Origin of the sequence: Mesobacillus jeotgali (assembly GCF_900166585.1) — a bacterium.
GTDB lineage: Bacteria > Bacillota > Bacilli > Bacillales > Cytobacillaceae > Mesobacillus > Mesobacillus jeotgali_A.
Genome location: NZ_FVZC01000009.1, coordinates 1320609 through 1378279, shown reverse-complemented (window position 1 = coordinate 1378279; position 57671 = coordinate 1320609). Strand labels below are relative to the sequence as shown.

The window sequence follows — 57671 nt, the reverse complement described above, 5'->3', positions numbered from 1 at the left end:
TTCAGGGATGATGAGGTTAAAGGTATTATCTGTGCAGGGGGAGGATATGGAACGGCGCGAATAGCTTCATCCATAGACTATGAAACAATTAAAAAAAATCCTAAGATTTTTTGGGGTTACAGTGATATCACTTTTTTACACACAGCCATCAGGCAACAGACTGGACTTGTAACCTTCCATGGTCCAATGCTTGCTTCGGATATTGGAAAAGAAGGGGCCCATCCAATTTCTAAAGAAACATTTTGGCAATTGTTCACACCGACTGACTTGCAATATGATACAGAGCTTTCGCAAATCGAAGAGCTGGTGCCGGGTTATGCTGAAGGCGAATTAGTTGGGGGCAATCTTTCTCTTCTTTCCAGTTCAATGGGAACACCATTTGAAATTGAAACAAAAGGCAAAATTCTGTTGATTGAAGACATAAATGAAGAACCACGCGCAGTTGACCGGATGCTTAATCAACTATATATGGCAGGTAAACTTCAAGACACAGCAGGAATCCTTTTAGGAGACTTTAATAATTGCGTGCCGGAAAGGGATTTGTCTTTAAGTTTGGAAGAAGTCATTGACCATTATATTAAACTCGCCAGAAGGCCAGCGCTAAAGGGATTCAAAATGGGACATTGCTCCCCGCATATCGGAGTCCCTTTCGGAACGACTGCCAGAATGGAGACAGAATCCAAAAAATTATTCGTCGAGAGTGGCATTAAATAGTTTCAAAGGAGACCAGGAAATGATTATTGATAAAATTGAAACATTCCGCACAGCTGTCCCTCTCAACAAGCCTTTCAAAACCGCTCTTCGTACAGTTACTGTAGCAGAAGCAATCTTTGTTAAAGTCACTTGTGATAATGGGATCACAGGCTGGGGAGAAGCACCGCCGACACTCGTGATTACTGGGGACAGCCTTGCGGGCATAGAGGCGGCCATAAATGAAGTAATAAGCCCCTTCTTAATGAAAAAAAGCCTACTTAGCTTTGAATCTGTATTTCAAGGTTTAAAAACACTCCTTGTCAATAATACAAGTGCTAAAGCAGCGGTTGATATGGCTTTATACGACTGTATCTCTCAGAACTGCGGTCTTCCGCTCTATCAATTCCTGGGCGGCTTCAGGAATGAAATTGAGACCGACTTTACTGTCAGTGTTAACAGCCCCGAAGAGATGGGTGAGGACGCAGTTGATTATGTTAACAAAGGGTTTAATGTACTTAAGGTAAAGGTTGGCATAGGTGACATCGCAAACGACATTGCGAGAATCAGGGAGATTCGCAAAAGAGTTGGCAATCAGATTAAAATAAGGCTTGATGCCAATCAGGGCTGGAAACCAAAAGATGCTGTAAGGGCAATCAGGAGCATGGAGGATGAAGGACTGGAAATCGAATTAGTGGAACAGCCTGTCAAAGCTGAAGACCTGGATGGCCTCAAGCAGGTCACTGATTCTGTAGATACATTAATCATGGCTGATGAAAGTGTATTTTCACCTAAACAGGCATTTGAAGTGATCAGAAGGAGAAGCGCGGATTTGATTAATATTAAATTAATGAAGTCAGGCGGGATATATCAGGCGCAAATGATTAATCAAATGGCTGAGACAGTGGGGATGGAATGCATGGTTGGAAGCATGATAGAAACCGGTCTTGGAATCACTGCTGCCGCCCATTTTGCAGCGAGTAAAAAAAACATCACCCGGTATGATTTCGATGCACCATTAATGCATGCAAAGGAAGTGATTGCAGGCGGAATAAAGTATAACGGCAGAAAAATTACATTTCCTGAAGGAACTGGTCTTGGGATAGAAAAAATCCTTTTAGAAGGAGGAAGAATCAATGGAAAGCAATAATATTTGGCTCGTCAATGTCCCGGTAGCCACTCTGTGGACTTCGTATGAATCTGCAAGGGAAATCGACAGGGACGCAATAGCTGGGACTGTTAGATTGGAAGAGTGGCTTGAAAAGCTTACATATGAACCAAGGCTCCAATTATGTGATGACAACCTTGTCCAGTCACAGGTTTTATTTGGGCAGGAGGTTATGATCATTGATGAAAAGGGAGATTGGGCACATGTTGTCATCCCCGACCAGCCTTCAGGCAAAGATAGCCGAGGTTACCCTGGGTGGATACCGAAGGATCAGCTGATTCAACAGTCCGATTGGTATATCAAGCAGGGGCCTGTGGCTGTTATTACATCCAAGAAAGCCTTGCTGTATTCTGAGCGTAATGAAAGACTGATGGAATTAAGTTATCAGACCATGCTGCCGGCCGTGGAAGATATAGTCGATAGAATCCGTGTGAAGACACCAACAGGGATAGGGATTATAAGAGCAGAAGATGCCGCAGTCTATCAAGCAGAAAAGGAGATCCCCAAAAATAATGGCGCAGCCATTGTTGCATCTGGTGAACAATTCATTGGCCTGCCATATCTGTGGGGAGGCATGAGTAGTTACGGCTATGATTGTTCAGGATTCAGCTATAATATGTGCCGTGCAAATGGTTACATCATTCCAAGGGATGCTCATGAACAAGCAGCTGCAGGTGAGAATATCGAATTAAATGACATTTTACCAGGCGACTTGCTTTTCTTCGCTTATGAAGAAGGCAAAGGGCGCATTCATCATGTTGGCATATATTATGGAGATGGCAAGCTTCTTCATTCTCCCAATACCGGCAAAAATATAGAAATTATCCCACTCGCTGATACAATCTACGAAAAAGAACTCTGTGCAGCTAGACGCTACTGGATGAATACGGGGGAATAAATATGAAAAATGAAGTTTTATTAAGTGTCAGAGATTTAAAAAAGCATTTTAGCATGGGGAAAAATGAAATTCTGAAAGCTGTAGACGGAATTTCTTTTGATATTTATAAAGGGGAAACTTTTGGACTAGTAGGAGAATCAGGCTGTGGGAAATCAACGGCCGGGCGTACCATGATTGGCCTATACGATATTACGGATGGAGAAATCATTTTCAACGGCAAGAATGTACATTCATTATCGGAAAAAGAGAAGTTCCACTTCCACAAACAAATGCAAATGATTTTCCAGGATCCTTATGCTTCATTGAACCCAAGATCCACAGTCAAAGAAATCATTGCTGAACCGATGGAGGTACACGGATTATATCCTAATAAAAAGGAGCGACTTGAACGCATCTATCAACTTCTGGAGGGTGTAGGGCTGAATAGGGATCATGCAAACCGTTATCCGCACGAGTTCAGTGGAGGCCAGCGGCAGAGAATAGGAATTGCAAGAGCACTTGCCCTCGATCCTGATTTCATTATTGCCGATGAACCCATTTCGGCACTGGATGTATCAGTACAGGCACAGGTAGTAAACCTTCTGAAACGGTTACAGGAAGAAAAAGGATTGACATATTTATTCATCGCCCATGATCTTTCGATGGTAAAACAAATAAGCAGCAGGATTGGCGTTATGTATCTTGGCCACATAGTCGAACTTACGGCTAGCAGTCAGCTTTATAAAAAACCGCTTCATCCATATACCCAGGCATTGTTATCGGCCATCCCGATTCCTGATCCGGATGTAGAGGACAAGAGGGAGCGCATCATCCTTGAGGGAGAACTGCCCAGTCCAATCAATCCTCCGACCGGATGTGTATTCAGGACGAGATGTCAGCATGCGATGGAAGTATGTGCGGAGACTAAGCCTGTATGGCATGAAATTGACCAGGACCATTACGTTGCTTGTCACCTGTATAATGACAAGTCTGGAAGCGATGGGAATAAGGAAATGTTAGTAAATATTAGATAAAGGTTTGGTTAAAATGCACATTAATGAATTAAAGGATCAATTAGCAAAAGAACTCGCCAGCTGTAAAGGCCGGGCGAGTTTATTTTTGGAAATTGAAGGACGAATTATTGAGTTTACCGGCAATGAAGTTTACCAGTCAGCCAGTTTGATTAAATTGCCAGTCTTATTTGAGGCATTAAGGCAGATAGACAAAGGAATCCTGGAATTGGACAGGCCAGTGGCAGTCCGCCAAGGAGACAGAATCGGCAGTACAGGAGTCCTCCAGGCAATGAATATCAAGCAAATAACAATTCATGACCTGTTGGCCCTTATGATCATTGTTTCTGATAATTCCGCTGCCAATATGGTGATTGACCTTATTGGAATGGACACGATCAATTCCAACCTCTCGAAAATCGGGATGCACAACACGGTTTTTAAGCGTAAAATGCTTGATTTCAAGGCTATTCAAACTGGTGATGATAATCTTACTACTTGTGCGGACATCGTGTTATGCCTGAAGGAAGCCATGGAAGGTCAATGGTTGGCCAAGCAATCCTCACAGTTGTTCCATGCATTTCTTCTTCAGCAGCAAATTCAAGAAAAACTGCCTGCTCAAATGAATCATTCTCTATACAAAATAGGAAATAAGACAGGTGAATTGGCTGGTATCGAACACGATTGTGCGGTTATCACATATGGAACAAAGAGGGCGTACGCCGCAATTTTAATAGATCAACTCGACGATAACGAGTCAGGAAAATCAATAATCCGACAAATTGGAAAGCGGATAAACGAGTATATTTCCTGCGTTTTGACAGGAAAAGCCACATATTGATAGCTTTTGATATTCATACGATAGTGGTTGCTAGCAATATGGTATAGAAATGCGCACTGTCTTAAGTAAGATAAAATACCTGTAAATCCTCCTGATTAAAAAGACCTTCTTATTTGTAGGATATTGTAAGAATCTAATTAGCCGACCATGGTCAGCCCAGAAAGAAATACATATTATAATTAAAAATCTAAAACAACCAAGATTATACGGTGCAAAAATATTTAAATTCCAGGGGCTTTTTTTCTCAAAAATTATATCCAAAAAAAATAATATGTACTATAATGATTTTCGTATTTCTGAACTTTTGATTTCAAGATGATAATTCTTTTAATATACAGGGGGAATGATGGATGAAAATGAGGGTTTCCGCAGTCCAATACCATCTTCATACGATCAGGTCGTTCGAAGAGTTTGCCGGGCAATGTGAGCATTATGTTAAAACAGCACAGGAATATGGTTCTGAGTTTGTGTTGTTTCCTGAGTTTTTCACTACTCAATTGTTATCAATAGGCAGTGAACAGGGTACAAGGCTGACCATCAATGAACTCCCTGGATTTACTGAACAATATTTAAACCTGTTCCAGAATTTTGCTTTGGAGACAGGCATGCATATTATCGGGGGTACACATGTTATAGCAAGAGAAGGAAAACTCTATAACGTGGCCCATATGTTTTACCCGGATGGCAGGATTGTTGAACAAGCAAAGCTGCACATCACTCCAACTGAAGTTAATGAATGGAATATGAGTGCTGGGGAGGATTTCAGGGTATTTGATACTGTCAAGGGACGAATCGCTCTTTTGACTTGCTATGACATCGAGTTCCCTGAAATCGTGAGAATGGCTAAAGCAAAAGGTGCTGATGTTATCTTTGTACCTTCATGCACCGATGACCGACATGGTTTTCATCGTGTACGTTATACAAGCCATGCAAGAGCCATTGAAAATCAAGTCTATGTTGTTTTAACAGGAACAGTCGGAGCATTGCCTACGGTTGATTTCATGCGGGCCAACTTTGGTCAGGCCGCAGTCATTACGCCAAATGACATTCCATTCCCGCCTAAGGGCCTTCAGGTGGAAGGGGAACTAAATAATGATATGATTGTTACTGCTGATCTTGATCTTGAGCTTCTGTATGAGGTTCGGGAACGTGGTTCGGTAACGACGTGGCGGGATCGCCGTACAGATTTATATCCAGACTGGGAAGAGGCAGAAAAAATCTAATTCGATAAGGAGTGAATTTGATGGAATACATCCGCGTTACCAGCATTGAAGATCCCTTATTTGCAAAACTCCACAGCTTGATGAAAGAGGTTTTTCCTCCCGAGGAAGTACTTGAATTTAACCTCTGGAAAGAACCGCTTGAAGATCCGGGAATCCGTGTTTTTGTTGCAGTTCATGAGGGAGAAGTAGTTGGTGTAACTGAATATCGTTATTATCCAGACTGGAATATCGCAATGACAGATTTCACGATTGTCGGCAAACCTGGCCTTAGCCTGGGACGTTTCCTTGCAAATAAAAGAATGCAAGATTTGCAAAGCCTGGCTTCTGAACAAGGAGTTGAATTATTCGGTATGTTTGCTGAGATTTATGACCCATACCGTAAAACGGATCATGAATTTGGCGGCGTAAAAATTATGGATCCATTTGTCAGACGAGAGGTACTATCGCATCTAGGGTATAAGCGACTGGATATTGATTATGTTCATCCATCCTGGGAAAATGACGGTGAAGCTGTCGAGGGACTAGACCTTTGCTTCATGCCTACTGATGATAACACCCATGAATTGCCTGCTGCATTAATCTCGGAGTTTTTAACCACTTATTATTCTGTTCTAGAAAAGAAGCCAGAAAAGTGGAACAAGATGGTTGAGCATCTCAAAAATAGAGAAACAGTGGCACTACAACCCTTATAATTTGACAGGCCAGCAGTTTCAAACACTGCTGGTTTTTTTATATGGCTCTTTTCTCAAACTTTGTTGCTATATCCTACTAAATAAGATCGGATTACCTCACTTTCTTCATGAAATCCACCCTTATGATGAGAAAAGAGCTTGCAAACTTAGTACCGACATGCAAAATGGCTTTTGTCAAGTTAAAATAGGCTTTAGGATTTTAACAACAATCTTTACGAAAACCGACTTTTATATTAAGACACATAATTTGTTTTCTCGCGTGAGTTTTTTTATAATTTATGCTTGACTACATATTTGAAAGGAGTCGTCATATGGAATCGTTAAAAGGTAAAACTGCCCTGATAACAGGTGCAGGAAGAGGCATTGGCCGTGCTGCTGCCATTGCGCTGGCTAAGGAAGGCGTAAATATCGGTATGATTGGACGTACACTTGAAAACCTGGAGAAGGTTACAACAGAATTAGGGGAATATGGGGTTGAAGTATCTGGAGCAGTCGCTGATATTGCTGACCGTGAGTCTGTAGAGCATGCTGTTGAGCATATAAAAGAAGAACTAGGAACGATTGATATATTAATCAACAATGCTGGTATTGCAAAATTCGGCGGTTTCCTGGACCTTGACCCGCAGGAATGGGAGCAAATTATCCAGGTCAACTTGATGGGAACATATTATGTAACACGAGCAGTCTTGCCGGGTATGATCGAGCGCCAAACAGGGGATATCATCAATATTGCTTCAACAGCAGGCCAAAAAGGCGCTCCAGTGACAAGTGCGTACAGTGCCTCCAAATTCGGAGTGCTCGGATTGACTGAATCATTAATGCTGGAAGTGCGTAAGCACAATATACGTGTCAGCGCGCTTACTCCAAGCACAGTTGCTACAGACCTTGCCATCGAAACGAACCTGACCGATGGAAATCCAGAAAAAGTTATGCAGCCAGAAGATCTGGCCGAATTAATGGTAGCACAATTAAAATTGAACCGAAGAGTCTTCATCAAGACAGCGGGAATGTGGTCTACCAATCCATAATGATTACAAAGGGATAGAACCAATAGGTTCTGTCCCTTTTTAGTGGCTTTTTTAGAATGATGGAAACAGTGTCTTTCTGAGAAACACACACATAAATACTAATAGTACCTGGTACTAAATCATAATGCGGTATCCCTCGTTAGAGCAGAAAAAACACTAAAAAACGATTGAAACTATACTAAAAATAAGAAATGTTATTTCACGATAGTATACTTAAGTCACAAAAAAAACGGCCTTAGCCGTTTTAAAAAGCATATTGAAATATTCCATAATATAGGGGAGCGATCGTGATTAACCCAATCAGTCTAGCTACCAATGGCATTGGGTCCTCTTCTTCTTCGAATCCAAAATCCCCGGCAAAACGATCAGCGAAGAATATGGTGAATAGCACATCCCAGAGAAGACCAATGATAAATACCATTTTCCAAACCGACGGTACAAACATTTCCGTTTCGGTCACAAAACCAAATAAACCCAACCACGTAATAATTGAAATCAAAAAATCTAACCGGGTTATATTGTTCTTATATTTACCCTTAATCAAAAACCAGACTGCTGTTGCGCCCATAAACCCTAGATAAATTACCCATAAAAAATCAGCCATACTATTAACCTCTAATTCTTTCAGTCAGTTTTTTAAAAAATTGTGCTAAGAGAAGGCATAATAAATGTTGTGTCCGCACTCCGATATTATATATGGATTTGCCTGTGAAGGGAATAAAATTTGTCGAAATTTACCCACTAAAATTTCTTGTTTTAATATTGAAATATTTTATAAATAGTGTAAAATTACACTTATCGATTATTATAGGATTAAACAGGAATTGGGGGATAAAAATGGAACTTACTCCTAAAGAGGAAAGGCGCAGGATTTTCCGTGATGAGCTCTATCGTCTAAAAGAGCTAGGTTATGTTTCTTCTGGGGACTATAACACTCTCGCGGAAGCATATAATGAATATTTCCTCGATTTGATTGCCTTTGAACAGCAAGAAAAATTTAAATTAGAGAATCTTAAGGAAGCGGAAAACAAGGCCAATGATGCGGTAAAGCTGAATCAGAATTCCATAAACAATATTGAGGATCATAAATCTCCTGTAAAACCAAATGTCATAAAGCATGAATCCAATCCGGGAAAAATCAGGATAAAGAAAAGTGCAGAAGAAATTCGTGAACGCAATATTTCCTGGTCGTTGAATATTGGCGTAATCATGCTGTTAATCGGCGGGTTGTTCGTGGCCACAAGCAATTGGGAAACAATGACTCCTTGGATGAAGGCTGGTTCCATTGCTCTTGTCTCCGGATTGTTTTATGGAATTTCCTATATAAGCTATGCCATGCTGAAAATCGAAAAAACAGCTTTTGCTTTCGTCGTCCTCGCAAGCTTATTTTTGCCGATTTTTACACTGTCTCTCGGCTGGTTTGAATTGCTGGGGTCGAATTTGTCATTCTATGGTGATGGCAGGTTCTTATTGGGTTTGATCAGCAGTTCCGTTTTAATTCCGATTTATTCCAGGCTTGCCGAAAGATTGTCATCCAGATTGTTTGTATGGTTTACTCTTATATCATTCACGGTTTCTGCTGCTTACTTTTTAAAGGCAATAGGCCTTGAATCGGATGGGTTTTTTCTTGGACTGGTGATCTTCAATACATTTTTGATTGCTGGTTATCATCTGCTTAAAAAGAATGGCAAGCTGCCGTTATTTACAAAAGAACTTGCAATTTACTATCAGGCTAACCTGGTTTTATCGACTTTAATGATGCTCTTTTTCTACGAAAATTATTTATTTAATGGATTCAATGTAATATTAACTTCTATTGTCTATCTCTCGATGATTTTTGTGAATGGTCATCAGCAGTACCATTTTGTATTCAGTACAATGCTCGTTTATGGTGCTTATCAAATTCTAGAGAATGGGCGATTTGCAGAAATCAATGATATTGGTTATGCACTTCTTGGATTTGTTTTTCTGTTTGTGCCGAAATTGTTTGGTGATCAATTTCCTTTGAAAAAAGTTTTCCAGGTCACCAGTGCCATTGTATCTGGCCTTGCGTTTCTTTTCATTACAGCTGAAGGACTGCTGGTTCGCTTTCAAAATCCATCCTTTGTTTTATTTACAGCTTACCTGATCATTTCAGTCAATTTTATTTATCTATCAAATACAAATAAAAATTTCATTTTTAATTACCTAAGCCCTATTTTTCTTGCATCCGCTATGTTTGAAGCGGTATTACTGTTTCAAAACTGGTTTGAGTTCGACAATTTAGCGTTGCCGGTATATTTTGTCGGTCTAATCCTTTTTATGACTGCGGGCTGGCTGATTAAATTTAAGCCAATTCAAAGAATTAGAAACAGTTCACGTGATGTTGGATTGTTGATTATGCTTTTAACGGTACTTTTTGCGTTGTGGATGTATGACTGGTGGGAACTGGGATTGATGTTCCTTCTCACGAGCTTTGTATTTTATGAGATGGGGAAAATCGATATTAGGCCCCTTATCCCACTTGTGGCTCAATGGGCTGTACCTATAACGCTCGGTTTCTCTGTGACGGCATTTGGAGAGGAAGTAAGGATACAAACAAGTGTATATGAGAATTTGTTCGGTATTGCAGGAAACTTTGCACTCGCAGGAATTGTACTGCTAATTGCCAGTACAGCTTTTAAAGTGAAAGATATTGGTTTATCCAAAAATGTTTTATTCTCTGCTCATGGTTTTTATGCTGCTGGCCTGTTCTTTACATTCATAGTACCGATTAAAAATAATTATGGAGAATCATTCATTTGGTTTGGCGGGATTGTGATGTCACTGTTACTTTTCTTCGTGATCAGGGAGAGGGTGATGGCATTCCTTCCGGGATTTGTCGTCTTGATCTGGTATTTGATCACCTCGAATTCGATAAATGAAGAAATAAATTTCAGTGATACTGCAGAATCCTTTATCATGCCAGGAGGCGGTTGGCTGCTGCTGGGAATGGCGGCTTTACTGATGAAAAAGGAAAAACATCTGGCAGATGGGTTTGCATGGGTAGGCAATATCTATCTGGTCCCAATCCTGTCTTCTGGGTTCCTTTTTTATCGGGATGATGCAGTATGGAGTTATCTGGTGGCAGCAGCTGTGTATGCTGCCAGTGTCCCGTTTGCAAAAAAAGAATGGACAATTAAATACTTTCTCTATGGCGCTTTCACTGCTTTCTTCATGACGGTAAAAATGGGAATAAGCCATCTTTCAGCAGGAGAATCAAGTCACTACGCATTTTTTGCTGTAAGTATTTTTATCGCAGGTTTCTGGTTCTTTTCATCAGTGGACTTTAAAAACAGAACACTATTTTACCTTGTACCGTTTTCGCTATTAGGAATCGCCAGCTTTCTGGTGGCTTATCCGTACACATGGCTTCTTTATGTAATGACAATCAGTTATGCCGCTTTAGTCATAGTTCTCCTCTGCCGTATTAAGTGGGACCCGATTGCTATTATCCCACTGTTGATGGTTTATTACGGAACCATTCAGATCCTTTTTATGACTAATCTTGATGTGTTTGTTGAGATTGACATTCTGGCTTTTTTTGGAGTGTCGCTATTGTTATTTGGTAGATGGTTATATAAGAATTTTTGGGAGAGTGGCGGTTCTTATGGACTTAAAAGCCTTGATGCCTTTTCCATAGCTGGCTTCTTGTTCATCTTTTCCATCGCACCGCTGCACACAGAGACTTTCTGGGCAATGATTTTTCATGGATTGCTTTTATCTGCGGGATTATGGCTGCAGAAAAACAGGATTCACGGTAAGGGTTCAACATCGGTACAATTCTTGGCGGGAGCTTATTTATTGGTTCCTTACTATACTGCGATTGGACAAATTAATATTCCAGACTTATTAGAGAGAGAAGCGTACGTCTTCCCGTTTGTAGTCCTTGTTATCTTCATGCGATTAATCTTTAAGCAGCGATATGCTAAAATCACTGGTTATATTCAGTGGATAGTGCTGTTAATTGTCTCACTGCTCCTCATTCAGGATGGAATGGCGAGCAACACAGTATATGATGCGCTGATCCTTGGTTCTCTTTCCCTGATCTCAATGCTTGCAGGCATGTGGCTGCGGGTTAAAGCGTATTTTTTTATCGGTGCCGGGGTTTTGCTTCTTAACGTCATCATGCAGACTAGACCATTTTGGGGAAATCTCCCTTGGTGGGGGTATCTTCTTGTTTCCGGTTCAATTCTAATTAGTGTCGCTAGCTTTAATGAATGGAACAAACAAAAGGGAGCAAAAGGAGAGAAGACCTTCTTAGCTAGAATAAAAGAGAACATAAAGATGAAGTTGGAAAACTGGAATTAAGGAAGCTGCTGGCAGGTTGTCACTCTTTGCCAGCTTTTTTAAGTTTATAGAGACACAGAGAGTTTTATAATGTGCATTTTTACATGAATTCTGTTAACATTCATAAAAATAAGCAAAACACTTATCAAGGAGGTTAGCCTGTGAGAGATGTAACACTTTTAGATATATATGAACATCATATTGCCCAGAAATATTTAAAACGTTCAGGAATGGCACATGCAATTGCTGTTGCATACCATGCATTCCAGCTTGCCAAAAAACATAATGTAGATGTAGATATCGCTGCCAAAGCAGGGTTCCTCCACGACATCGGCCATTTCACCTGGTACAGGAACGGTAAGTGGGACTACGAATTATACCGAAAGAACGATATACATCCTATAAAGGGTGCTGAAAGGGCGCACAAGCTCCTCATCAGGCTTGGAGAAAACCCCGTACAGGCGAAAGCCACTTCACTTGCAATCCTTTTCCATACTGACTCCTTTTTGCCTTCAAACGACATTGTCCGGACTCCGCTTCAGAAGGTCGTAAAATGGGCGGATGAAAAAGACGAAGAAGAAGGCGGTAAACATCATTATCGAAAAATTGATCAAGAACGAGCAAAACAAAGCATAATCAGGCTCGATAAAATGATTGATGAAGAGTTATCGAAAGGTAAAGATAGCGGCGAAACAAGTTTGCCTATTTAAGGAGAATATCAAGGGCACCGGATGCAATCCGGTGCCCTTTCTAAGCAGGTTATTTTAGTGATGGGCAGGAAATACCCTTTCAATCATTGTATTAAAATCTTCAGTTAGACCGGGGATTGGTCTTCTGCTTTGGAGCTGCTCGCGAAAATCTGTCATTTCCACTACAAAATCCGCATTAGACGAGACAAATACTTCTTTAATCGCATCATCTGCAGCTTTTATTTGGCGGTCAATTTTGTTATATACCTCGTCTGGAACAGAAGTAGTATTGCCATCTTCGAGAACCACGGCTACATAGGCTTTTGGCTGGACTGTGATGACTGTCGCACTTTGGACATTTTGGAGCATTTCTGCTTGTTGTTCTAGATCATCGTTGCCCTTTATCCTATAGGTCTGATTATAAGAATTGGAGCGGTATTCCTCATTTAAATTAAGGACATGCGGGTTATTCTCTCCATAAACATGAGGAGAATCTGCTCCTTCATCCGTATAAGTATTGCATCCTGTGAACAACATGGCCGGGACTAAAAGTGATATCAGCGGAATGATAATTCGTATCATTGGCTAAACCTCCCTTTTATCAAACTGGGAATAGGCTGCCCAAATAAAACAGTTTCTATTCAATCTTTTGTAAAATGACGAAGGAGAGGTATGTGAAAAGGTAAATTGAATGAGAGTATCTGTTGCCTCACTTATTTAGTTTAAGGAATTTTTTGAAAACGCTGCCATAATATTTATAGATTATAATTTTAGGAGGTTTTTATAATAATGGTAAGGGGCCTAATAAGTTTGGTTGTTTCGGTTGTCTTTATTCTTGCTCTTGTTTCACCAGCAACCGCCGCTAAGAGGGTTTCAGCGGAAGCTGAAAAAGATCCGGTCGTATTTGTCCATGGATTCACAGGTTCATCATCAGGTTATGACAATATGAAGCAATGGCTGATCAGCCAGGGCTGGCCATCAAGCTATTTGTATGCCATCCAATATACTGATACAACGGGAAGCAATATTGACAATGCTTATGAATTACAATCATTCGTGAATCAGGTCCTTCGGCAGACAAAAGCTGCGAAAGTAGACATAGTCGCTCACAGCATGGGTGGTTTAAGCACTCGCTATTACGTAAAGTACCTAGAGGGTGCGCAAAAAGTAGATGATGTGATTACTTTGGGGTCGCCTCATCATGGAACAAATTCATCTTATTTTGGCTTATGGACTGAAGGGGCACGTGAAATGGTTCCAGGAAGTGCTTTCTTGAATGATTTGAATAGTGCTGATGAGACACCAAATGGAAGTGATACATCTTCAATCATACAATACACATCGATTTACAGCAGTGCGGATACTGTTATTAATCCTTATACGAGTTCGATAATTAATGGCGCAGATAATGTCCAAATCACAGGGGTAAGCCATAGCGGATTGCTGACGGACATAACCGTCCGGCCATTCGTTCTTGAAGGCCTGCAGGATGGGGGAGCAAATTCAAATTAAACTTTTTCAATTATAAACGTACCGGTATAAATCATGAAAAAAACACAATAAAACGACAGCCTGTCAATACCAGGCTGTCGTTCTGTATTATGATGTTTTACTGCGAAGCTTATAAAACTTCCAAACATCCCTAATGATGATTTTTATCACTGAATAGAGCGGTATGGCAATAAGAATGCCGATGAACCCATATAATGAACCAGCTGCGATTAACAGCAGAATGACTGTGATGGGGTGGAGGTTGAGCTTCTTTCCCATAACTTGAGGGGTGACAAGGTTTCCTTCCAGCTGCTGCACGATCACCAGTACAATTAAGACCTTAAACATCATCAATGGACTGCTGGTAAGTGCTACGAACAGAGCTGGAATTACCCCTATAATAGGTCCCAGAAAGGGAACAACGGTTAAAAACATTGTAAAAATTGCTAAAATAAGCGCATAGTCAAGTCCAATAATCTTATAACCGATATACATCAGGGTGCCATCCACCAGAGCGATAATAAATTGGCCTGTTACATATGTGAACAATGTTTTATCGATATCCTTCAATATTCGATTGCCTTCCTCCTCGTGTTCTTCAGGAATATGTCTAATGATATATGGTCTTAATTTTTCATCATCCTTTAAAAAGAAGAAAGCCAGGAAAGGTACAACCACCAGGACTGTTGCTATGCTAGTAATCAAGGAAAATAGTGTCATGATATTTTCCCCGAGATTTTGTGATAGCTTGCTTAAATAATTTATGCCCTTCTGTTTTAGCTCGTCCGCATTGATAAAACCTATCGAGTTATCATTGATGACCTTTTGTGATTCCTTCGTAACCTCATCGACCTTTTCAGGGAAATTTTCTGTCAAGCCACTGACCTGCTCACCTAACATCGATCCCGCGAAATAAAAGAAACTGGAGAATATTCCTGCGACTAGTATAAAAACAATGAGTACGCTGACTATTTTAGGGAGATACCTGTGAAGCAATTCAACCGGCTTTCTCAAAATATAGTAAACGAGACCTGAGATTAGGACAGGAAAAAATATAGCTATAATGAAATTTTGCAGTGGCCAGACGAAATAATCTATTTTTCCAAAAAGAAAAATAATGAGAAGAACCAGTATGATCGCTGTAGCATATTTAAAAAAAGGTTTTTGTATCCACATCTATTTACCCCCTGAATATTATATTTCTTCATAATTACTTCCCTTAAAGGGCCATGCATTAAACAATGGTTGTCATATAGTGGACAGCAGTCGCATATAAATATAAAAATTGGTAGTTTAATAGTTTATTTTACGGGTAAATATTCTGGTCAGCAGAAAATGTTAACACAGCAATTGCCACTGGTCATCTTCTGTGTAAAGGGGTCTCTGTATGGTTGCAGTTGAAGAACATCTTTTATTTATTAAAGAATTAGGCCGATTATTTGAAGAATATGCACACTGCAAAGACGATGAACTGAAAACTGAAATATATAAAGATATACAGTTATTAGGTGAAGCAATTAATATTACAAATTGATAAAGTACTGGCAAGCCATGGAGTAATTGGCTTGCCGTTTTTACTTTTCTCATAAGAAATAGCGTTTATTATTTTAAAAAAATTCCCATATGAACTGGTTAATTAGGAAAATCAGCTGCACTTCAATCATATATATGAAACAAGCATATGAAAGGGGAGGGTACGATGAAAATTGACCTTTCAAAAGATCAATATTTGACGCTTGTTAAGCTATTACAGCTTGGTAATTGGCCTCTTGGACTGACAGAAGTGAATAATGAATTGGTAAAAAAAGCGGAAGATCTTGAACAGTATATTTTCGCCCTGGCCAGGGACTTTGAAGCAGCAGAGGAAATTTACTATGATAAAGAAGAAGAGTACTACTATCTTTCAGATAGGCTGAAAGAGACAGTAGAATCAATTATCGATGAGTATGAGGAGGATGTCTTTTGGGACCAGCTTACGCATAAGCTGGCAACAATCGATTTGAAACGTGAAGTCGACATCAACACTTCCATTGAAGAAAAAATCAATCGTCTTTTCCAGCTTAAGGCAAGGTACGAAAAATACTTCCTCGAGAATGGGCTGGACAAAATGGATATTCTCTAAGAATTTCAGTCTTCAAACACTTAATCTATAATAAATCAAAAAATCCGGCCGTATTACTGGCCGGATTTATTTTATGAAGGATCTTGCTCTTTCCGAGATAAAATCGGCGGAAAAGACAAGAACCAAATAGAAAAACAGCAAAAGAGCAATGTCAGTATAGTGGAAAAAACTCATGCTCAGCTTGAATTGCTGGCCAAGACCGCCAGCTCCCACAAAGCCGACTACAATAGTGGTCCGCATGATGACTTCCCAACGATAAAGGATGTAGGTCAGAAAGCGGGGCAGAGCAGTCGGCAGGACTCCATAGAATAAAAGCTGCAGCCTGCTTGCGCCACTTGATGCAAGATTCCGGACCGGACGGGAATCTAAATCCTCGATTACTTCTGCCAGAAGCTTGCCGAGTATTCCGTAATTATGAATAGCGAGGGCAATCGCACCAGGCAGGATACCCGGTTTGAAAATAAAAATAATAATCATCGCCCAAACAAGCTCGGGTACAGCTCTAGTAAAAATATAGCCACCTCGAACAATTCCGAAAGCCAGCAGCCCATGCCATTTTTTTGAGGATGTAATAGAACCATCAGCTATATTCCTGGCTGCCGGAACTACAGTTAAGAGGGCTGCAATTGTTGCAAATCCAGTGGCCATTACACTCATTAACAAAGTATCTATCGTAAGGGAAAATGCATCACCCCAGCTTTTGCTATTTAAAAAGGCTGGATCTTCTTCACCGATTCCCAGAAGACCGTTGAAGAACTGTTTTGCATAGGAAAGATTCTGTTCGGAAAATAATGATGTAAGGCTTGCCTTTTCTATCGTAAAAATAGAAAACCAGGATAAAAGTGAAAGAAAAACAATTGAATAGAAAGACATTTTCAGATTTCTTTTAACTATGTTAGGAGAATTCAGATTTTTTCTTAGATGATTGCTCCAGGCATCAATGAGGATGACGAGGAGAATCAGGAAAAACACAAAGGTCCACACTTCATTATATTGCAAATCATCCAGGCTTAATTGAATCTGGTAGCCGAGACCGCCAATGCCAACAAAACTCATGATCGCTGATGATCGTACCGCACATTCGAATCGATAAAATGCATAGCTTACTATGTTTGACCGGACCATAGGAAGGTATCCATACCATAGTGCCTGCACCCTTGTGGCTCCTGCTGCTTCCAGTGCCTTGATTGGTTCGTCCCGTACATCTTCAAGCATGTCTGCAAAAATTTTCCCGAGAATTCCACCATAAGGTATCGCCAGTGCAAATATCGCTGCAAACGGGGAAAGGCCAATTGAAGCAACAAACAGCCATGCCCAGACAAGCTCGTGAATGGCTCGCATGAAACCAAGCTGCCCTCTAAAAAATGATTTGATATATCGTTTTGTTTTAATATTGGTAAAAAGGATTCCGGAAGCCAGAATGCCGAAGAAAAAGGCAATGATTATGGCCAGGCTCATACCAGCCACTGCATAACTTAAAGTGGTCCAGGTTGACTCCAAAGCGAGCATCAGGATATCAGCCGATAAATCCGGTCTGAAAAATGCTGCTGCAATTTGTTTGGCAGTTTGAATTCCTTTTCCATGAATCAATTCCTGACTCCAATGTATAGTTGACAGACTCCATAGAAAGGCCAGAATAAGGAGCATACTGAGTATTTTCCTTTTATGAAGGTTGATGTTCCACCAGGTTCTTTCCATGCTAAGCCTGCTCCCTGAGTTTGTACAAGCTATCAATATGGGTGTCAGAGACGGATGATGCAGGCAAATCAAAGAAAATCTGTCCGTTTTTAAGCCCAATCAGTCGATCGAAGTACTTTTTAGCGTACTCTACCGAGTGCAAACTGGCTATCAATGTTTGGCTTTCCTCGGAAGCAATCTTGACAAGTAGTGCCATTATATCCTCTGCTCGTACTGGATCTAAGGAAGCCACAGGCTCATCGGCCAATACAATTTCAGGACTCTGTACAAGCAGTCTGGCAAGGGCAACGCGCTGCTGTTCACCACCGGAAAGGGCAGAGGTACGTTCATATAATTTCTCTCTCAGTCCAACACGTGAAAGTGCCTTGATGGCGTCATCCTTTTCCTGAGGGACTAACAGTGAAAGAAGTGATTTAAATATCCCCCATTCTGACAGCTTGCCCGCAAGTACATTTTGAATCACTGGCAATTCTCCGATGAGGTCAAATTGCTGTCGTATGATCCCGATTTTCTTAGCCCTTTTCTTCTGGTCAGTCATTTCTGCCAACCGCTGTCCGTCAATAGTAATTTCTCCTCGGTCAGGTGATAATGTAGCGGCAAGTAAATTCAACATTGTCGTCTTACCTGCACCGCTTGGACCAATCAAAGCTATTAATTCCCCTTTGTTTACAGACAAAGAAAGGGAAGATAAGGCTATCTTCCGCTCGTAAATTTTTTCTATATTTTTCATAACAATAAATTCGCTCATGAAGCCCACCTACTTGATGATCTTTAGTTGCTTGGCTACTTCTTCAATTGCCTTATAGTTTTCATTCTTGGATTCAATAAATCGATCGGTTTGCAGAAGTTCCATAATCTCATTGTCATCTTTAGTCATTGATAGAATCGCTTCTTTGATTTTTGTTTTTGTTTCTTCATTGTCAATGTTGACAGTCCAATTGTAATCATAGTATTCAGGTGTTGTGTAGAATACTTTTACCTTAGATTCATCTACTTTGCCTTCCTTGACAGCTGCTTCCCAGACAGAAACATTCAAGGCGCCTGTTTCGAATGCTCCAGATTCAACAAGTTTATATGTTTTATCGTGTGAACCTGAGTAGTTAGGTTTTCCATCGAGTTCCTGGTCAGGATCAATGCCTGCTTCCATCATGAAGTAGCGGGGCATTAAATGTCCTGAAGTTGAACTCTCGCTCCCGAAAGTGAAGGATTTTCCTTTTAGACCTTCAAGACTATCAATCTCAATGTCTTTTTGAGCAATAAAAACAGACTTGAACTTTTCGTCAATAGGCCTCTGTGCAAAGGCTTCAGCCTCCGGAACAGAATTTCTCGCCTGAACACCCGTCAAGCCACCGAACCACGCAAGCTGAATCTCGCCACGTTGAAAAGCTGTTACTAAAGCTGAGTAATCAACAGAAGGGACGAACTCAACATTCAATCCTGTTTTGTCGCCTAGATCCTTCGCGAAGTCCTCCATGCTTCTGTTCAAGTCAGCAGTGTTCTGATCCGGAATCGCACCAATCTTTATTGTTTCGGCTTTTGTTGGTTTGCTATCATCATCGGCACAACCAGAAAGAACAGACATCAATAATAAACTGCAAACAATTAAAAGTTTTTTCATATATTTATCCCCTATATAAAATAATTTTATAACCTTTATAAAATTTATCAATAACTAAAGGATAACTCAATACATTTCGTGAACTTTTTTATGGAAAGTATAGATATTCTAGAGCTAATGGCCATGCTCGATCATTTGTTTGAGTTGCAACCTAGATTTTGACGGTACTGGAGATGCACTGCAGACTATTCAGCTATCCCAAGTAGGTGCAGGTTCAGACAAACCAGCGGCTATCCCTCGTAGTTGTCCGAAGGGGATGCAGATTCAGAAAATCCAGCTGCTATCCCTCGTAGTATTGTTCGAAGGTGATGCAGATTCAGACAAACCAGCGGCGTCCACCGCATTTTTGTCCGAAGTAGATGCAGGTTCAGACAAACCAGCGGCTATCTCACGAGGTTTTGTCCGAAGTAGAAGAAGGTTCAGCCAAAACAGCAACTATCCCAGAAGGTTTTATATGAAGTAGCCGCCGGTTTAGACAATCCAACGGATGAAGGGGAATTCGTTCCACAGGCAATCGGAAAAAATAAAAAACCTGCTGATATAAAACCAGCAGGTTATTCGAAGATCTATTAATTGACTTCGCTAGCCCATTCTTCCACATTCCAAACTTTAGTTACCCAATCCTCATAGAAATCTGGTTCGTGGCTGACAAGGACGATTGTTCCTTTGTAGGCTTTCAAGGCGCGTTTAAGCTCAGCTTTAGCCGTGATATCAAGGTGGTTGGTTGGTTCATCGAATAACAGCCAGTTGCTTTCGTGCATAAGAAGCTTTGTTAAGCGCACCTTTGCCTGCTCGCCTCCGCTCAATTGATTGAGCGGGCGTGAGATATGTTCGTTTTTGAGACCGCTTCGAGCTAAGGCTGCCCTTACCTGATGCTGGTCCATACCCGGGAATTCACTCCACACATCATCAATTGGCGTTATGTTGGCTGCCTTTACTTCCTGCTCAAAGTATGAAGGGAAGAGGAAGTCACCACGCTCGATTTTGCCACTCAGTGCAGGAATTTTTCCAAGCATTGTTTTAAGTAATGTTGATTTCCCGACACCGTTCATACCTACAATGGCGATTTTTTCACCGCGCTCAATTGTCACGGACAATTTTGGAAGCAATGGATGTGTGTAGCCAATTTCGAAATCAGTGCCTTCAAATACGTAACGGCTGCTTGCACGAGATTCTTTAAATTCAAATGTAGGTTTTAACGCAGTTTCCGGCCGGTCAATCCTTTCCATACGGTCAAGTTGCTTCTGACGGCTTTTTGCACGGCCGGTTGTTGAATATCGAGCTTTATTTTTCGCAATGAAGTCTTCCTGTTTTTTGATGAATTCTTTTTGTTTTTCGTAAGCGTTGATATGCTGGTTCTTGTTGATTTCAGCCAATTCAAGAAACTTTTCATACGTTGCTGTGTAACGTGTCAATTTAGAAAATTCCAACTGAAAAATAACGTTGGAAACCTGGTTCATGAACTCAGTATCATGGGAAATCAGGATAAAAGCGTAAGGGTACTCTTTTAAGTATCTGGTCAGCCATTGAATATGCTCCACGTCCAGATAGTTTGTAGGCTCATCAAGAAGAAGGACTTTTGGTTTCTCAAGCAATAGTTTTGCGAGCAAAACTTTCGTACGCTGTCCTCCACTCAATGCGGAAACATCTCGGTCGATACCGATTGCATCTAGGCCAAGCCCTCTTGCTGCTTCTTCTACTTCAATATCAAGGGAGTAAAAACCTCCAGCATCAAGAGCATCCTGGATTTCGGCCATTTCTTCCAGCAGTTTTTCAAGTTCCTCAGGGGTGGCATCTGCCATTTTACCAGTTACCTCATTAAGCTGTTCTTCTTTTTTAAAAAGAGGAAGGAAAGCATCTCGCAATACGTCACGAATTGTTTTTCCTGGTGTCAATACCGTATGCTGGTCCAAGTATCCGTACTCTACACCAGGTGTCCATTCAACTTTACCAGAGTCATGGATCAATTGGCCGGTGATAATGTTCATTAGAGTCGACTTTCCGACTCCGTTTGCACCTACCAGGCCGACATGGTCCTCTGCTAGCAGACGAAAGGAAACCTCTTTGAAAAGGGTACGGTCCCCAAATGTATGGCTCAAGTTTTCTACATTCAATAAACTCATTGTATATATCCTCGCTTTATCTATTTTCAGGAAATTTATTTATAATCACATTCCTTAATCATACTAAAATCTCTGGTTATGTTCTAGACTTTTCTTGGCGGAAGATATGGAAACTCATTATTTGAACTTTATGGAAATCTACCTACTTCGAATATCGAAACAAATACTATAGTCTTAGGGATAAAATGCGGGATTAGGATAATTTTACTGAATTTACAAAATTTACAGTTTATTAATTGCTGAAGAGTTTCTACCTTTGTTATATTGTTATTCAATACATAAAGGGAGGTTTTGATAGTGAAAAATCGATTGATCCCAAGCCTGATTCTTGCTGGTGCTTTAACTGTATCATCAATTCCATTCAATGTCCTTGCTCATGACGAACTTGGAGATGTCAATATTGAAAAGGGTGAAAGAACTGGCTATAGCGAAATATCTGTCCCTGTCATGGAGGGAAGTAAAAACCTCCAATTTTTATATGAGGCAGCTGCTCCAGAAATGAAGACAGTCAGGGCAGATGGGAAACAGAACAGCTTTGCAGATGTGTATTCCCACAAAGGGTATGCATATCTGGGCACGCATACTCAAAATGGCGGTAACGGCGGAGTACGTGTATTCGACCTTAAGGATCCAGCCAACCCAAAGGAAGTTGCGGTGTTCGCCAATAATGATATCCCTGGGACATGGCAGGAAAAAGTGATCGTAAAGAGTATAAATACTCCATCATTCAAAGGAGACCTCGCTGTTGTAAGTGTTCAGCAGCTTAATAGAAATAACCCTGATTCAAAGGGCGGATTTTTACTTTATGATGTTACAAACCCAGAAACCCCTAAGAAGCTTGGTTTCTATGAAGTTACAAAGAAAACCAGTGGAACACATGAACTCTATTTAACTATGCAGGGCAACCGGGCGATCGTGCTTGCGGCTAACCCGTATGCTGACTATTACAGTCACGGGGAAGAAAAGGATTTCCAGATTGTGGATGTCAGTGATCCTTCAAATCCTGAGAAACTATGGGAATTCGATCCTAGGACACTTGAAGAGATTCCTGAAGATTTTAATGGATACCACTGGAATTCACCTGATGGGAAAACACGTCCAGTCTTCAACCATAGCACAATGGTAGATGAAACCGGTAAGTATGCATATGTTTCGATGTGGGATCTTGGAACCGTCATTTTTGACATCAGCAATCCTAAACAGCCGAAATATTTGGGAAGAACGGATTTCGCCTCTAATCAGCAGGGCTCAGCGCACTCGGCTGCATTAGCCAAAGGCGGCAATGTACTGATTGAGACAAGGGAAGTATATAATCCAACTAAACAAGGTTATGAACAATCATACGGATATACAAGGATTTTCGATATCAAAGATAAAACCAACCCTAAGTTGCTTAGCGAGTTTAAGACAGATTTAGTAGATGATATTGAAAATGGAGTAACATTCGCTAACACTGTTCATGACCCTAAAGTTCACGGGAACACTCTATACTTATCACACTATGCAGGCGGAGTTTATTCTGTGGACATTACAGATCCGGCGAATCCTAAGCAAGTAGGGCAGTATGTACCGGAAAAGTCCGATGTATGGGGAGTATATGTTGACCGCAATTATATACTGGCATCTGATATTGGATCCGGATTAAAGGTCTTACTGAAAAACAATGGATCTTCTTCTGAATTTCAGGGAGTGGAATAGATATTTAGAAAGCACGCTTTTTGCGTGCTTTTTATTTTTGCCTTTGCAGGTTAATCAGTGACTTTATTAACGAATCCGACTCTAAAAACATGTAAAATAATGCCTTGATTTGCTATAATTGTACTGGGCTAGAATCGATTTACAGTACAGACATCCATATCCCACATAGTTAGGAAGGGGAGGATGCTATATGAAGGCTACAGGAATCGTGAGGAAGACAGATCAGCTGGGAAGGGTGGTCATTCCGATGGAACTCAGGAAAAAACTGAGTATCGGTGAAAATGATCCGCTCGAAATATTTGTCGATGACGATATGATCATCCTGAAAAAATACCAGCCAGACCTTACTTGTCTCATAACCGGCACGATCAGCAATGACAACATGTCGCTGGCAAATGGGAAAATTGTGTTAAGCAAAGAAGGAGCCGAGCAATTGGTCAAAGAATTGCAAAGCTATCTTGCAACCAACTAGACAATACAAATATAAGCAGCCCTGGAAATCAGGACTGCTTAATCTGTTTTATAAATCTCTTCTATAAATAGGCATACTCATGCAGCGGGGACCCCCGCGTCCTCGAGACAGCTCTGAACTTGGGATTTCAATTACTTCCACACCATTTCTCCTAAGTAAATCATTGGATACATAATTTCGGTCATAGGTAACAACCACACCTGGAGCAATTGCAAGAGTATTAGAGCCATCGTTCCATTGCTCGCGGGCTGCGGCAATTTCATGTCCTCCTCCACAAGGGATCAAAACAAGATCACGAAGATGAAGGACTTCCTTCAAGGTTTCAGTTAAGTTTGAACGTTCCGAAATGGCAAGTTTGTCAGGGTCTGTTCCTTTTTCAAGTATATAGATTTTCATATTCCCATTAGGTCCTTCAATACCATGATGTATGGTGAACTTTTCATGATCTACCATAGTGAAAACAGTATCCAGGTGCATATAGGCCCTTAACTTAGGGATTTCAACAGCGACTACTTTTTTAATCCTATTATTTTTGGAAAAAATGCGTTTTGACAATTTTTCGATTGCTTGCGCCGAAGTTCGAGCGCTAACCCCTATTGCAATGACTTCAGGGCTCAGTACCAGTTCATCGCCGCCTTCCAAAGGGTAATCCTGATCCCGGTCATACCAGTGAGGGATATCATGGGCTGCGAACCTGGGATGATGCTTCATGATGAAATCCATGAACAGCGACTCCCTTTTCCTTGCCCCTTCACACATTTTGTTCAAGGAAATCCCGTTACCGATTACCGCCGCTGGATCCCTTGTAAAGTAGAGGTTTGGCATAGGATCAAGGAAGAAAGGATAATAATCATCCAGCAGTTCATGTAAATGGACCTTTTTCTCTTGCTCGATTTCTGATTTCAGAACACCAGACATCACTCTTCGAATCATATCTCCTGTTGAAAATGAAGTAAGATATTCTTCCACCGTATTTCTTGAACCGTTTAAATTGCGTTTGCTTTCATTCAGTATCTGATCAATGAACTCCTGTCGCAATTCCTCTGTATTTAAAGCCTCTTCCATCAATTTTTCCAAATAAAGAACCTCGACCCCTCGATTTCTTAATACATCTGCGAAATAGTCGTGTTCTCTTTGAACTGCAGGAAGGAAGGGGATGTCGTCAAAAAGAAGCCGTTCCAGGTGTTTAGGCGTGAGATTCTCGACTTCCTTCCCAGGCCGATGCAGGACGACTGATTTTAACTCACCAATCTCTGATGTAATATTAAGCGGATATTTCATATAATAAGCCTCCTGTGTTCAGTGTCTATTTCTATATGAATTAGGAGGGAGTGATGCTATGTAGATGAAAAGAATTTCACTGCCCCCGCCAAAGTCTGCCTGGCAGCAGACTGGCTTTCTTCTCTTTACCCTTTAAAACATTTTCAAACCTGGTTTCGAAAAAAACATGAATAGGAGATAACATACGGGAAAACTAACCAAATAAAAAGTAAGCGTTTTCTGTCCTTCATATATGTACATAATTAAAAAATATGTTAAAGTATATTTTATGAAAGCAGATTATACATGGATTGATGGACTTTAATAATGTCCTCTCCAAAAAGACAGATGTATCCATAATAATGACATGCCCAATTCCGGGCAGAAAGGGGATTTACGATGTCTAGTAAAACATTAGATCAATTTTTGAATGAAAACCTTGAGGATTTAAAAGGGAAGGGTTTATATAATGTAATCGACCCGCTTGAAAGCCCTAACGGACCAATGATTACAATCAATGGGAAAGAAATGATCAACCTTTCCTCTAATAACTATCTTGGACTTGCTACCGATGAACGATTGAAAAAAACGGCAGATGAAGCAATTTCCAAGTATGGAGTAGGAGCAGGGGCGGTTAGGACGATAAATGGTACACTCAAACTCCATGTAGAACTTGAGGAGAAACTGGCAAAATTCAAGAAGACAGAGGCTGCTATTGCGTATCAATCTGGATTTATGTGCAACATGGCAGCAATTTCCGCTGTAATGGATAAAAATGATGCGATTCTTTCTGACGAATTGAACCACGCTTCAATAATTGATGGATGCCGTCTGTCCAGGGCCAAAATCATCCGTTTCAATCACTCAGAAATGGAAGATCTGCGTGCAAAAGCAAAAGAAGCGAAAGATTCAGGTCAATATAATAAAATCATGGTAATCACGGATGGCGTATTCTCAATGGATGGTGACATTGCCAAGCTTCCGGAAATTGTAGATATCGCAGAGGAATTCGATCTTATTACATATGTCGATGACGCTCATGGCTCTGGAGTACTTGGTGAAGGAGCTGGTACCGTCAAGCACTTTGGCCTTTCAGATAAAGTTGATTTCCAAATTGGGACGTTGTCAAAAGCTATTGGAGTAGTAGGGGGATATGTTGCAGGAAAACAAAATCTCATTGAATGGCTGAAAGTAAGAAGCCGCCCATTCCTTTTCTCGACATCACTCACGCCTGCTGACGTTGCGGCCAGTATTAAAGCCATCGAAATCCTTATGGACAGCACTGAATTGAACCAGCGTTTATGGGAGAATGCAAATTACCTGAAAGACGGCCTGCAGAAGCTCGGTTTTGATATCGGCCATTCAGAGACGCCTATCACTCCTTGCATCATTGGGGATGAAGTGAAAACACAGGAATTCAGCAAGAGATTATATGAAGAAGGAGTATATGCTAAGTCGATTGTATTCCCAACTGTACCACGCGGAACTGGCCGTGTAAGGAATATGCCTTCTGCTGCACATACAAAAGACATGCTGGACAAGGCTATTTCAATTTACGAAAAAGCCGGCAAGGAACTTGGAATCATTTAATTGAATTGAATTGAATGAAAACCCTATATATCTAAGAAATAATAAGCCGGTTTGGCAAACACACCGGCTTTTTTACAGGATAACAAAATATATTTTTTTATTTGGAGAAATGTCTAGCTCAAGCGCTAGCCCTCGAGACGTTTGTCTAGTTTCGCCTCCTAGAAACTCAGAAACTTCAACTCCGCTGGGAGAAGCAAAAAGCGCTTCTTTGCCGGAGTCTCCTGTTTCTCCGTTTCTGTGCAGTCGGCTATACATTTCGATTTCGGTCCGCCGGATGAAGTCAAAGGACGACTTCACTGGTCGGCCTATTAACGCTTTTCGGGGGCTTACCAAGGCGCTTCTGCTTTTCTTAAAGGTGAACCGAGAGGAGTACATAGAATGAAGAAAATATTGATAACTGGAGCCCTTGGCCAGATTGGTTCTGAATTAACAGTTAAACTCCGGGAAATTTACGGCCAGGAAAATGTAATTGCGACCGATATCAGACAAACCGATTCGGAAGCATTTTCAAATGGTCCGTTTGAGATTCTGGATGTTATGGATGCAAACAGGATGGCCGAATTGGCCAAAAAGTACAATGTCGACACAATCATGCACATGGCCGCTCTGCTCTCTGCCACAGCCGAGACGAGGCCAGTATTTGCATGGAACCTTAATATGGGCGGTTTAATGAACGCGCTTGAAACAGCTCGGGAATTGAACCTGCAATTTTTCACGCCAAGCTCCATTGGTGCGTTCGGACCTAATACTCCGAAAGACCATACGCCTCAGGACACGATCCAGAGACCTACTACTATGTATGGAGTGAATAAGGTTGCTGGTGAACTTCTTGCTGATTATTATTTCCACCGGTTTGGTGTCGACACAAGGGGAGTAAGGTTTCCAGGATTGATTTCATATGTAACCCCTCCAGGCGGAGGAACAACTGATTATGCGGTTGAAATTTATTATGAAGCTATCAAGAATGGTAAATACAGCTCATATATCGATAAAGGAACTTTTATGGATATGATGTACATGCCTGATGCACTAGGAGCAATTATCGATTTGATGGAAGCGGATCCTTCTAAGCTCATCCATCGGAATGCTTTTAATGTAACGGCAATGAGCTTTGATCCAGAGCTGCTGGCAGCTGAAATCAAGAAACATATTCCTGGGTTTGAACTATCCTATGATGTTGACCCGGTGAGACAGGCCATAGCAAATAGCTGGCCTAATTCAATTGATGCCTCTGCTGCATCAGAAGAGTGGGGATTCAAGGCTAAGTATGATCTTTCAAGTATGACTGCCGATATGCTTGAAAAACTAACAGTGAAATTATAGGGATGAAAAAAGGTGAAATCGTCATGATTTCACCTTTTTACATAGATTAACTTGTCTCGCTTCTCTGTGACTTTGCCAATCACAGCCGCATAATTTAAACCCTTGTCTTTCAGTGCTTCTACATAATGCTGGGCTTCATCCTCCGGCAGTGATGCTAGAAGGCCTCCCGACGTAATGGCATCACAAAGGACTATCTGTTCTTCAAGTGAAATGTCACTATACTCGACATCATTCTCCAGCCACTTATGATTTGATTTAGAACCTCCTGGCACCACGCCTTGTGCAGCCAAATCATATGTACCCGCTAAAACAGGCACCTCAGATAACGAAATTTCAAAACTTACATTGCTGCCGCGGGCAATTTCACTTCCATGTCCCAACAGTCCGAATCCAGTTACATCAGTCACTGCATGGGGATTGAAGTTTTTGAGCGCTTCGGCTGCGGTTTTGTTCAATAAGGCCATTGTTTCGGTCACAGCTTGTTCTTGCTCCGGCGTAACCGCACTGCGTTTGATTCCGGTTGTCATGATTCCGACTCCGATCGGTTTTGAAATGACCAGAACATCACCCGGCTTTGCACCGACGTTTTTCCAAATCGATTCTGGATGGGCCAAACCAGTAACAGATAAGCCGAATTTCGGTTCCTGGTCATCGATTGAATGCCCGCCAACCGTAACAGCGCCTGCTTCTTTTACCTTGTCACTTGCACCTCTTAATATTTCTGCCAGAATATCCGGTCCAAGCTTTTTGACTGGATACCCTACAATATTAAGAACAGTCTTTGGTTCCCCACCCATTGCATACACATCACTAAGAGCGTTTGCTGCAGCAATCTGGCCGAACATATATGGATCATCCACGATTGGGGTGAAGTAATCAATTGTCTGGATCAGTGCGATATCATCTGTCAGTTTGTATACACCTGCATCATCGGATGTTTCATGTCCGACAAGCAATTCAGGAACAGGTTCCTGTTCTGGTAATAGACGCAGAACCTGCGTCAAGTCCTCAGGACTGATTTTACAGCCTCAGCCAGCTTTTGTTGACAACGAAGTCAAACGGATTTTTTCATGTTCACTCAACCTAATCACCTCAAAAGCAAGTATACTCTTTCTTGTTTTTAAAATCATCCTTAAGCCATTATTATTTGCACAGTGGAAGACTTTACACTAAAATGACATTAAATACTTAGAGAAAAGGATTTTAAGGGGGATTTTTAGTGGAAAAATTTCTAGTAACTGTCCAATTTTGTATGCAATGAAACTATGCTCCAAAGGCCGCGAGTTTCGCGGAAGAACTATTCACCCATTTTCGGAACCAGGTAGAGAAAATGGAATTAATTCCGGCTTCAAAAGGCGCTTTTGAAGTTACGGTAAACGGTAAACTTCTTTATTCCAAATTGGATACGGGTGTCTTTCCGGATACTGACGATATTATAAAGCAGATAGAAGGATAACGAATACCTGGCGCTGGCCAGGTATTTTTTTATCAAAAAATAAAAATTTTACTTCTTATAGTTCTTTTTACCTATTATAATCGAATGTATATACAGGACCGGATTGTAATTTGAAAGGACGATGTTAGTGAGCGGCAAACGGAAGATTCTATTAATTAACTCGATAGCAATTGCTATTTTCATACTTATATCAATGTATCCTGATAAGTTGCAACTATATGATAAGCAGGATTTCGTTGCCTTTCATATGATTCTGGAAATGGTGAGCATAGTAATATCTTTCTCCATATTTTTTATTGGGTGGAAGCTATACAGTCACTCTTTAAGTTTTTTATTGCTCAGCATCACCTTCCTGATGGTTGGGTCAATTGATTTTTTTCATACTCTATCATACTTAGGCATGCCACACTTCATCATGGATAGTTCCATCACTAAGTCGATTTGGCTATGGGTTATTGCAAGATTATTTTGTGCGCTCCTTGTTCTGCTCATCTTTAGTATTGATGATAGGAGAATCAGTAAAAACATTGCAAATTTCTTGCTTCCATTAGCTTTGCTCACTGTTACAAGTACCGTTTTTATCATTTACAGGTTTGAATCAGGATTGCCAATGATGGTTATTGAAGGGGTAGGGCCAACAACGCTGAAGAACGGGATTGAGTATTTCATTTCTTTTATTTATTTGATTTTGTTTTTTCTTTCTTACCGATACTATAAAAACAAGTCTGATTATTATTCAATCAATATTTTCATAAGTCTCAGCCTGATGGTTTTATCTGAACTAAACTTCACTCTTTATAACAGTATCTATGATATACATAATTTTTACGGTCATTTGTTGAAAGCAGTTGCGTATTTCTATATTCTCGAAGCTTTTTACTTTGCGACCATGGAGCAAAGGAAGAAAGGCCATGAAAAAGTCATCACAGCCAAAAACGAACTATCCGGTATTCTTTCTCTTCAGGACGGTATGATATTTAAATTCCAGAAAGAAGGAGACCGGTTTATCCATTCCCTTTGCGAGGGTGAACTGCTCGAAGTGCTGAACATCAAAAAAGAATGGATTATCGGTAAACCCCTAGAGGCGGTCCGATTGCCCAATCTTCCAGAGATTATGGAGAACTATAAGCTGGCTTGGTACGGAAAAAGAAGATTAACGTATGAGATTACCTTTAAAAACAGACAGTTGTATGTAAGCTTGAAGCCTGTCCTAAAGGAAGGGAAAGTCATTGAAGTTATTGGATCGATGACAGATGTTACCGATTTGAAGGCAATGGAACAAGCTTTTATAAATTCTGAAAAACTTGGGGTTGTCGGAGAAATGGCTGCTGGCGTAGCCCATGAAATCCGGAATCCATTAACGACAATAAAAGGGTTTATGCAATTAATGAAAAAGGATGCTGTTGATAAACATAGAACATATTTCGATTTGATGCTATCCGAAGTCGATCGTCTGGAATCAATAACTCGCGACTTTATGGCTATTGCTAAGCCGCAGGCTTCGCATTTTAAGCCAGCAAGTTTAAGTGCAATTATTGATGAAGTCATTTCTTTTTTAAATCCACAGGCAGTTTTAAAGGGTATTGATATAGTTTTCATGGATACTTCTTCAAACTTATTTATAAAATGTGATTCTAACCAATTGAAGCAAGTTTTGATAAATCTTATTAAAAATGCATTTGAGGCCATGCCAAAGGGAGGGACGATTCACATAATCCTTACCGAGGAGGTATCACAATTGACACTGGAAATTAAGGATGAAGGTACTGGAATTCCTCTTGAGATTTTGGAAAGTCTGGGGCGTCCCTTCCTGACCACCAAAAAGGAAGGCTACGGACTTGGACTTATGATGAGTCAGAAAATCATTGAAGCCCATAATGGGAAAATGCGTGTTGCCAGTGTACTGAATAGCGGAACTTCTTTCTTTATCACACTTCCATGTCTAGTTCGTGATGACGAACATACCAGCTAATTCACCGGATTGAAAAATCCTCAACTGGATATTAATGATATAATGAAGCGATTAAGATTTATCAGTGGAGGCATGCGAGCATGAAGGAATTTTTAAGAGCCTTGCCTGCAGTACATGAACTGCAGAAAGATAAACGGTTTACCGATATACTTGAACGGTATGATATACATGATTTCTATTTGACTGATGAGATGAAATTAATAATTGAAAAGGTCAGGAAAGATATACTTAGCGGTGAATGGAAGGGCAGTGAGCCCGGGACAGCAGCGTTTATGGAAAGCATTTTTTTATCCCTTGACGCTGCTGTTGCCAGCCGCCTGGATTATACACTTAAAAGAGTGATTAATGCCACTGGAACCATTTTGCACACGAACCTTGGCAGAGCAAGGCTGAGTGAAAATGCCATTAAGCATGTAATAGACACTGCAATGAATTACTCCAACCTTGAGTATAGGCTTGAGGAAGGAGAGCGTGGTTCACGACATAGCCATGTAGAGGCTCTTTTAAAGGAAATCACGGGAGCGGAGGCAGCGATGGTCGTTAACAATAATGCTGCAGCTGTTTTTATGATCCTTAGTGCATTGGCCAAGGAAAAAGAAGTGATCGTTTCACGAGGACAGCTAGTCGAAATTGGAGGCTCGTTCAGAATTTCTTCTATTATGGAAGAAAGCGGAGCTCATTTAGTTGAAGTGGGGACAACCAATAAGACTCATTTATTCGATTATGAGAACGCTGTGTCCGATCAGACCTCCATGATCATGAAAGTCCATACGAGCAATTTCAAAATAGTTGGTTTTTCGCAAACAGTAGAGACCAATGATTTGGCTCAGCTTACAAATAAGCATGACCATGTGATTTTTTACGAAGACCTTGGCAGTGGTGTACTTTATGATTTCCAGAGACATGGAATAGGTGAAGAGCCTGTTGTCAGTGAAGTGCTTAAAATGGGGGCAGACATCGTTTCTTTCAGCGGAGACAAATTATTAGGCGGACCGCAGGCAGGGATTATTGCAGGCAAAAAAGAGCTTATCGAGAAACTAAAGAAGCACCAGCTGGCCCGTGTGGTCAGAGTGGATAAAATGACGCTTGCAGCACTTGAGGCAACCTTGATGGACTATCTGAAAGGAGAGAAGGGGATATACAATATTCCAACTCTTCGAGATTTACTTATTTCTTTACCAGAACTGAAGGACAGGACGGAAGAGTTCGTAAACCTTATTAATTCTATTAATGGAAAAATAAAGGCAAGTATTACAGCGGGGACTAGCCAGGTTGGCGGAGGAACAATGCCAGATGTCGAGCTGCCTACTTATTTGGCTTCTATCAGCCATCCAGAGATGAGTGCTGAACATATTGCCAGAAAGCTGAGGACAGAATATTCGCCAGCCATTGTCGTCAGGATTCACAAAGAAGAGGTTCATGTCGATCTCCGCACAGTTACTCCTGAAGAGGAAGAGCACCTTTTGAAAGCACTAAGGCTTATATAGTAATCATGGCTGCCAGGTTATTTGGCAGCCATTCCTTTTACATATCGTGGCCAGAATTATGTTTTTGGCGGGTATGGTTACGGTTTTTAACCTTTTTGGATCCGCTAAGTGGAGCAGGCTGGCTGTCTTGGTCACCTTTAGGAGCATTTTTGCGCATATCTTTTGAATCGTTTTTGTTCATTGCTCATCCCTCCTGATTTTAGGATTCGATTTTCTCTGGAATTTATACTGAATAATTAAGTTGTAAATGAGCAATTTAACGGTATAGATTGAAAACATCAGGAGGAAATCACACATGCCTTATCACAAAGATAAACAACAAGCCTTCCAGGCAGCTCAGCAAGGATTCGAAGACGCACAGGGGCTTTATTCAGAAATTGTCCGGGACTCAGCAAGTTATGGACATCAGTTAAAACATCTTAAAAATGAAGTCAATGAAGCATTCCAGCAAATTGAAAATGCTTTGGAGAACGCATCTGAACATCAACGTGCACAACTGGAGAGATTCCAACAAGATCTTAGAAGCATAGTGAACGAAGTAAATATGGAATAAAAATTAAAGCGGAAGGGAAGCTTCCGCTTTTTCTTTTGCCACCCACATTTTCTTATATTTAAGGACTTTCTATTATTGATTCTTCTTGCGTTTCTTATTATTCTGTTTTTCCAACTCAGTCAACGGTTCATTAGCCATTTCTTCATTATAGCCAGCACCGTTTCCTTGCGCTTTTGCTGCATTGGCACCAGGGATGACATGATTTGCTTTTCTTTTCACCAAAGGATTCACCTCCATCAGCCATATTTTTTCCCTGAAAACGGATTGCAATTCAATATAATAACTTTTGTAAAATAACATCTATCCAATAAAAACTAGTTATTGATTTATTATTTGTTAGGTTTTTTTTGGGTTAAGGTTGTTTTAATGTTGTTTATGATAATTATCATAAGAGAAACTTATCAATCACAATAACTTTCTCGTTATTTACTTATATACAAGATTATATTAATATGAAATTGTGAGAAAAGTTAGGATGACGAATAAAATTCAAACTTTTCGACAATTACTTTCATTTAGTTTATGATGTTTACGTAGAAGAAGGGGGTAAACATATGTCAAACCAAGATGTTTTTAACGCCCGCAGTTCGTTTGAAGTTGACGGGAATCGCTATCATTACTATAGCCTGGCAGCACTAGAAAAGGCTGGAATCGGCAATGTTTCAAAATTGCCTTACTCTGTTAAGGTCTTGCTTGAATCCGTACTGCGCCAGCATGATGGCTTTGTAATCACCAAAGAGCATGTTGAAAATCTAGCAAAATGGGGAACAAGCGAAGTAAAAGAAGTGGATGTGCCTTTTAAGCCTTCACGTGTCATTCTCCAGGATTTCACTGGTGTACCAGCTGTCGTTGACCTTGCTTCACTTAGGAAAGCAATGGCTGACATGGGGGGAGACCCAGACAAAATCAATCCTGAAAAGCCGGTTGATCTAGTTATTGACCACTCTGTACAGGTTGATAAATACGGAACTCCAGACGCACTTAATGTGAATATGGAACTTGAATTCGAACGTAATGCTGAACGTTACCAGTTCTTGAGCTGGGCACAGAAAGCATTCGACAACTACCGCGCTGTTCCGCCGGCAACAGGTATCGTTCACCAGGTGAACCTTGAGTACCTTGCAAACGTTGTCCACGCTGTAGAAAATGCAGATGGTGAATTCGAAACGTTCCCAGATTCACTAGTAGGTACAGACTCTCATACTACAATGATCAATGGTATTGGCGTTCTTGGATGGGGCGTAGGCGGTATCGAAGCAGAAGCTGGAATGCTGGGCCAGCCTTCATACTTCCCAGTACCAGAAGTAGTAGGTGTTAAATTAGTAGGAGATATGCCGAACGGCGCTACTGCAACAGACCTTGCACTTAAAGTGACTCAGGTCCTTCGCAGCAAAGGCGTTGTTGGCAAATTCGTCGAGTTCTTCGGACCTGGCGTAGTGACGCTTCCACTTGCTGACCGTGCGACTGTTGCAAACATGGCACCAGAATACGGCGCTACTTGCGGATTCTTCCCAGTAGATGGAGAAGCATTGGATTACATGCGTTTAACTGGCCGTCCAGAAGACCACATTAAAGTGGTTGAGGCATACTGCAAGGAAAATGGATTATTCTTCGATCCTGCTTTAGAGCCAGTTTATACTGATGTAGTAGAAATCAATCTTTCTGAAATTGAACCTAACCTGTCTGGTCCAAAGCGTCCGCAGGATTTAATTCCACTTTCTGCAATGCAGAAATCCTTCCAGGAAGCATTGACTGCTCCTGCAGGAAACCAGGGATTCGGACTTGGCAAAAAGGAAATTCAAAAACAAGCTGTTGTTGAATTCGCAAATGGCGACACCACTACTATGAAAACAGGTGCTATCGCGATTGCTGCGATCACTAGCTGTACAAATACATCTAATCCATACGTACTTGTAGGTGCTGGTCTTGTTGCCAAGAAAGCTGTTGAGCTAGGAATGGAAGTTCCTAAGTTCGTTAAGACTTCATTGGCACCTGGTTCAAAGGTTGTAACTGGATACCTTCGCGATTCAGAATTGCTTCCTTACCTTGAAACTCTTGGTTTCAACCTTGTTGGTTATGGATGTACAACATGTATCGGTAACTCTGGTCCATTAAAGCCAGAAATCGAAAAGTCTGTTGCTGAAAGCGATCTTCTAGTAACTTCAGTACTTTCAGGCAACCGTAACTTCGAAGGACGTATCCACCCGCTTGTAAAAGCAAATTACCTGGCTTCACCGCCATTGGTTGTTGCTTACGCACTTGCTGGTACAGTGGACATCGACCTTCAGAATGACCCTATCGGAAAAGATAAAGATGGCAATGATGTATTCTTCAAGGATATCTGGCCAACAACTGCAGAAGTGAACGAAGTCGTTCACCGCGTTGTAACACCTGAACTATTCCGCAGAGAGTACGAAACTGTATTCACTGACAACGAAAAGTGGAACGAGATTCAGACAAATAGCGATCCACTATACACTTTCGATGAGGATTCAACTTATATCGCAAACCCTCCATTCTTTGAAGGTTTGACTCCAGAAGCTGGAGAAGTTGCTCCATTGAACAGCCTTCGTGTTGTCGGCAAGTTCGGTGATTCAGTCACAACTGACCATATTTCTCCTGCAGGTGCGATCGGCAAAGATACACCAGCTGGAAAATACCTGCGTGAAAAGGGTGTAGAGCCACGTGATTTCAACTCTTATGGTTCACGCCGTGGTAACCACGAAGTCATGATGCGCGGAACATTCGCGAACATCCGTATCCGCAACCAGATCGCTCCTGGCACAGAAGGCGGCTTCACAACTTACTGGCCAACGAACGAAGTCATGTCCATCTTTGATGCTTGCATGAAGTACAAAGAGCAGGGCACTGGCCTTATGGTTGTTGCAGGAAAAGATTACGGAATGGGTTCATCCCGTGACTGGGCTGCAAAGGGTACTAACCTACTGGGAATCAAGACTGTTATCGCTGAAAGCTTCGAGCGTATTCATCGTTCAAACCTTGTATTGATGGGCGTTCTGCCACTTCAATTCAAAGCAGGTGAAAATGCAGAAACTCTTGGCCTTACAGGAAGAGAATCATTCGACGTCCAGATTGATGAAAAGGTTCGCCCACGCGACATCATCACTGTGACAGCTACTGACGAAGATGGCAACAAGAAGACTTTCGAAGCTCTTGTGCGCTTTGATTCAGAAGTTGAAATCGATTATTACCGTCACGGCGGCATCCTGCAAATGGTTCTTCGTGATAAATTAAAAGCGTAATGTAATCAACCCCCTGATCCTACATTGGAACAGGGGGTTTTTTTATGTTTTTGTGCTTAATAAGCGTAAAATGTTTATGATTTCGGGTTTCTTAGACATTGTGGGGGTTGCATAAAAATGAAATGCTATTAAAAGTGGATTCTTGGACATATTGAAGCTGGTATAAGAGTGAAGTGTCTATCAAATAGATACCCTGAAATTACGGAATTATTTTTTAAAATATCATTTCTTATACCATTTAGACCCCGACATTAATCTTTTTCAACAAAATTGACAAAACTTGCGAAAACTTCTAATGAATCGACAACTTCTCCTATTGATATTTGTGGCCAAAGAGGTATGTTTAAGATAGATGGAATATAAGGAGTGGTTTCTATGGGCCTTGTATCGATTGTTGCAAGAGAAGATTTTATTTCATTAGTTACTGATTTGGGAAATCATCAGATTGCCGACGACTCTAACTTTAAAGTATTAATACCAGATACAGCGTTCATTGCTTTTTCAGGCGATGAAGAATTTTCCTTAATGGCAGCTAATGCTGCGGAAACTCTTGTTAAACAAGGATTTAGCCTTAAAGAATTGGCGGAAACGATCCAGTCATCTATCAATGATCCCATGTTTACTGTGTTTGGACGATCAATAGAAGCAGTGGTGGCAGGCTACTCTCAAAAAGGTGAAGCTCAGTATCATGTCGTATCCAATTCCAAGCCTCTTGAATCTTATTATCCCCGTCCTGGGGAGAGCCTCTATTATGTAAATGGTATTGAACCGATGCTTGTCCTTGAGAAGTCATTGAAGATGTATGGCATGGGTACAGTTGGCCAGGCTCAGGCGGCTCAAATCCATCTACTAAAGGAAGCTTCAAAAATCATACCAAACATTCATACAACTGCGTCCTCCTTTGTTCTTAAAAGAGCAAATTAAAACAGCCTTGGGATTCCAAGGCTGTATTTTATAGTTATAGAGCATATTGAAGTACAAAGTTACCAAGGAAAAGCAAAGCAATCATATAGAGTGCAGGCTGAATTTCTCTGCCTTTTCCCATTAAAAGCTTTATTAATGGATAAAGGATGAAACCAATCGCCATTCCGTCTGCAATGCTGTATGTCAATGGAATCAACACGATGATCAGAAGAGCAGGGAAGCTTTCCAATAAATCATCTAGCTTGATATTGGCGATGTTTTGCAGCATTAGTACGCCTATTAAGATTAAAACAGGGGAAACTGCGCTCTCTGGCACCATTTTAATAACAGGAATCAAGACGATGGATGCCAGGAATAATAGTCCTGTGACGATGCTTGTTAATCCGGTACGCCCTCCAGCAGCAATTCCTGCTGCACTCTCTACGGACGACACGGTAGGACTTGTACCAAAAATACCAGCAGTTGCAACCGATATTGCATTCGCCTGCAGCGATTTCTTATATTTTTGCGGCTGATTCAGCATTTTTGTATGTCCATGAATCAGTCCAATATTTTCGAAAATGACAACCATTGCCAACGAGAATGCTGTCAGCCAGAAAACAAAATTTCCAGCCTGGGCAAAGGACATTTGCCCAAACACTGACATATAACCCCCAAATGAAGGCAAGCCCCAAGTCATTCCGCCACTTTTAAAATCACCGAAAATCAGCGAAAGGACGGATGTAAAAACAATGCTAAGCAGCAGGTTACCCGGTACGTTTTTAATGAATAACACGACGGTAACGATTAACCCAATCAATGTAATAAGTGCTGTCGAACTGCTAAGGTCACCGATTGCAAGCAATGTATGCTCTGAGCTGGTAATGATTCCGCTGTTATCAAAACCAATCAGTATCAGAAGGATACCAATTCCCACTGTAATAGCTTCCTTCAAAGAATCTGGAATGGATGAAATAATCGTCTTTGCCAGCGGAGTGAAGGCCAGTACCATGAAAATAATCCCCGACACAAACACCATTGCAAGTGCTTCCTGCCATGCAAAGCCGCCAGACTGAACGATCGTATAAGTGAACATCGCGTTCAGTCCCATTCCCGGAATGACCAAAATTGGGGTATTGCTCCAGAAACCCATAACCAAGCAGCCTGCAAAAACTGTTAGAATCGTAGCAATGATTCCCGCTTCAAGCGGGATACCTGCCGCCGACAATATTGTGGCATTGACGATAATAATATATACAACAGTTATATAGGAAATCAGGCCTGCTGAAAACTCTCTACCTAATGTTGTATCATGCGCTTTTAGTTTAAATAATTTATCCATTGTTTCTCCTCTCTCTTTTTATAGATAAATTTTCTGTTTAGAAACGAATGAAAATATCGTAACATAGACAATTGGTATATTGAAAATATATAATTTGTATAATAATCATATCTTTTTTAAATAGAGGGGTTCTATGGATATTAGACAAATGCGTTATTTCATTGCGATTGCAGAGGAAAAAAATATTACGGCTGCTGCGAATAAACTACATATGTCACAGCCGCCATTAAGCCTTCAATTAAAACAAATGGAGGAAGAATTGGGTGTCATGCTCGTAGAACGGCATGGAAAAAAACTGGAGTTGACTGATAAGGGGGAGCTGCTTTACAGGCATGCCCTGAATATTGTCCATTCTTTTGAAGAAGTGAAAAATGAGCTTCAAGAAACGGACGAAGGAAGGAAAGGGAATTTATCCGTTGGCATCAATACACTTTCCGTTCCACAGTTTCCAAAATGGCTCAACGAGTTTCACTCTTCATTTCCTCTGGTTTATTTACGAATCGTTCAAAATGATTCCTCTTACCTTGCAGAACTTGTTAAAAACAGATCTATTGAGTTGGGATTGGTCAGGCTGCCTCTGTCCAATAAGGATTTAAATTATCTTCATTTGTATAATGAGCCATTTTTCTTTGTTTGCAGAAGTAATAACCAGGAAAGTATTTCGATAGAGGAGATCAGCGAATACCCACTCATATTACCTTCAACAGAGGGACTTGGAAGCTTTAATATCATAAACGAGGCCTTTACAAAGGCACAGCTGCCATTGCAGGTTGTTTGCGAATGCTCAGATATGAATGTACTGATGCAGCTAGTTTCCTCGGGAATTGGTACCACTATAGTTCCTGAATCGGTATTCCAATCATATGGACAGATAGATCTCTTTGCCAGGCAAATTACTGATTCGCAACTCACATCTTCTGTTGGCTTAATCTGGTTAAATCAACACCATTTATCAAGGCCTGCAAGGAACTTTATCGAACTGGTGAAAAGGCAGCTGGGCATTACTGAGAATACGGTTAAATAACTATTCCTTTTAGCCTTTTTCAATAAATTTTACTTGCTCTAAAACTTTAAATTGGTAAAATGATATTTAGTTTCAGAATTGTCGTGAAAGGCAGAAGGAGGAGCAGCATGGAAGAGACATTTTTACAGTCAGTAAGATTTGATGGTGAAAGGCTTCATATTCTTGACCAAACAAAACTTCCTAAGGTGACAGAATTCCTCGAAATCACAAATATTGAAGATGTTTGGGACGCGATAAAGCAACTTAAAGTTAGAGGAGCTCCAGCCATTGGGATTGCAGCTGCGTACGGGCTTGCATTGGGTATAAAAAATGCTCCAGAGTCGGACTTTGACACATTTTATGACTATTTTAGGGATAAGGCTGATTATCTTGCCACTTCAAGACCAACTGCAGTCAACCTATTCTGGGCGCTTAACAGAATGGATGCGCGCGCGAATGCGGAAAGAGGAAAGCCTGTAAACGAAATTAAAAAGTTACTTGTCGATGAAGCGCATTTAATTCGTCAGGAAGACGAGAATGTCTGCAGCTCCATTGGCGAAAATGCGTTAAGTTTATTTAAAGATGGAATGACCATACTGACTCATTGTAACGCTGGAGGAATCGCTACAGCGAAATATGGGACTGCGCTTGCTCCAATATACTTGGCTAAGGAAAGAGGCATGGATATTAAGGTATACGCTGATGAGACTCGTCCATTGCTGCAGGGGGCACGACTGACTGCATGGGAATTGAAGCAAGCAGGCATTGATGTAACCCTTATTACAGACAGCATGGCAGCAATGGTCATGCAACAGGGAAAGGTACAGGCGGTAATAGTCGGCTGTGACCGCGTTGCTGCCAATGGCGATGTCGCAAATAAAATAGGCACCTACGGGGTTGCATTGCTGGCAAAAGCTCACAACATTCCATTTTATGTAGCAGCACCTTTATCGACCATTGACCTTGAAACAAAAACTGGTGAAGATATTCCCATTGAAGAGCGTGCAGCAGAAGAAATAACTGCAGGCTTTGGTAAATCAACTGCTCCAGAAGGAATAAAGGTTTTCAATCCTGCCTTTGATGTAACACCACATCATTTAATTACCGCCATCATCACGGAAAAAGGAATCATGCACGGAAATTACAGTGAAGAACTACCACGACTTTTTGAAAAATAAACGAGACAGAATGCCGGAGATTGATTCTCCGGCATTTTTTTAATTTTGGGTAAGATCATTCCTTATCAGAGTCGTTGTTGAGCAGAGAGTCTGGGCTAGGAAAAAATTGAGCTACAATATGATACTTTTGTACGAAAAGAGTATGCGTTCAGACAAAAGGGAGCTGGCATAAGAGAGTTTTGTCCGAAGAAGGTACGAGTTCAGACAAAAACGGGAGCTGCCATTGGAGAGTTTTGTCTGAAGAAGGTACAAGTTCAGGCAAAAGGGAGCAGCCATAAGAAGGTTCTGTCCGAAGAACTAAGAACACACTATAAAGCCCATCCAAGAAAATTCACATAATCCTCAAATATTCTGACTTATCCACTTTGATTATCTTAGTATACTTAGGACAACTTGTAAAATTTTAAAAGGAGGCTTTTCTATGGTTAAAAAAGCGATTGCAGCGGGGATACTTGCTGGATTATTGCTTTTTGCTATTTTTCAGCATTTTTATAAAATTGATGATCCTGAAGCTATCGAGGCTTCAAACATTTCAACAGGTATTGACGCTGGTATGATGGCTCCTTCTTTTACATTAAAAAATCTTCGAGGAGAAGAGGTTGACCTTAAAAATTACAGAGGAAAGAAGGTTATGATCAATTTCTGGGCGACCTGGTGTCCTCCTTGCAAAAAGGAAATGCCTGCGATGGAGGAGCTTTACAAAAATTACTCACAAGAAGTAGAAATTCTTGCTATCAATCTTGACCCTGCTAATGATGTTAAGACCTTTGTTAAGGAGAATAACCTTACTTTTCCAATCTTACTTGATGAACTAGCGTCTACACAGCAAACATACCAAGTCGTATCCATTCCCACTACTTTTATAATTGACGAGAAGGGTCAGATATTAAAAAAGCATATTGGTTCGATGACTTATGAGCAAATGAAGGAATTATTAAAATGACACCAGTTCTGGACCTGCTGTTTTTCTTTGGTAAAAATTGCATGAAGAAATCACTAAATATACGGGTATGAATAAAATACGATTAAATTTTCAAAAAGTTGTAATAATTGAAACCGTTTCCGGACATAATAACTGTTAGAATGATGATAAAGGATGGTGAACACAATGAGAAAGCCAAGAAAACGTTCTTTTCAAGAACTTGTTATGGAAAATAAACGTCAACTTCTGAATGACCGGGATGCACTAGAAAAAATTGAGGCTAAATTAGAACAAAAACACTTAGAAAAAGCTGAGTAACTATCATACTTTACCATTAATGAATATGTCTTCTTTAGGTAAAACTTTATCTAGAGGAGGGATGTTCATGAGTAATCCTAAAAAGGACAGCAAGCACTATGTTCCCAGTCACCTTGGAACCCAACCCCGTGGTTTCAGCGGCAATAAGGGCAAGAAGATGAATGATAAATCCGGTGAACATGCGCAGGTAATCCAGACAAAAGGTGAATAGATAAAGGACAGAATGCCTGCCAGCTTGAGTGGCGGGCATTTATTTTTAATAAAAAGTATCCACTGATTTCCGCTCATATTCCATTTCAATAATCGCATACTATTGTTGTACTTTTTAAAAGGAGGTACAAATGACAATGGCAAACAATACACCAAAGCCTGACGACCGCAGCGACAATGTTGAAAAGCTTCAGTCCATGATTCATCATACCATTGCAAATATGGAAGATGCTGAAGCGGCAATGGACAATTCAAGTCCAGAAGACCAGCAAAGAATTAAAGATAAAAATGAGCGCCGCCGAGAAAGTATTGATGCATTTAGGGCTGAAATCAAAGATGAAGCCCACAGACAGCAATAATCGAAAAGACCCGTCCTGAAAAGGCGGGTCTTTTTTCGTTTGGATGAAAATGTGATAATATACGGAATGTATACAAAAAAGACTTGTTCAAATATAAATAAAGAAGTGATACGTGTGGACCAACATAAAAAGCAAATTCCATTAGAGGAACAGTTATTGTTATGGCAAGAAGAAATTGATGAGAAGGGATTTGTACGAGATGAAGCGGGGTTGATCACGGCTATTAAGGTACTGACGAATAATGATGATCCCAAAAGACTGTCTCTGGCATTAACTTTGGCAGCACAATCAAGATCAAGCCGGAACGGATTTGACTCGATTGTCCTTGAGTGGCTTAAATCAGCTGTTGGGCAAGATGCTGAAAACAAAAAGGCAAAATTTTTGCTGGGGTCGAATCAATGGAAAAATAAAAGGAATCTGTTTGATACCTTGGCATTCCCGCGAATCAGGGAAACAGACAATCGGGCTCTTAAAAAGAAAACGGCTGAACAATATATCGATATTTCCCGGCATTTCCTGGGACTTGCCGAAGAAGTTCTGGAGGATCTAAAGAATCCACAGCATGATGAGAATTCAGATGCAGGCATTAAATTTGTCAGGCTGGCAGGATTAGTTGAGAGGGCAATTGATGAAACGGCAGCGCTGCTGAAAGCAACTGAGCTGTATGAAGAGTCAGTAACCGGTGTTTTTCATACAGCTGTCCATTTTGAAGAAATGAAGAAAAGAATGCAAACACTGGAAGATATCAAGTTTAGATGGGAAGAAGAATTTGCAGAGGAGATGGATAGTCAGGGTCAGTCTCAAATCGATCCCCTGGCCGAACTTAACCAGATGGTTGGGCTCGAATCCGTTAAAGGAAGAGTGAATGATTTTTATCGCTTCCTGAAATACCAGCAAAAACGAAAAGAGCTTGGTCTGCAATCGAAGGATGACCAAAGCCTGAATATGGTACTGACAGGGAATCCGGGAACAGGGAAAACTTCCTTGGCGCGATTGCTTGCAAAAATCTATCACCAGCTCGGAGTCTTGCCGAGGGAAGATATAATCGAGGCTGACCGCTCACAGTTAGTCGGTGCTTATGTAGGTCAAACAGAGGAGAATGTCAGGAAAATTGCCGAACAGGCACTCGGAGGCGTGTTGTTCATCGATGAGGCATATAGTCTTAAGCGTGAAGGACAGACTGGAAATGACTATGGCCAAACTGCAATTGATACACTTGTTTCTTTGATGACTGGAAATGAATACGGAGGAAAATTCGCGGTAATCCTCGCTGGATATCCTGAAGAAATGCGTCAGTTTTTGGATGCCAATCCAGGATTGCGGTCACGTTTCCCTCAATCAAATTTTATCCATTTGCCCGATTATACAGATGAAGAACTTATGCAGATTGCCGAGCAGGCAGCACAGGATAATGATTACGCAATGACCGAATCTGCAAAGCTTGAACTGAGAGAACGAATTGAAAAGGAAAGAGTCGACGATACCTTTGGGAACGCCCGGACAGTGCGTAACCTTGTGCTGGAAGCTATATTTAAAAAGGGGTCAAGACAGAATGAGGATGCTGATTTTTCCACGTACACCTTATTGGAAAAAGAAGATTTTGAATCAACGATAGAATCATCTGCAGAAAAACCAGTTGATCGTCTGAATGCTCTAGTTGGGTTGGATACTGTGAAATCTGAAGTTACTTCTCTTATATCTTTTGTGAGAATGCAACAGCTGCGGAAGGAAAAAGGGCTGCCTGCTGTACCTATACAGCTTCATTCCGTGTTCACAGGTAATCCAGGCACAGGGAAGACAACTGTTGCAAAAATTTATGCTGAACTTTTAAAGGAATGCGGGATGTTGAAGAGAGGGCATCTTATCACCAGCAGCCGTGCAGATTTTGTCGCTGGATATGTTGGGCAGACGGCGATTAAAACAAAGAAAAAAATCCGGGAGGCACTTGGAGGAGTACTATTTATAGATGAGGCCTATTCGCTCCTGGGGCAAACCTCTGGTGATTTTGGCAAAGAAGTGATCGATACCCTGGTAGACGAGATGACAAGGCATAATGAGAATCTTGTTGTGATCCTTGCAGGCTATCCTTCGGAAATAGACACGCTGTTGGAAAGCAATCCGGGGCTTCGTTCACGATTTAAGAAGTTTTTCCACTTCCCTGATTATAGTGCAGGCGAATTACTGCTCATCATCAGGAATTATGCCGGAAAATACCAATATAAAATAAGCGGTCAGGCCATTGAGTTTTTATCGGCCAGACTATCGGAAACAGAAATAAATGGAAACGGAAGATTTGCGACAAATTTAGTGGACGAAGCGATCCAGTCTCAAGCCTATCGATTGATGAGCGGCGAGCCTGCAGGGAACCTTGATCAAGAAGTAATAAACCTGGAGAAACAGGATTTTGAAGCAGCGTTAACCAAGATATTATCATAACCATGGAATCCATTTTTAAAAAAGTGATTTTTTATAGAACATAACCAATAAGCAGCAGAAGGGGAATGAGGATGAAAATATCATCAAGGGAAATAGAAGTCAGATATGCAGAAACAGACCAGATGGGTGTTGTATACCATGCTAACTATCTGGTTTGGATGGAGCTTGGCAGAACGCAATTGATCAAAGAGCTCGGATTTAATTATGCAGAAATGGAAAAGGACGGAATTATTTCTCCAGTCCTTGATATCCAGGCTTCCTATAAAAAACCATTAAGATATGGGGATACAGCGACAATCAAGACCTGGGTGGAAGAGTATGATGGTATTCGCTCAGTCTATAAATATGAAATTTTTAATGGCACAGGTGAGCTTGCTCTAACCGGCAGTTCAAAGCACGTATGTGTTAAAAAGGATAGTTTTAGGCCAATATCTTTAAAAAGGACCTACCCGGAATGGCATGAAGCGTATTTACAGGCAGTGAAAAAGCCTGAAGAAGAAAAGGAGAATGTCTGATTGGCTTTTGGGATAAAACGTCATGAACTTGCAGAATGGAAAGCGAAAATCGAGAGAGGGGAGATCGCTTTCCTGACTCATTACTGGATTGATGATCGCTTCCCGGGCTGCACGACAGTTACAAAGGCCGGGTGCAGGGATCTTGAAAAGTTGGCAGAGTGGGGAAGGAAATATGATTTAAAACCTGAATGGATCGATAAAAGAAAAATAGATTATCCACATTTTGATCTTTTCGGATTGAAACAAGCTGAAATCCTTGAAAAGGAAGGCATTATTAATCCGCTTGTGATCACGAAAAAATAAGGCAGGCGCTTATGCGTCTGCCTTATTTCTGGTCAAATTTGAATTCGGGCTCCTGCCCGACTGGGTGAAGCTCCACGATTAAATCATGGTTGTCAAAATACCAGATATCCTTTTCTTCAATATAATATGTGACCCCGTTCTTTTCTGTTTTCACGCCGATATGGTCTGGTGTTTCTTTAGAGACACCTAGTGAAAAACCTTTCTGGATGGAACTAAACCCTCCATACCGGACAAAAAAGCGTAAATAACTTCCGGTTGAAAGGTCCATTTCATTCTCATACCAGGCTGCCGCATCATCATTGATAGTAATTTTCATATTGTTCTCCTTCCATACCAGATGTAACGATTATAGCATAAGGAGTGCCCGACTTCATTTGCCGGGCACTCACAGAATTATTCTTTAATGTATTGCGTCATATGATGCATGATTTCGTTATATTTATTTTCTGCCCCAGCGAGTCCAAATTTACCCGCTTCTTGCAGGGGAACAACCTTATAATTGCTCTGTCTGCTACTGGATACAAAAGTAGGTAAAAATTCTGGATGATCTAAAGTGATTTCAGTCCCACCAGGAGTGACCCTTTTTGTAACCTGCACAGTCGCCAGCCCGCCAATATCCTTATAATCCCACATTTGACCGGATAGGAAGTTGCCCAAGGAATAAACAACAAGTGCCTTCCTTCCGTCAGCAGCAGTCAACCATTCCATTGGCTGGAGAACATGCGGGTGATGTCCAAAGATAATATCGACACCTTCATTGATCAGGAACTGGGCAAGCTCCTTTTGATTTTCGGCAGGAAAGCGCTGATATTCATTTCCCCAGTGGATACTCATAACAACCACATCTGATTCTGCCCTGGCACGGCGGATTTCCGCCTTCATTGCTTCGCGGTCAATCAAATTGACCAGATGGTCCTTGCCTGAAGGAACTGGAATACCGTTTGTTCCATAAGTGTAAGCCAAATAGGAAACTTTAACCCCGTTTTTATTTAAAATCCGTAATTTATTTTTGTCTGCATCATCTTTGAAAGAACCAACATAAGGGAGGCCGGCAGCTTCCATATTTCTGATTGAGGCAAGAGCACCTTTTTCTGACTTATCAAGTGAATGGTTATTTGCATTGGAAACGATATCGACTCCTGAATCCATCAATGCGTCCCTAATTTCTACAGGGCTATTGAACATTGGGTAGCTGGATAAACCAATTTCGACTCCGCCTAAAAGTGTTTCCTGGTTCGCAAGCAAAAGGTCTGGCTCAACTAAATGCTCTTTTACATGGGTTAACATAGGCTTAAAATCATATCCAGGATTTTTGAAGGCGTCTTCATAAACAGTGTCGTGAATCAGGATGTCACCGATTGCACCTAATTTGACTGTTTCCACAAGATTCTTGCCTGAGACATCCAGGGTTCTTTCTGAATGTGAATTTTGTGCTTTTACCACTACGTTTGATGCTTTTGCCTCGGCTTCATGGTACATTTGGAACGAAAGTGTACCTGCTATAATACTCAAACCGGCAGCAACAGTTAAACTGAAAATAGTTTTTTTCTTTTTTCTCATATAAATCTCCCCAGTGAATGATGAGGCTTATTTATTTTTTTGCCCCTGAAATTAATATAGTATAAGATTGGTGTTAAATATATATGTTTCAATATTAAATTCAAGGATTTGTCATAATTTGAAACATCCGGCCTGAAAAAATAATGAAGAGAGGAGGGAGGAAGTTGTTCAAGATAACAGGGAGTGCCCATAATATACTTTTGAATGCGATTCAAAAAGAAAGCAAGGATGGAGAAAAGCTTTATATCCGCCTGACCATGGGAATTGGCTGAGGAGGACCACAGCTCAGAGTTGCTCTGGAAGAGCGACCTTTAGATCAAGATAAAATTTACACATTTGACCAGGTTTCAATCCTGATCCATGAACGAGACTGGGTTTATTTTAAAGATACCAAGCTCGATTATATTAAGGATGTTTTTGGGGTCGGGAATTTCAAATTACTGAAAGTATAAAAAATGCGGTCCTTTGAGGACCGCATTTTATTCGTTATCGATAGTTTCTATAAAGTCCATTAGTTCATCCAAATTCTTTATCTTAACTATCTTTGGATTATTATAATCTTGAAAATCTGCTAGGAATTCAACAATAAAATCATCTGGCAGCGTGACTTCAGCTGTTGAGGTTGTATAAACAAAATGGTCAGTCAGCTTTATAACTTCTTCCATTCCAGTCCGCCTTCTTTCCCGTGTTCTTATTTTTATTTTACCAAGGTTTCTTGATATAGGAATGAATCCTATATGACAACTTATTGACTTATCCATAGGTTAACTATTTATAGAGATGGAAGTTGGATTTGGAAAATGGTTCTTGACGTCTCAGTAGTGATGCTCATTCGTCCCTCATGATCTTCTATTATCTGTTTGCTGATTGCCAATCCGATACCTGTTCCCTCTGTCTTTGTTGTATAAAAAGGTGTGAAGATCTTTTTAAGCGATAATTCATCTATTCCGATGCCATTATCAATAACACTTATAACAATCAAATCTCCATATTTTTGGACCCTCATTTTAATGGCTCCCTTTTCAGTTCCCTCTACAGCTTCCATCGCATTTTTTAATAAATTGACAAGAACCTGCTTTATTGCATTTTCATCTGCATTAATAAAAAATTCCTCATTCGGAAGGTCAATTTCGAAATCAAATCCCTTCAGGATTGCTTGGCTTGCGAAGAGTTTATGGATGTTAATTGCCAGAAGATTTATTGATACCTTTTTCTTCGCTGGGGACTTTGGTTTCAATACTGATAGAAATTCGGAAAGTAAGGAGTTTACCCGGTTGATTTCCTCTAAAGCCACATCTGCTATTTCTTGTTTTCCAATGGTATGAAGCTCAGGTTTCAATAACTGGATAAAGCCTTTTATGGTTGTTAATGGATTTCTTATTTCGTGCGCTAAACCAGCAGCGAGTTGGCTTGAAGATCCATAACGAAAACCACCGGATGCTTTGCTTATTCCTTCTTTTATCATTTTTAAAGTTTGCTGTTTTTCAAGTATTTCCTGATCCAACTTTTTAAGTTGGCCTTCTAAGTCTTCCTTCATTTTCTCTAAATGCATAAATCCTGGTTCATCCTTTGTGGGTGCCAGGCAACAGTGAGTTATTGACCTATTTTCTCGTGATTTTAAAAGGTCATCAGATTGTCCATACACAAGTTCCTTTGGAATGTTATCAGGGACAGATGAAGAATTCTCCCGGATATCACAGTCAGGATGAAAGATATGGGGATGGCTCATATTTAAAAATATCCCTTCCTTCTAAAAGTTCTTTTACCAGCCTTGTTTGAAATAATAAAGAGTTGGGTAATTTCATCAGGGATTGAATGATAGGATAAGAGTGCGTATTTTCGATTACTTTCGAATTTATATGACATTATCATTTAAAATATACCAATAATAACAAGGTGTTCATCATAAAGAACAATATTTTTTCTGTGAAGAACAACCAGGAATACTTAAAAGGGGTTATAAGCATGGAGATTATATTTAAACAATTGCTGATGGAAAGAGAAGAACATCTAATAAAAAAGATTATTGACAAAATCCATAAAAACCAGCCGGAAACATTCCTTAAACTTGCGCTAGAAACCAAAAGGGAAAAATATATAGAACAGATGAGGAAGCTGTTTCATCTGTTAGAAAAGGCGGTTATGGGTGAGTCAGCTGAAGAGGAGATTCTTGGTTGGGGAAGAAGCATCAGTGAAGATAAAGTCAGGCAAGGCCTTTCACTTACCCAGTCGATCAGTCATTTTCATATTGTCCGCAGTGTACTTTGTGATGAGTTAATTTCAATCGTAGAGGGTGATGCCAAACAGAGCGTTGCAGAAAATCTCATGTTGGGGAAAGTCATCAACGAATTCATTGACGATATAATCCTAATATTTTCTGCTTCATTTACAGGAATGGCAAATAAACGGCTTAAAGCACAACAAGAAGTCATTGATGAATTAAGCACTCCTGTTATTTCGATAGTGGATGGGGTGGCAGTTCTTCCAATCATTGGTGATATCGATACCCATAGGGCAAGAATATTGATGGAACACACCTTGAAGGAAACGATTCGACAAGAAGTTGAGTGCCTGATCATGGACCTTTCAGGTGTATTTATCGTCGATACCATGGTCGCACAGGAGCTTTTTAAGATAATAGACAGTCTGAGGCTTACTGGAGTAGATGTCAACCTCACTGGAATGCGCCCAGAACTAGCCCACTCGGTTGTTACTCTAGGGATTAATTTTGATAATGTAAAAATGTACAATAATTTAGGCCAGGCATTAAAGGCATTCGGGATTGTCCGTAAATAAAAAATCGGCAAACCAAATTAATGGTTTGCCGATATATATTTTTGTGATGATTTTTATAACCATTTAATTTTTGGTTCTGTTTTATTACGGATTCTCTTAATATTCTCCCTATGCCTGTAAATGACGAAGGTTGCCAGGACAGCTACGACTATGATAAGAGGAAGATCCTGTGTGAAAAGCGAATAAATGAATGCGGCGATACCTGTCAATATTGAAGAAAGAGAAACATATTTGGTAGTGTACAAGCTTATGAAAAAGAAGATAAGCATGAACAAAAATAAAACTGGTACATAGGCCAGCAACACACCGCCTGAAGTAGCCACGGCTTTTCCACCGCGGAATCCAGCAAAAATAGGATACATATGCCCGATTACTGCAAAGATTCCAACCAGCAGGCTGTGAATATCAGCATCCAGCAACAGGGGAAGGCTGGCAGCAAGGGTTCCTTTCAGTACATCAGCGATACTCACAGCCATGCCTGCTTTCACACCAAGAGTACGAAATGTGTTGGTGCCTCCTAAATTCCCGCTTCCATGTTCACGAATATCTTTGCCATAGAATACCTTCCCCACAATCAATCCAGAAGGAATCGATCCAAGCAAATAAGCTAGAATAATAATAATTGCGTTTAATGCCATGAAATATTCTCCTTTAGTGATTTTACGGTTCTTTTATTTTACCACGTTCTTCTAAAAACTCCATTCAATTCTTGAAACAAAGGAGAGTGATGGTTCAAACCTTTGATTAAATTTAATAATTGCTGTATCTAAGAGTCCCTTTGTGGTACTTCTTTTCTAAAGGCTGTTTTCGTAAAGAATGTTATTAAAATCCCAGAGCCGATTTTAAGGTGATAGAATGTCTTTTTATTGTTCGGCATTAAGTGTGCAAGCTCTTTACTCATAATAAGCTGATTTTTTGTGTACAAACATAGGTCATTCAATAAGATTTCGTAGTCATTAGCAACAAAGTTTCAGAAAAGAGCCTTTATAAAAAACCAATAAGCGAATGAGGTGAATTTCCTGCAGACCCAGACCTTCGAGTTTGTTAATTTAGACTTCTTCATTACTCCTTGCTTGCTAAGTTTATAACTTGCTCATTAAGTGAATAAGTATAATATCAAATTTTAAGGAGTCCTGGACGATGGGGAAGGTTAAAAGTATGTTAAAAAGAAAAAGATTGATGATTTTGCTAATCTTAGGCTTAATGGTACTGTCGACCGCTTATTATCATACGCATAAAGACCTGCCGCCTGGACTTTCTTATGAAGGTGATGTTCATAGGGTCAAGGATATCCGCTTTTTTTATGACCTGACCTATGAAGATGATGATGGCGAAAAAAAGATAGAACATCAGATTTTTGATACAGTTTTAAATAGGATAGGTGAAGCGGAAGAATTTATAGTACTCGATATGTTTCTGTTCAATGGATACTATAACGATGATCTTGGGTATCCAGAAATAAGTCAGAACATTAGCGATAAATTGATTGCCCAAAAAAAGAAACACGAGAATCTCAAGATTGTCTTCATCACGGATGAAATTAACCTCACCTATGGTTCCCATAAATCAAAGCTTTTAAAAGACCTGAGGGAGAATGACATCGAGGTCGTCTTTACGGAGTTAGATCCACTTCGCGATTCCAATCCTCTTTATTCAGCAGTTTGGAGATTGTTCTTTCAGTGGTTTGGTGAATCCGGAGAAGGCTGGGTGCCAAATCCAATGGCCAAGAATGCTCCTGATGTGACGCTTCGTTCATATTTGGAATTGCTGAACCTTAAGGCGAATCATCGGAAAGTGTTTGTTACTGAAAAAACAGCCATTATTGCATCCGCAAATCCTCATGATGCCAGTGGTTTCCACTCCAATATCGCATTTGAAACCAAAGGTAATATCATCGGAGATATTCTTAAGTCAGAACAAGCAATAGCCAATTTTTCCGGAGGAAGCCAGCTTCCAGAGTTTAAACCGGTTAAAGAAAAGGGTGCTATTGAGGTGCAAGTTCTGACAGAAGGTAAAATTCTCAAACATGTGTTATCGGAGTTGAAAAAAAGCGGTAAAGGTGATCATGTTTGGATTGGGATGTTCTATCTTGCCGAAAGAACAGTGATTGATGAGATAGATAAGGCTGCTGACAGGGGGGCAAAAATCAATATCATTCTGGATCCTAATAAAAATGCCTTTGGAAATCAGAAAACCGGGCTTCCAAATATACCAGTTTCTGCAGAGATCAAAAACCTTGGCAGTGAAAATATTGAAGTCAAATGGTATAACACAGGAGAAGAGCAATATCATACTAAAATGATATATTTTGATCGGGAGAAAAAGGATGTCATACTTGGAGGTTCAGCCAACTTCACCAGGAGGAACCTGGACGATTTGAACCTGGAAACCAACATTAAAGTAAATGCCCCCTCTGATAGCAAAGTCACCAAGGATGTTGACCAGTATTTTAAAAGGATTTGGAATAACGAATCTGCTATCTACACTCATGACTATGAAAAAAATAAGGACAAGATGACACCGTTTAAATATATTATCTACTGGATTCAAAGAATTTTATGGTTTACGAGCTATTAACCAAAAGGGCACCTTTATAGGTGTCCTTTTATCATTTTTCACGAGAAATAGGAATGGGTAGTAAAAATGCCCTTGATGTAAAAACTCATCCTCATTTCGTATATCTTTAAATACTATATTATTATAGACTGAATACATAACCAAACAGTGAACAGAAAGACTTACAGATTGGGATTGGGGATCTTTATATGAAAACAATTTTTTCGGCCATACAGTGGATGGCTTTTATTATTGCCGGTTCAATTGTGGCACCGATTGCAATAGGAGATTTATTTCAGCTAAATGAATTACAGACGACAGGACTGGTACAAAGGACAATGTTCGTATTAGGTATATCCAGCCTTTTGCAGGCAGTAATCGGCCACCGCCTGCCAATTAACGAAGGTCCTGCTGGCTTATGGTGGGGCGTTTTCACTATTTATGCTGGTTTAAGTACTGCATTGTTTACTTCAAACATTGAAACCCTTCAGGCACTAGAGGGGGCAATGATTATCAGCGGGATTGTCTTTTTTATTTTAAGCTTCTTTAAACTGATTGAAAAACTGGCCAAATTGTTCACACCAGTCGTCAGCGGAATCTATCTGCTGTTACTGGTCCTTCAATTAAGCGGTTCGTTTCTTAACGGTATGATGGGAATAGGTAGCGGCAAGAGTGAAGTGAATCTGCATGTCACCCTGTTCAGTTTGGTTATGGTTTCTTGTACTTTTTATTTAACACGTCATCATATAAAGATGATCAGCCAGTATGCAATATTGATCAGTCTGGGTGCAGGCTGGCTGATTTTTGAGATATTGGACCTGGGAGCAGCCTTCAAACATTACGAGGGACCAGTCTTTGCATTTCCCGATATTCTCGCTATTGGCATGCCTGTTTTTGATTCAGGCCTTATGGTAACTGCCGTATTTATAACGTTCTTGTTGATCACCAATATGCTTGCCAGTATAAGGGTCACAAGGCAAGTCTTAAAAAACCTCGGTGCTAAGCATGGCGATTTACGTTATAGTGCCAGCGGATATACTGCAGGAATCAACCAGATACTTGGGGGAATTTTTTCTGCGATTGGTTCTGTTCCGATTTCAGGAGCCGCCGGTTTCATAGCTACGACGGGAATCACTAAGCTGCTGCCCTTTATATTAAATTCACTGCTAATTATTGGAGCAAGCATGCTGCCGCATGTTATGTCTATATTTGCCGCACTGCCAGCACCTGTCGGTTATTCCGTCACCTTTGTTATTTTTGCAAATATGATTGGCATTGCTTTTTCAGAAATCGATCGTGACGAGGACCAGTCCAGGATCCGTTTGGTCATAGGGACTTCCCTCCTTGCAGGAGTGGGTGCCATGTTCGTCCCAGCCGATGCCTTCCGAAATGTTCCGCCTGTTCTAGTTTCCATCTTGAATAATGGCTTGATCCTTGGCACCTTATTGGCTGTCATCGCTGACCAGTTCACCCTCGCCAAAAAGAGAAAGAAGCAGATTGATAAAACAACTTCCTAAAACTATGACGAAACAGAATCTGAGGCAAGTTAATATAAGTCTTAGTGAGGGTACGATAAAATAAAGAAAACAAACTTGGAGGGATAGAATATGGAAATGAAATACCCGAGCCGTGAGGAAATCGGCAAGATCTTAAAAAAGTCAAAGAGGATTGCCGTAGTTGGCTTAAGTGCCAATCCACAGAGAACATCATATATGGTATCTAAGGCCATGCAGGATGCTGGCTATGAAATCATCCCTGTAAATCCAACAGTTGAAGAGGTGCTTGGAGTCAAAGCTGTTAAGTCACTAAAGGAGATTGATGGTCATGTCGATATTGTTAATGTCTTCCGCAGATCAGAATACTTAATGGAAGTAGCAGAGGAATTCGCAGAAATCGATTCAGATATTTTCTGGGCACAGCTCGGCCTCGAAAACGAGGAAGCTTACCGCTTCTTGAAGGAAAAAAATTACACCGTCATCATGGACCGATGCATCAAGGTAGAGCATGCACTAACTAAATAAAATTGTTTGCGTGAGGCAAAAGTGCCTCACGCTTCTTTTATATTTATAGGGAATGACTAATATTTTGATGTGATTTTTTTCTTAATAGGATGTAAAATGTCTAGAAGCGAGGTTTAATAGAGATTTAAGCATGTCTAAGAACGAGATTTAATAGACATTTCAAGAGCATGTGGTACGAAAAATGTCCAAGAAACGAGATTTAATAGACATTTCAAAGGGATAAGGACGGCAAATGTTTCAGAAAAGTAATTTAATGGACAATTTAGCTAGAGGACGGCCGCCATATGTACAGCAATATTTCTTCTGAAACGGTTTATATGTTCCTTTAAGGTTAAATAGGCAATAATAGAAATACATCTGTTTTGCAAGGCGGGGTTTTTGAATGGATTTTTTAAACAAGCAGCTGGCCCAGGAGATTGTTGACCGGACGATGGGAATCATCGGGAAAAATATCAATGTGATGGATAACCGTGGGGTAATCATTGGGTCAGGGGACAAAAATCGTATTGATGATGTCCATGAAGGTGCTGTCAATGTCATCAAACAGGGTTCGGGTTATGAAATTAGTGAAGAAGAGGCAAAAAGGCTCCATGGTGTAAAGGCAGGCGTCAATCTTCCTATTTACTTTGACGAAAAAATTATCGGTGTAATTGGAATAACAGGTGCACCGGAGGAAATCAGAAGTTTTGGGGAACTCGTCCGAATGGCAGCGGAGCTGAGTTTGCAGCAGGCGATATTGATTAATGAAATCCAGTGGGACGAGAGGCTAAAGGAAGAGCTAGTCAGCCAAATTATCCATTATGAAGGGAAGATGGATCCACTTTTCATGGAAAGGGCCATGCGTTTAGGGATTGATCTGGATTTGCCTCGGGCGGCTCTTGTTATATTGACTCAGGACAGGAAAAAAACATTTGCCTATCTTAAGAGTCGCCTGGAAAAAGAAGACCTATTACTGATGCAGCATGACAGGATCGTTGTCTTAAAAACAATCCAACCTTCAAGAAGCGCCTCACAGCTCAGGAAGCTTGCAGATGGATGGATCAATGGTTATAAATCCACAAAAAAGGCATACATAAAAATCAGTATTGGACAATACCATCCGGGCCTATCTGGGCTGGCTAAGTCTTATGACCAGGCGGACCATACATTGAAAGCAGGCTTGAAATTAGCCCCTGACAAAGATATTTTTCTGTATGAGGATTATTATCTTCCTGTGTTCCTCCTAACCGCATCCAAGTTTGGATTGACGGAAGAGTTGCAGCCTTATTTTTTGATGTTGAAGGCTAAAGATTCAAAAGGGGAATTGACGGAGTCATTTAAAGCATTAATTGAAACGAATGGTGACATGAATAGCGCTGCGCAAAAGCTGTTTATACATAGGAACACTCTCAGGTATAGGCTGGACAAAATTACAGAAATAACAGGTAAGGACCCTCGCAAAACAACGGATTTACTTCATATTTACTTGTCCTTTCTAAATAATGAACTGGAATGATTGTGCAAATGCACGAAAGATCTGTATTAATACAGGTCTTTTTTTGATGGTTTGACCAATGAAAACCATTAAGATAGCGCTTACAATTGGAGTAATTAAAGATTGAAGGAGGAATACAAGGTGGACGTTCAAGTAAGCGCTTTTGGCGCATTAGTAGCCCTTATAGTAGCTATTTTCTTAATTTTAAAGAAAGTTTCACCTGCTTATGGAATGATTGCTGGAGCACTGATTGGCGGTCTAGTAGGCGGCGTTGATGTAACAAATACAGTAGCTTTGATGATGGAAGGTGCCAAGGGAATTATTCCAGCAGTATTGCGCATCCTGGCTGCAGGTGTCCTGGCGGGTGTCTTGATTGAATCAGGTGCTGCGGCTGTCATTGCCGAAACAATTGTTAAGAAAGTCGGGGAAACTCGTGCCCTGCTTGCATTGGCAATTGCTACGATGATCCTGACTACTGTTGGTGTCTTCATCGATGTCGCTGTCATCACCGTTGCTCCCATTGCATTAGCGATTGCTGGAAGAGCCGGTATTTCGAAAATGGCCATTTTGCTTGCGATGATTGGTGGAGGTAAAGCAGGTAATCTGATGTCACCCAATCCGAACGCGATTGCAGCAGCAGATGCCTTCGAAGTTCCTTTAACGTCGATTATGGCGGCTGGAATTATCCCGGCAGTATTCGGACTTGCAATTACTTATATCCTGGCAAAAAGATTGGTTAAAAAAGGTTCAAACGTTTCAATAGAAGAGAGTGAAACAAAAGTTAATGGCAAGCTGCCGCGTATTCTGCCTGCGGTTATCGCTCCATTGGTAACAATCCTTTTGCTCGCCCTTCGTCCATTGTTTGATATTAACATTGATCCGATGATCGCACTGCCAGCAGGCGGGATTGCAGGTGCACTTGCAATGGGCCGGATCAGGCATATTAATGAGTACGCTGTATCAGGTTTAGGGAAAATGTCCGGTGTTGCCATCATGCTTTTAGGGACTGGTACACTTGCAGGGATCATTGCTAATTCTGGTCTGAAGGATATTCTAATAAACAGTCTGGATGCGCTTGGACTGCCAGCTTTCGTCCTGGCCCCTGTATCAGGTATCTTCATGT

Annotated in this window: 54 protein-coding genes and 1 pseudogene (2 of these 55 cut by a window edge); 38 read left to right on the top strand and 17 right to left on the bottom strand. The window is 40.6% G+C overall.

Annotated elements, in window-relative coordinates; all coding sequences use genetic code 11:
• The 8 genes from B5X77_RS16960 to B5X77_RS16925 form a co-directional block, all read left to right on the top strand.
• Positions 1 to 714 carry the 3' portion of a S66 peptidase family protein gene (locus B5X77_RS16960; protein WP_079509126.1) on the top strand. It extends 207 nt beyond the left edge of the window, so 714 of the gene's 921 nt are visible here — the last part of the coding sequence; its start codon lies beyond the left edge, outside the window; its stop codon occupies positions 712 to 714.
• A 19-nt stretch (positions 715 to 733) separates the two neighbouring features.
• On the top strand, positions 734 to 1840 hold the full coding sequence (locus B5X77_RS16955; protein WP_079509125.1) for a mandelate racemase/muconate lactonizing enzyme family protein: 1107 nt from the start codon (positions 734 to 736) through the stop codon (positions 1838 to 1840).
• Positions 1827 to 2756: a C40 family peptidase gene (locus B5X77_RS16950; RefSeq protein ID WP_079509124.1), complete on the top strand. Its 930-nt coding sequence runs from the start codon at positions 1827 to 1829 to the stop codon at positions 2754 to 2756. The genes B5X77_RS16955 and B5X77_RS16950 overlap by 14 nt, the downstream gene beginning before the upstream one ends.
• A 2-nt stretch (positions 2757 to 2758) precedes the next feature.
• On the top strand, positions 2759 to 3769 hold the full coding sequence (locus B5X77_RS16945) for an ABC transporter ATP-binding protein (protein ID WP_079509123.1): 1011 nt from the start codon (positions 2759 to 2761) through the stop codon (positions 3767 to 3769).
• A 13-nt stretch (positions 3770 to 3782) separates the two neighbouring features.
• Complete coding sequence (locus tag B5X77_RS16940; RefSeq protein ID WP_079509122.1) at positions 3783 to 4586, top strand: serine hydrolase; 804 nt, start codon at positions 3783 to 3785, stop codon at positions 4584 to 4586.
• Between the two features lie 350 nt (positions 4587 to 4936).
• Entirely contained in the window at positions 4937 to 5809 is an 873-nt protein-coding gene (locus B5X77_RS16935; RefSeq protein WP_079509121.1) for a carbon-nitrogen hydrolase family protein, read from the top strand.
• Between the two features lie 20 nt (positions 5810 to 5829).
• Entirely contained in the window at positions 5830 to 6501 is a 672-nt protein-coding gene (locus tag B5X77_RS16930; protein ID WP_079509120.1) for a GNAT family acetyltransferase, read from the top strand.
• Between the two features lie 311 nt (positions 6502 to 6812).
• Positions 6813 to 7529 (top strand): 3-ketoacyl-ACP reductase, encoded by a 717-nt coding sequence (locus tag B5X77_RS16925; protein WP_079509119.1) that lies wholly within the window; start codon positions 6813 to 6815, stop codon positions 7527 to 7529.
• 244 nt (positions 7530 to 7773) lie between these two features.
• Here the strand turns inward: B5X77_RS16925 and B5X77_RS16920 are convergent, their stop codons facing one another.
• Positions 7774 to 8133: a hypothetical protein gene (locus tag B5X77_RS16920; protein WP_079509118.1), complete on the bottom strand. Its 360-nt coding sequence runs from the start codon at positions 8131 to 8133 to the stop codon at positions 7774 to 7776.
• 233 nt (positions 8134 to 8366) lie between these two features.
• On the opposite strand from B5X77_RS16920, the gene B5X77_RS16915 reads away from it, so the two are divergent.
• Together B5X77_RS16915 and B5X77_RS16910 are read left to right on the top strand one after the other, a co-directional pair.
• Complete coding sequence (locus B5X77_RS16915; RefSeq protein ID WP_079509117.1) at positions 8367 to 11858, top strand: hypothetical protein; 3492 nt, start codon at positions 8367 to 8369, stop codon at positions 11856 to 11858.
• A gap of 140 nt (positions 11859 to 11998) precedes the next feature.
• Positions 11999 to 12547, top strand: a complete 549-nt coding sequence (locus tag B5X77_RS16910; RefSeq protein WP_079509116.1) for an HD domain-containing protein — start codon at positions 11999 to 12001, stop codon at positions 12545 to 12547.
• A 54-nt stretch (positions 12548 to 12601) separates the two neighbouring features.
• Here the strand turns inward: B5X77_RS16910 and B5X77_RS16905 are convergent, their stop codons facing one another.
• Entirely contained in the window at positions 12602 to 13108 is a 507-nt protein-coding gene (locus tag B5X77_RS16905; RefSeq protein ID WP_079509115.1) for a YhcN/YlaJ family sporulation lipoprotein, read from the bottom strand.
• A gap of 207 nt (positions 13109 to 13315) precedes the next feature.
• On the opposite strand from B5X77_RS16905, the gene B5X77_RS16900 reads away from it, so the two are divergent.
• Positions 13316 to 14038 (top strand): esterase/lipase family protein, encoded by a 723-nt coding sequence (locus B5X77_RS16900; protein ID WP_079509114.1) that lies wholly within the window; start codon positions 13316 to 13318, stop codon positions 14036 to 14038.
• A gap of 87 nt (positions 14039 to 14125) precedes the next feature.
• Here the strand turns inward: B5X77_RS16900 and B5X77_RS16895 are convergent, their stop codons facing one another.
• Positions 14126 to 15193 carry an AI-2E family transporter gene (locus B5X77_RS16895; RefSeq protein ID WP_079509113.1) on the bottom strand — a complete coding sequence of 356 codons (1068 nt, stop codon included), beginning with the start codon at positions 15191 to 15193 and terminating at the stop codon, positions 14126 to 14128.
• A 211-nt stretch (positions 15194 to 15404) separates the two neighbouring features.
• Here B5X77_RS16895 and B5X77_RS23430 point away from each other — a divergent pair, with 211 nt between their 5' ends.
• Together B5X77_RS23430 and B5X77_RS16890 are read left to right on the top strand one after the other, a co-directional pair.
• Positions 15405 to 15551, top strand: coding sequence for a hypothetical protein (locus B5X77_RS23430; RefSeq protein WP_176167358.1), 147 nt, complete (start codon positions 15405 to 15407; stop codon positions 15549 to 15551).
• Between the two features lie 165 nt (positions 15552 to 15716).
• On the top strand, positions 15717 to 16139 hold the full coding sequence (locus B5X77_RS16890) for a hypothetical protein (protein ID WP_079509112.1): 423 nt from the start codon (positions 15717 to 15719) through the stop codon (positions 16137 to 16139).
• A 66-nt stretch (positions 16140 to 16205) separates the two neighbouring features.
• Here the strand turns inward: B5X77_RS16890 and B5X77_RS16885 are convergent, their stop codons facing one another.
• The 4 genes from B5X77_RS16885 to B5X77_RS16865 all read right to left on the bottom strand — a co-directional run bounded on the left by B5X77_RS16885 (position 16206) and on the right by B5X77_RS16865 (position 21578).
• Entirely contained in the window at positions 16206 to 17837 is a 1632-nt protein-coding gene (locus B5X77_RS16885; protein ID WP_079509111.1) for a PhnE/PtxC family ABC transporter permease, read from the bottom strand.
• 1 nt (position 17838) lies between these two features.
• A complete protein-coding gene (locus tag B5X77_RS16880; protein ID WP_079509110.1) occupies positions 17839 to 18585 on the bottom strand; it encodes a phosphonate ABC transporter ATP-binding protein in 747 nt (248 codons plus the stop codon).
• A gap of 9 nt (positions 18586 to 18594) precedes the next feature.
• Complete coding sequence (locus B5X77_RS16875) at positions 18595 to 19455, bottom strand: putative selenate ABC transporter substrate-binding protein (protein ID WP_079509109.1); 861 nt, start codon at positions 19453 to 19455, stop codon at positions 18595 to 18597.
• A gap of 569 nt (positions 19456 to 20024) precedes the next feature.
• Positions 20025 to 21578 (bottom strand): ABC-F family ATP-binding cassette domain-containing protein, encoded by a 1554-nt coding sequence (locus B5X77_RS16865; RefSeq protein ID WP_079509107.1) that lies wholly within the window; start codon positions 21576 to 21578, stop codon positions 20025 to 20027.
• A 297-nt stretch (positions 21579 to 21875) separates the two neighbouring features.
• Between B5X77_RS16865 and B5X77_RS16860 the strand changes: the two genes are divergently transcribed.
• Both B5X77_RS16860 and B5X77_RS16855 read left to right on the top strand, forming a co-directional pair.
• Entirely contained in the window at positions 21876 to 23276 is a 1401-nt protein-coding gene (locus B5X77_RS16860) for an LVIVD repeat-containing protein (RefSeq protein WP_079509106.1), read from the top strand.
• 190 nt (positions 23277 to 23466) lie between these two features.
• Positions 23467 to 23748, top strand: coding sequence for an AbrB/MazE/SpoVT family DNA-binding domain-containing protein (locus B5X77_RS16855; protein WP_079509105.1), 282 nt, complete (start codon positions 23467 to 23469; stop codon positions 23746 to 23748).
• A 48-nt stretch (positions 23749 to 23796) separates the two neighbouring features.
• Here B5X77_RS16855 and arcA read toward each other — a convergent pair whose 3' ends face one another.
• Positions 23797 to 25029, bottom strand: a complete 1233-nt coding sequence (gene arcA / locus B5X77_RS16850; RefSeq protein ID WP_079509104.1) for an arginine deiminase — start codon at positions 25027 to 25029, stop codon at positions 23797 to 23799.
• A gap of 378 nt (positions 25030 to 25407) precedes the next feature.
• On the opposite strand from arcA, the gene B5X77_RS16845 reads away from it, so the two are divergent.
• Together B5X77_RS16845 and B5X77_RS16840 are read left to right on the top strand one after the other, a co-directional pair.
• Positions 25408 to 26598 (top strand): glycine C-acetyltransferase, encoded by a 1191-nt coding sequence (locus B5X77_RS16845; RefSeq protein ID WP_079509103.1) that lies wholly within the window; start codon positions 25408 to 25410, stop codon positions 26596 to 26598.
• Between the two features lie 378 nt (positions 26599 to 26976).
• Positions 26977 to 27921, top strand: coding sequence for an L-threonine 3-dehydrogenase (locus tag B5X77_RS16840; RefSeq protein ID WP_079509102.1), 945 nt, complete (start codon positions 26977 to 26979; stop codon positions 27919 to 27921).
• 29 nt (positions 27922 to 27950) lie between these two features.
• On the opposite strand, the gene selD is transcribed toward B5X77_RS16840, so the two are convergent.
• Entirely contained in the window at positions 27951 to 29051 is a 1101-nt protein-coding gene (selD, locus tag B5X77_RS16835) for a selenide, water dikinase SelD (protein ID WP_373887814.1), read from the bottom strand.
• A gap of 143 nt (positions 29052 to 29194) precedes the next feature.
• Here selD and B5X77_RS16830 point away from each other — a divergent pair.
• From B5X77_RS16830 to selA, 3 genes and pseudogenes are all read left to right on the top strand, one after another.
• Positions 29195 to 29377: pseudogene (locus tag B5X77_RS16830) on the top strand (Rdx family protein); the annotation flags it as partial.
• Between the two features lie 127 nt (positions 29378 to 29504).
• Entirely contained in the window at positions 29505 to 31349 is a 1845-nt protein-coding gene (locus tag B5X77_RS16825; RefSeq protein ID WP_176167357.1) for an MASE3 domain-containing protein, read from the top strand.
• Positions 31350 to 31429: 80 nt separating this feature from the next.
• Entirely contained in the window at positions 31430 to 32836 is a 1407-nt protein-coding gene (selA, locus tag B5X77_RS16820; protein ID WP_079509098.1) for an L-seryl-tRNA(Sec) selenium transferase, read from the top strand.
• 37 nt (positions 32837 to 32873) lie between these two features.
• Here the strand turns inward: selA and B5X77_RS16815 are convergent, their stop codons facing one another.
• Positions 32874 to 33017, bottom strand: a complete 144-nt coding sequence (locus B5X77_RS16815; RefSeq protein WP_079509097.1) for a small acid-soluble spore protein P — start codon at positions 33015 to 33017, stop codon at positions 32874 to 32876.
• 114 nt (positions 33018 to 33131) lie between these two features.
• Between B5X77_RS16815 and B5X77_RS16810 the strand changes: the two genes are divergently transcribed.
• Positions 33132 to 33389 carry a hypothetical protein gene (locus B5X77_RS16810; protein WP_079509096.1) on the top strand — a complete coding sequence of 86 codons (258 nt, stop codon included), beginning with the start codon at positions 33132 to 33134 and terminating at the stop codon, positions 33387 to 33389.
• Between the two features lie 72 nt (positions 33390 to 33461).
• On the opposite strand, the gene sspO is transcribed toward B5X77_RS16810, so the two are convergent.
• Complete coding sequence (sspO, locus tag B5X77_RS16805; protein ID WP_079509095.1) at positions 33462 to 33611, bottom strand: small acid-soluble spore protein O; 150 nt, start codon at positions 33609 to 33611, stop codon at positions 33462 to 33464.
• A 332-nt stretch (positions 33612 to 33943) separates the two neighbouring features.
• Here sspO and acnA point away from each other — a divergent pair, with 332 nt between their 5' ends.
• Both acnA and B5X77_RS16795 read left to right on the top strand, forming a co-directional pair.
• Entirely contained in the window at positions 33944 to 36652 is a 2709-nt protein-coding gene (gene acnA / locus B5X77_RS16800; protein WP_079509094.1) for an aconitate hydratase AcnA, read from the top strand.
• A 375-nt stretch (positions 36653 to 37027) separates the two neighbouring features.
• Positions 37028 to 37576, top strand: a complete 549-nt coding sequence (locus tag B5X77_RS16795) for a hypothetical protein (protein ID WP_079509093.1) — start codon at positions 37028 to 37030, stop codon at positions 37574 to 37576.
• A gap of 34 nt (positions 37577 to 37610) precedes the next feature.
• Here the strand turns inward: B5X77_RS16795 and B5X77_RS16790 are convergent, their stop codons facing one another.
• Positions 37611 to 38897 carry an NCS2 family permease gene (locus B5X77_RS16790; protein WP_079509092.1) on the bottom strand — a complete coding sequence of 429 codons (1287 nt, stop codon included), beginning with the start codon at positions 38895 to 38897 and terminating at the stop codon, positions 37611 to 37613.
• 133 nt (positions 38898 to 39030) lie between these two features.
• Here B5X77_RS16790 and B5X77_RS16785 point away from each other — a divergent pair, with 133 nt between their 5' ends.
• The 9 genes from B5X77_RS16785 to B5X77_RS16745 all read left to right on the top strand — a co-directional run bounded on the left by B5X77_RS16785 (position 39031) and on the right by B5X77_RS16745 (position 46141).
• Positions 39031 to 39921, top strand: a complete 891-nt coding sequence (locus B5X77_RS16785) for a LysR family transcriptional regulator (RefSeq protein WP_079509091.1) — start codon at positions 39031 to 39033, stop codon at positions 39919 to 39921.
• A gap of 107 nt (positions 39922 to 40028) precedes the next feature.
• Positions 40029 to 41078 carry an S-methyl-5-thioribose-1-phosphate isomerase gene (gene mtnA, locus B5X77_RS16780; protein ID WP_079509090.1) on the top strand — a complete coding sequence of 350 codons (1050 nt, stop codon included), beginning with the start codon at positions 40029 to 40031 and terminating at the stop codon, positions 41076 to 41078.
• A 421-nt stretch (positions 41079 to 41499) separates the two neighbouring features.
• Positions 41500 to 42021 (top strand): redoxin domain-containing protein, encoded by a 522-nt coding sequence (locus B5X77_RS16775; protein WP_079509089.1) that lies wholly within the window; start codon positions 41500 to 41502, stop codon positions 42019 to 42021.
• A 165-nt stretch (positions 42022 to 42186) separates the two neighbouring features.
• Positions 42187 to 42318: an FbpB family small basic protein gene (locus tag B5X77_RS16770; RefSeq protein WP_079509088.1), complete on the top strand. Its 132-nt coding sequence runs from the start codon at positions 42187 to 42189 to the stop codon at positions 42316 to 42318.
• Between the two features lie 67 nt (positions 42319 to 42385).
• Positions 42386 to 42529 (top strand): acid-soluble spore protein N, encoded by a 144-nt coding sequence (locus B5X77_RS16765; RefSeq protein ID WP_079509087.1) that lies wholly within the window; start codon positions 42386 to 42388, stop codon positions 42527 to 42529.
• Between the two features lie 136 nt (positions 42530 to 42665).
• Positions 42666 to 42887: a small acid-soluble spore protein Tlp gene (gene tlp / locus B5X77_RS16760; protein WP_079510274.1), complete on the top strand. Its 222-nt coding sequence runs from the start codon at positions 42666 to 42668 to the stop codon at positions 42885 to 42887.
• 114 nt (positions 42888 to 43001) lie between these two features.
• The gene (locus B5X77_RS16755) at positions 43002 to 45323 is read left to right on the top strand and encodes an AAA family ATPase (protein ID WP_079510273.1); all 2322 of its coding nucleotides are present in this window, start codon (positions 43002 to 43004) and stop codon (positions 45321 to 45323) included.
• A gap of 71 nt (positions 45324 to 45394) precedes the next feature.
• Positions 45395 to 45838: an acyl-CoA thioesterase gene (locus B5X77_RS16750; protein ID WP_079509086.1), complete on the top strand. Its 444-nt coding sequence runs from the start codon at positions 45395 to 45397 to the stop codon at positions 45836 to 45838.
• Complete coding sequence (locus B5X77_RS16745) at positions 45839 to 46141, top strand: hypothetical protein (protein ID WP_079509085.1); 303 nt, start codon at positions 45839 to 45841, stop codon at positions 46139 to 46141. It abuts the gene before it with no gap.
• 22 nt (positions 46142 to 46163) lie between these two features.
• Here B5X77_RS16745 and B5X77_RS16740 read toward each other — a convergent pair whose 3' ends face one another.
• From B5X77_RS16740 to B5X77_RS16725, 4 genes are all read right to left on the bottom strand, one after another.
• Complete coding sequence (locus B5X77_RS16740; RefSeq protein WP_079509084.1) at positions 46164 to 46457, bottom strand: HesB/YadR/YfhF family protein; 294 nt, start codon at positions 46455 to 46457, stop codon at positions 46164 to 46166.
• 77 nt (positions 46458 to 46534) lie between these two features.
• Positions 46535 to 47701: a CapA family protein gene (locus B5X77_RS16735; RefSeq protein WP_079509083.1), complete on the bottom strand. Its 1167-nt coding sequence runs from the start codon at positions 47699 to 47701 to the stop codon at positions 46535 to 46537.
• A 479-nt stretch (positions 47702 to 48180) separates the two neighbouring features.
• Entirely contained in the window at positions 48181 to 48366 is a 186-nt protein-coding gene (locus tag B5X77_RS16730; protein ID WP_079509082.1) for a hypothetical protein, read from the bottom strand.
• Positions 48367 to 48473: 107 nt separating this feature from the next.
• Positions 48474 to 49253, bottom strand: a complete 780-nt coding sequence (locus B5X77_RS16725; protein WP_176167356.1) for an ATP-binding protein — start codon at positions 49251 to 49253, stop codon at positions 48474 to 48476.
• Positions 49254 to 49666: 413 nt separating this feature from the next.
• Here B5X77_RS16725 and B5X77_RS16720 point away from each other — a divergent pair, with 413 nt between their 5' ends.
• Positions 49667 to 50497: an STAS domain-containing protein gene (locus B5X77_RS16720; RefSeq protein ID WP_079509080.1), complete on the top strand. Its 831-nt coding sequence runs from the start codon at positions 49667 to 49669 to the stop codon at positions 50495 to 50497.
• A gap of 53 nt (positions 50498 to 50550) precedes the next feature.
• Here B5X77_RS16720 and plsY read toward each other — a convergent pair whose 3' ends face one another.
• On the bottom strand, positions 50551 to 51135 hold the full coding sequence (plsY, locus tag B5X77_RS16715; RefSeq protein WP_079509079.1) for a glycerol-3-phosphate 1-O-acyltransferase PlsY: 585 nt from the start codon (positions 51133 to 51135) through the stop codon (positions 50551 to 50553).
• A gap of 502 nt (positions 51136 to 51637) precedes the next feature.
• On the opposite strand from plsY, the gene B5X77_RS16710 reads away from it, so the two are divergent.
• The 5 genes from B5X77_RS16710 to B5X77_RS16690 all read left to right on the top strand — a co-directional run.
• Entirely contained in the window at positions 51638 to 53074 is a 1437-nt protein-coding gene (locus B5X77_RS16710) for a phospholipase D family protein (protein WP_079509078.1), read from the top strand.
• A gap of 188 nt (positions 53075 to 53262) precedes the next feature.
• Positions 53263 to 54570 (top strand): purine/pyrimidine permease, encoded by a 1308-nt coding sequence (locus tag B5X77_RS16705; protein ID WP_079509077.1) that lies wholly within the window; start codon positions 53263 to 53265, stop codon positions 54568 to 54570.
• Positions 54571 to 54660: 90 nt separating this feature from the next.
• Positions 54661 to 55074: a CoA-binding protein gene (locus B5X77_RS16700; RefSeq protein ID WP_079509076.1), complete on the top strand. Its 414-nt coding sequence runs from the start codon at positions 54661 to 54663 to the stop codon at positions 55072 to 55074.
• Between the two features lie 382 nt (positions 55075 to 55456).
• On the top strand, positions 55457 to 56569 hold the full coding sequence (locus B5X77_RS16695) for a sugar diacid recognition domain-containing protein (protein ID WP_079509075.1): 1113 nt from the start codon (positions 55457 to 55459) through the stop codon (positions 56567 to 56569).
• Positions 56570 to 56689: 120 nt separating this feature from the next.
• On the top strand, positions 56690 to 57671 hold the 5' portion of the coding sequence (locus B5X77_RS16690; protein ID WP_079509074.1) for a GntP family permease. The gene runs 287 nt beyond the window's last position; the window shows 982 of its 1269 coding nt (coding positions 1–982); it begins with the start codon at positions 56690 to 56692; its stop codon lies off the right edge, out of view.

Excerpts from the sequence above, each read along its gene's own strand:
- B5X77_RS16695 (WP_079509075.1), top strand. The coding sequence starts at position 55,457 with ATGGATTTTTTAAACAAGCAGCTGGCCCAGGAGATTGTTGACCGGACG.
- B5X77_RS16875 (WP_079509109.1), bottom strand. The coding sequence starts at position 19,455 with ATGAAAAAACTTTTAATTGTTTGCAGTTTATTATTGATGTCTGTTCTT.
- B5X77_RS23430 (WP_176167358.1), top strand. The coding sequence starts at position 15,405 with ATGGTTGCAGTTGAAGAACATCTTTTATTTATTAAAGAATTAGGCCGA.
- B5X77_RS16810 (WP_079509096.1), top strand. The coding sequence starts at position 33,132 with ATGCCTTATCACAAAGATAAACAACAAGCCTTCCAGGCAGCTCAGCAA.
- mtnA (WP_079509090.1), top strand. The coding sequence starts at position 40,029 with ATGGAAGAGACATTTTTACAGTCAGTAAGATTTGATGGTGAAAGGCTT.
- B5X77_RS16855 (WP_079509105.1), top strand. The coding sequence starts at position 23,467 with ATGAAGGCTACAGGAATCGTGAGGAAGACAGATCAGCTGGGAAGGGTG.
- B5X77_RS16725 (WP_176167356.1), bottom strand. The coding sequence starts at position 49,253 with ATGCATTTAGAGAAAATGAAGGAAGACTTAGAAGGCCAACTTAAAAAG.
- B5X77_RS16920 (WP_079509118.1), bottom strand. The coding sequence starts at position 8,133 with ATGGCTGATTTTTTATGGGTAATTTATCTAGGGTTTATGGGCGCAACA.
- B5X77_RS16865 (WP_079509107.1), bottom strand. The coding sequence starts at position 21,578 with ATGAGTTTATTGAATGTAGAAAACTTGAGCCATACATTTGGGGACCGT.
- B5X77_RS16740 (WP_079509084.1), bottom strand. The coding sequence starts at position 46,457 with ATGAAAATTACTATCAATGATGATGCGGCAGCCTGGTATGAGAATGAA.
- B5X77_RS16815 (WP_079509097.1), bottom strand. The coding sequence starts at position 33,017 with ATGAACAAAAACGATTCAAAAGATATGCGCAAAAATGCTCCTAAAGGT.
- B5X77_RS16720 (WP_079509080.1), top strand. The coding sequence starts at position 49,667 with ATGGAGATTATATTTAAACAATTGCTGATGGAAAGAGAAGAACATCTA.
- arcA (WP_079509104.1), bottom strand. The coding sequence starts at position 25,029 with ATGAAATATCCGCTTAATATTACATCAGAGATTGGTGAGTTAAAATCA.
- acnA (WP_079509094.1), top strand. The coding sequence starts at position 33,944 with ATGTCAAACCAAGATGTTTTTAACGCCCGCAGTTCGTTTGAAGTTGAC.
- B5X77_RS16945 (WP_079509123.1), top strand. The coding sequence starts at position 2,759 with ATGAAAAATGAAGTTTTATTAAGTGTCAGAGATTTAAAAAAGCATTTT.
- B5X77_RS16735 (WP_079509083.1), bottom strand. The coding sequence starts at position 47,701 with ATGAGAAAAAAGAAAAAAACTATTTTCAGTTTAACTGTTGCTGCCGGT.
- tlp (WP_079510274.1), top strand. The coding sequence starts at position 42,666 with ATGGCAAACAATACACCAAAGCCTGACGACCGCAGCGACAATGTTGAA.
- B5X77_RS16700 (WP_079509076.1), top strand. The coding sequence starts at position 54,661 with ATGGAAATGAAATACCCGAGCCGTGAGGAAATCGGCAAGATCTTAAAA.
- B5X77_RS16845 (WP_079509103.1), top strand. The coding sequence starts at position 25,408 with ATGTCTAGTAAAACATTAGATCAATTTTTGAATGAAAACCTTGAGGAT.
- B5X77_RS16885 (WP_079509111.1), bottom strand. The coding sequence starts at position 17,837 with ATGGAAAGAACCTGGTGGAACATCAACCTTCATAAAAGGAAAATACTC.
- B5X77_RS16895 (WP_079509113.1), bottom strand. The coding sequence starts at position 15,193 with ATGTGGATACAAAAACCTTTTTTTAAATATGCTACAGCGATCATACTG.
- B5X77_RS16765 (WP_079509087.1), top strand. The coding sequence starts at position 42,386 with ATGAGTAATCCTAAAAAGGACAGCAAGCACTATGTTCCCAGTCACCTT.
- B5X77_RS16785 (WP_079509091.1), top strand. The coding sequence starts at position 39,031 with ATGGATATTAGACAAATGCGTTATTTCATTGCGATTGCAGAGGAAAAA.
- B5X77_RS16930 (WP_079509120.1), top strand. The coding sequence starts at position 5,830 with ATGGAATACATCCGCGTTACCAGCATTGAAGATCCCTTATTTGCAAAA.
- B5X77_RS16925 (WP_079509119.1), top strand. The coding sequence starts at position 6,813 with ATGGAATCGTTAAAAGGTAAAACTGCCCTGATAACAGGTGCAGGAAGA.
- B5X77_RS16790 (WP_079509092.1), bottom strand. The coding sequence starts at position 38,897 with ATGGATAAATTATTTAAACTAAAAGCGCATGATACAACATTAGGTAGA.
- selA (WP_079509098.1), top strand. The coding sequence starts at position 31,430 with ATGAAGGAATTTTTAAGAGCCTTGCCTGCAGTACATGAACTGCAGAAA.
- B5X77_RS16915 (WP_079509117.1), top strand. The coding sequence starts at position 8,367 with ATGGAACTTACTCCTAAAGAGGAAAGGCGCAGGATTTTCCGTGATGAG.
- B5X77_RS16795 (WP_079509093.1), top strand. The coding sequence starts at position 37,028 with ATGGGCCTTGTATCGATTGTTGCAAGAGAAGATTTTATTTCATTAGTT.
- B5X77_RS16770 (WP_079509088.1), top strand. The coding sequence starts at position 42,187 with ATGAGAAAGCCAAGAAAACGTTCTTTTCAAGAACTTGTTATGGAAAAT.
- B5X77_RS16750 (WP_079509086.1), top strand. The coding sequence starts at position 45,395 with ATGAAAATATCATCAAGGGAAATAGAAGTCAGATATGCAGAAACAGAC.
- B5X77_RS16940 (WP_079509122.1), top strand. The coding sequence starts at position 3,783 with ATGCACATTAATGAATTAAAGGATCAATTAGCAAAAGAACTCGCCAGC.
- B5X77_RS16705 (WP_079509077.1), top strand. The coding sequence starts at position 53,263 with ATGAAAACAATTTTTTCGGCCATACAGTGGATGGCTTTTATTATTGCC.
- B5X77_RS16935 (WP_079509121.1), top strand. The coding sequence starts at position 4,937 with ATGAAAATGAGGGTTTCCGCAGTCCAATACCATCTTCATACGATCAGG.
- B5X77_RS16840 (WP_079509102.1), top strand. The coding sequence starts at position 26,977 with ATGAAGAAAATATTGATAACTGGAGCCCTTGGCCAGATTGGTTCTGAA.
- B5X77_RS16900 (WP_079509114.1), top strand. The coding sequence starts at position 13,316 with ATGGTAAGGGGCCTAATAAGTTTGGTTGTTTCGGTTGTCTTTATTCTT.
- plsY (WP_079509079.1), bottom strand. The coding sequence starts at position 51,135 with ATGGCATTAAACGCAATTATTATTATTCTAGCTTATTTGCTTGGATCG.
- B5X77_RS16905 (WP_079509115.1), bottom strand. The coding sequence starts at position 13,108 with ATGATACGAATTATCATTCCGCTGATATCACTTTTAGTCCCGGCCATG.
- B5X77_RS16775 (WP_079509089.1), top strand. The coding sequence starts at position 41,500 with ATGGTTAAAAAAGCGATTGCAGCGGGGATACTTGCTGGATTATTGCTT.
- B5X77_RS16710 (WP_079509078.1), top strand. The coding sequence starts at position 51,638 with ATGGGGAAGGTTAAAAGTATGTTAAAAAGAAAAAGATTGATGATTTTG.
- B5X77_RS16890 (WP_079509112.1), top strand. The coding sequence starts at position 15,717 with ATGAAAATTGACCTTTCAAAAGATCAATATTTGACGCTTGTTAAGCTA.
- B5X77_RS16950 (WP_079509124.1), top strand. The coding sequence starts at position 1,827 with ATGGAAAGCAATAATATTTGGCTCGTCAATGTCCCGGTAGCCACTCTG.
- B5X77_RS16730 (WP_079509082.1), bottom strand. The coding sequence starts at position 48,366 with ATGGAAGAAGTTATAAAGCTGACTGACCATTTTGTTTATACAACCTCA.
- B5X77_RS16955 (WP_079509125.1), top strand. The coding sequence starts at position 734 with ATGATTATTGATAAAATTGAAACATTCCGCACAGCTGTCCCTCTCAAC.
- B5X77_RS16880 (WP_079509110.1), bottom strand. The coding sequence starts at position 18,585 with ATGAGCGAATTTATTGTTATGAAAAATATAGAAAAAATTTACGAGCGG.